Raw genomic sequence first — 55,304 nt, forward strand, 5'->3', positions numbered from 1 at the left:
GCCGGTGGGCGCGGGCCGCGGACGGCGGGCCGGTGGGCGCGGGCCGCGGACGGCGGGCCGGTGGGCGCGGGCCGCGGACGGCGGGCCGGTGGGCGCGGGCCGCGGACGGCGGGCCGGTGGGCGGCAGGCGGCAGGCGCGGCAATGGACGGCGGACCGGGGGCGGTGGGCCGGTGGGCGGGGGGTTCCCGTCCGCGGTGTCACCGGGACGGCGGCGGCCTCCAGGCCGGATCCCGCCCGCTCAGACCCACCGCCCGCTCCAGCAGCGGGGCATCGTCCGGTACGGGCACGACGGCCGCGAAGGCGCCCCCGCCACGGCCCCCGTCCCGCACGGCCTCCAGCAGGAACACGTACGAGGCGCGCAGCGCAGCCGGGTCGGGTGCGTACTCCTGGCCGGTCGCCCGGGCCAGGTCCCATCCGTGCACCACCAGTTCGTTTCGGACATCTTGCGCTCGATGTACCCGGAGAGGCTCGTACACGGCTTTTGCGGGCAGGCGAAGGCTGACAACAGCCACGCACCGCCTCCGAGCCCGGCTCCGGCCGAACCCAGACCAGGCGGTGTTCTGTTCAAGGAGGTTTCACCATGCTGATCACCGTCACACGCACCGGCGGATTTGCGGGCGGGGAGCAGACTGCTTCCCTCGAAACGGAGTGCCGCAGCGACAGGCTCGAGCTGGAGCGGCTGGCTGAGCGCGCGCTCAGCGGTGAGGCCCCTGCGGGGCAGGACCCCGTTCCGGACGGCTTCAGCTACGTCGTCCGCGTCGACAGCAAGCTGGTGGAGTTACAGGATCCGTTCCTCACCGAGGACCAGCGGCAGCTGATCGACACTGTTCTGGCCGCTGCAGCCTGACCGGCCGATGGCGACCGGGACCGGTACGGCGCTGGTCCCGGTCGTCCACCCAGCAGCCTTGATCCTCGACTCGAACCGACAACTGTCTCTCTGAGCCGTGGAAAGGAGAGCAGAGAGCGGGGCCAGTCGCCCTCTCGTCCGCCTACGCAGGAGGGCGCCGTGCACCGGGATCGGTGATGCGCCGTCCTGCGCGACCTCGGCGCTGAATCCGCTCGCCTGCCGACCGCGCCAAAGTCCCACCCTTCGGCCTCGATGCCATCGTCTCCGCAGCTCATCGGGTAGTACCGGTGGTCTCCTCTAGTCCTGCCAGTGCTCGCGTCCGAGGTGGATCAGGCGGAGCTGGTTGCGGGCTGTCGCGAGGACGGGGGACCAGTCCTCGCCGCGCAGGGAGGCGGTGAGGCATGCGGAGGCCGTCATGAACATGTGGTCGACCAGGAGCCGGGACAGCATCGTCACGTCGGCGGTCCCCCAGCCTGCGCTGTGCGGGTCGGCCACGAGGACGGCGCCGATCTCGGCTGCGAAGGCGTCGAGCTGTCCGGCGATGGCCTCGCGCACCGCCGCGACTCCGCCGTGCCGCTCCCGGACGAGGAAGCGGACGTGCGCCGGACGGCTGCGGACGAGTTCGGCGACGACCTGCACCACGCAGTCGGAGCGCTGCCCGGCGTCACCGGCCGAGGCGAGGATGCCCCGTACGGTTGCGTGCAGGCTGGCCAGGGCCTCCTCGACGAGTACGGTCCCCAGCTCGTCCATGCTGCGGAAGTGCCGGTAGAAGGCGGTGGGGGTGACCCCGGCGTGCCTGGCGACCTCTCTGAGACCGAGGGTCCCGAGGCTCCGCTCCTCCAACTGGCCCAGGGCCGCGTCGAGGAGCGCGCGTCGGGTACGGAGGCGTTGTGCCTCGCGGACACCGGTGTTCGGACTCATGAAGGGCAGTCAACCGCGTCACAGTCAACGGCCGCCAGCATGAGACGAATTGGACCGGGTAGTCGGTGAACAACTGTTACCTGAAAGTGAGAGGAACTCCCGTGCTCTTCCTCGTAGGTGCACTGCTCGTCCTGGGCGTCGTCCTCGGCGCCGTGGCCCACGTGCCGGTGCCGGTCAGCGTGGCCGCCGGCCTCGCGATCGCGCTCTGGCTCGCCCTCTTCGCCGCACGCGAGCGCCTGTCGGGCCACCGTGCCGGGCGCCCCGACCATCGCCAGGGGGGTCTGTGATGAACCCGCGTACTGACGTCAAGGTCCAGGCCGATGTCCGTCCTCGCACCCGTGGCCGCTACCGTGACGCTGACATGATGGCCGTCACCGCGTTCGTTCTCGGCCTGGTCGGGCTCCTGGTGATGAACCTGGTGCTCGGCCCGATCGCCGTCGTCCTCGGCTCCCTCGCCCTGTGGCGGCAGACCGCCAGGCCAGGCCGCGCCCGCCTGGGTATCACCCTGGGCATTGCCGACCTCGTGGTCCTCGCCTCTCTCGTCACCGCCGACCACACGTGGTCGTGGAGCCTGGCCTGAGCCCTGGTCCCGGCGGCCATACTCGTCACCTCACCCGTGCTGTTGACAGCCGGAGCACCGGTCCGCCGCCGGTACCTCCGCTGCATCCACCGGGATGAGGCCCCAGCGATCCTGGACAAGGAGCACGGTCGAATCAGCGTCCACTGGTTCGTGGTCACCAGCCCTCTTCTCACGTCGCTCTGCCGGCCCGCAGAGGCACTCGCCCGACTCATCTCGCATCGAGGTGGAACGGCAAGCTCAGGGCACGGTGAAGAGGACCTTGTCGTCGTCTGATGAGGGGTCCGCCCGCTGGAGCCTGGCCCTGACGCTCGCTCCGAGCAGGAGGCTCTGGCCGTTGGTCGAGGCGACCTTGGCCAGCACTGCGGGGTCGGCCAGGTACACCTTGCCCTTGAGGGGATCATCCCGCTCCGCGTCGGTGTCGATGACCGCAGCGTCGAACACCTCGCCCACGCGGTGCATCAGGACTGCGGCCTCGGCCAGATCCACGGTCTGCCGGTCCGCGGCACCCCCCTTCCCCCGTGCCATGTCGCACGGCAGGCAGTGCAGGGCGTCGAGCACCCACTTCGGCGGAGGTTTGTCCGCGCACGCTGCCACGCACAGCTCACCGGTGTACCGGTCGACCAGGCGGCGCAGCGGAGCCGTGCAGTGGGCGTACGGGGCCGCGATCGCCGCGTGCATCGTGTACTCGGGCGTCTGGTGGTCGCGGAAGATCGTGTATTCCGCCTTGAGCATCGTGGTGGTGGCCTCGGTGAGGAAGGCCATGTGCTTCTGCTTCTTCGGATCGAGCTTGCGGACCAGCGCGGCGTACGAGACACCGGGGTCCCAGACGATGTCCAGGAGCTTTGCGATCTCGTGCAGGCGCCTGACCACGTGCTGGTCGGCCTGCTCCTTCTGGGTCCGCAGGATCCCCGTACCGCTGTCGATCATGATCTGGGACGCGGCCATTCCGGTCATGAGGGAGATCTGCTCGTTCCAGCCCTCCACCGGCAGCGTCGCCACGTAACTCAGCCGGAACGATCCGTCTTCGAAGGTGACCTCCTGATCCGGCAGGTTCACCGAGATGCCCCCGCGCGTGATCTCGACGGTCTCCCGCAGCTTGCCGATCTCGCGCAGCAATGCGACGGACTCCTCGGCCGTGCCGTCCTCGATGGCCTGCTGGACGCCGTGATAGCTGAGTTTTGCCCGGCTGCGGACCATGGCCCGGCTCACGGACGATTCGGTCACGTTGCCCTCGGCGTCGAGGTCGTGCTGCCACAGGAGAGCCGGGCGGTCCTTGTCCGGCAGCAGGCTGGCCGCATCCTCGGAGAGCACGGGCGGGTGCAGGGGCACCTTGAGGTCGGGGAAGTAGAGGGTCTCGATCCGGTCATGCGCCTCGGCGTCCACGGGGCTGCCGGGCCTGACGAACGCGGCCACGTCGGCGATGGCGTAGTACACGCGGAAGCCGCCGCCGGGCCGCCGCTCCAGGTGCATGGCCTGGTCGAGGTCCTTGGAGGTCGGCGGGTCGATCGTGAAGAACGGCAGGTGGGTGGCGTCCTTGTGGTGCAGTTGCGGTTGGGCCGCTGCCTTGTCGGCCGCTTTGAGTACGCGCTTGGGGAAGGCCACAGGGATCTTCAGCTCCGCACGGAGCTCCACCAGCGCGGAGCGCAGGGTGTCCAGGGCCTCGTCAGACATGTGCATCGGGCGGCGTCGCATGCCCCGAGCGTAGGGCGACGGTCACGGACCGGCGCGGCGAGCGGGTCCGGATGGCGGAGCGGCCCGCACGGACGGGGGGTGGCGGTGGGCGCGCGGGAAGGGGGCATCGCCCAGGTTCTGTCCGGCTGATCCTTACGGAAGCACGGCACGCCCGGACGGCGGAGCACACGTGCTCCCCCGCACGCCCGGGGCGCGGGCCGGGGCGGGCGGTCCTGCGCTCACGGGGCGCCGGCGCGGCCACGGGTGCCGCCGCCGTCGCCGCGGCCGTCGCACTCGCCATATGGCTCCCCGGACACCGCGACAACGGCAACGGTGACGGCGGGCGCGGGACGGCCTCCCCCGGAGCCTCCCCCGCACCGTCCTCGCCCGCGCAGCCGGGCCGGCCCGGCGGGGGCGCTGCCGGCCGCGTGGACCGGCACATGGACGGGTGTCGGCCCCGGAACACCGGAAGCGGACGGCGTGACCCGGGCGCGGACGGGCGAGTTCTCCGTCACCGTCACGCTGAACGGTGGAGCGGTGGGCGAACTCGTGGGCCGGCAGGTCAGCGACCTCAAGGAGACCTCCACCGGACGGAACCTGGGATGCACCGAAGCCCTGCGGCTCCAGCAGATCCGCGGGAACGGCGCGGTGTTCGAAGCTGTGACCAGCCATCCCACCGACCGTACCGCGGTCTTCGAGTGCCCCCGGGGCAACCTGTACATCCTGACCATGACGGACCCGGACCGCCTCACACTCGAATCGGAGGGCGCACAGTCGGCAGGAGCCCCCGCCACACTGAACCGCCACCCGTAGCCGCACACCACCCGCCCCCGGGGCCGGGGCCGGGCCGGGGGCGGGGGCGGGGGCGGGGCGCACAGCAGAAGGGGGACTTCCACATCAGCGCGACGAAGTTCCGGCCGCGCAGGGCTCCTTCGTCGAGCCGCCCCCGTTCAGCTGCTCGGCACCTGGACCGGCCTGGCCAGCACCTGGTCCAGGACCTCGGTGAGGAACCGTGCCGGATCCGTCGCCGGCTCCGTGGCGCGCATCGCGACGATCCCGTCCGGACGTACGAGCAGCGCCCCTTCGTCGGAAAGCCACGGGACCGCGACGTGATGCGCGGGAAGTCGGACGTCCGCCGCGGCGGTGAGCCAGCGGTCTCCGGTGACGCCCGCCAGCAGGGTCCACCGGGACGCCACCAGGTCGAGCGTGGAAACCCCGTCGATCCATGCGTGGGGCACCCGTGAACCCGGCGACCCGTCCAGCACCAGGTCCACCGTGGAGGGGAGTTCAGGCTCCGGATCGACAACGGCGGCCGAGTCGTACCTCTGCCCGAGGTGCACGACCGGCGCCGCCCACACCCCCGCCGCCGCCCTGGCGGCGTCGGCCTCGGGTCCGCGTCCCCAGTGCAGTTCCGGGTCGGCGAGCCTGCGCATCGCCTGGTCCAGCGTCGCCGCGGCGACCGGTTCGCGTTCGTGCGCGTAGGTGTCGAGCAACCCGGCGCCGGCCTCGCCGTGGTGGACGGCGGCCAGCTTCCACGCCAGGTTGTGCGCATCGGCGATCCCGGTGTTGAGGCCGAACGCGCCCAGGGGCGACACGGTGTGTGCGGCGTCGCCCACGAGGAACACGCGGCCGACGGCGAAGCTTTCGGCCGCTGCGCTCCGGGGCCGCCACGAGAGCACGCTGCGTACCTCGACGTCGAGGCCGGGATCGCCGACCGCCAGCCGGACGAGCGCGGCGCAGCGCTCGTGCGTGAAGTCCTCGGGGCGTTCGCCGCCGTCGACGTCGCAGGGGACGTGGAAGACCCAGCTCGTCTCGCCGTCCACGGTGGCGAGCAGGCCGGGCGCCTCCGGAGTGGTGATCGTGCAGGTGGCGAAGGCCATTCCCCGCAGGTGCGGCCGGAGGTCGGCGCGGAACAGGATGTTGATCATCGACTTGCCCAGGTCGCCCGGCCCGGAGGTGCCCACGCCGAGCACGGTCCGCACGGTGCTGTGCGTGCCGTCGGCGGCGACCACGTGTGCGCACCGCAGCGAGTAGCGGCCGTCGGGTCCCTCCAGTTCGACGTCGACCCCCTCGGCGTCCTGCGCGATGCCGATCAGGCGGGTCGACCACCGCAGGTCCGCTCCGCGGCGTGCCAGGTCTGCCGCTACGACGGCGTCGAGCCGGTCCTGGGCGCAGACGCCGCGCAGTCTGAACGGCGTCACGTCCAGTTCGCCGGCGGACGGGGCCGGCATGGGCACGGTCACGACGTCGCCCGCGCCCATCTCGACCACGGTCCGCGCCACCGCCTTGCCCGCGGCGCCCCGGAGGTCGACCGCGGCGGCGTCGACGGCGGCGTCGAGGCCGAGTTCGCGCAGGACCTCGACGCTGCGCGGTCCGATGCCGGTGGCACGCGGGTGCGCCGACGGTCCGGACCGGCGTTCTACGAGCACCGCGGGTACGCCGTGGTGGGCGAGCAGCGCCGCGGTGAGCAGGCCGACGCTGCCGCCTCCGACCACGAGCACCGGGACTTCTGGATACATCGTCTCCGTCATGGATACACCGTAGCCAGAAGGTAGGATGCAGGTCAACGAGGAAAGGAACCTCCCCATGACCGAACCCGTCCCCTCGTCGGTGTGGACCCGGCCGCGCCCCGAGCCGCGTCGACGCGCGCCTGGGGTGGGCCAGTACGTGGCCGCCGCGCTGGCCGTCGCGGACGCGGAGGGATTGGCGGCGGTCTCGATGCGGCGGGTCGCGGGGGATCTCGGATCCGGTACCGCCTCGCTCTACCGCTACATCACCAACCGCGACGAGCTGGTGGACCTGATGGTCGACGCGGCCCAGGGCGAGGATCCGCCGCCCGAGTCCACCGAGGACTGGCGTGCCGATCTGGGGGCGGTCGCGCACGCGTTGCGTGCGACGCTCCTGCGGCATCCTTGGCTGGCGGGTGAACTGGCGGGGAGGCCCGCGCTCGGCCCCAACTCGTTGCGGCGGTCCGAGTCCGCGCTGCGCGCCGCCGTCGCGCTCACGCCCGACATCACCCTGGCCTCGCAGGCGCTCGGCGCCGTGCACGCGTACGTGCTGGGTTCGGTCGCCGCCCAGCAAGCCCTTCGACGCGCGGAGCAGCGCACGGGGCTCAGCGAGGAGGAGTGGCAGCGCAGCGTCGGCCCCTACATCAGCGAGGTCCTCGCGGCGGGCGAACACCCGATGCTCGCCCGCCGCGTCCTCGAAGCCGAGGAACCCGACCCCGACGTCGAGTTCGCGTTCGGCCTGGACTGCGTGCTCGACGGGCTCGCGGCCCGGCTGGGTGGCTGAGCGGTCCGTACGCGGAGCGGTTAACGGTCCTGCGGGTGGAGGAAGAGGCGTACGCGGCCCTCGGCCGGGACTCCGGCCGGATCGACGGCGCGGGTCAGATCGGGTGGGGCCGGGTCGGGTCGGGTCGGCAAGGCCATGGTCGTCGAGCACAGGACGGTGTTGCGGGCGTCGGCCGGTGGGCAGACAGCGGGCGGGGCCGCGGGGAAGGAAGGGATCTCCCCTGCCCCGGCATCGCGTCGCGGCTCCGGCCAGGTCATCGGGGGCCGTGGCGGAGTCCCTCGGCCAGGCTCCCGGCGCCGTCGGCGATCGCTTCGGTGCAGCCGCGTGAGACCGGTGTACGACCGGTGCGTCCACCGCCGCCGAACGGCCGCTCAGGGCAGGGCTGCCCGGCCCTCCCCACCGGTCGGCACTGCTCCGATCGGGTGGAGTACGGGTGAATATCCGGCGCGCCGCAGGTGCCTCCGCATCCGAAGAAACGATCAGGCCTTGGTACGACGGGCGCGTTCCCACGCGACCAAAAGGTGCTCGCCCGTGCCTCCCACCACCCGCAATGCCCCAGAGCCAGGAACGCCCCAGCGGCCGAACCCCCGCCGTCGGCGCGGCCTGGCGGCGCTGCTCACCGGCATCCTGCTGGCCGCCGCCCTGCCCCTGGCCGCCGGGGCCCCGCAAGCCTGGGCCGCCGTCGGCATCGACGAATACCCCGTACCCACCCCCAGCACCCCGGTCGGCATCACCACCGGCCCGGACGGGGCCATGTGGTTCACCGAGGCGGTCGGCAACAAGATCGGCCGGATGAGCCCGACGGGCACCCTCATCGCCGAGTACCCCCTGCCCGGCGAGTTCAGCACCCCGCACGACATCACCACCGGCCCGGACGGGAACGTCTGGTTCACCATGCAGCACTTCGACTCCCGGGTCGGGAAGGTCGACACGAACGGCACGGTCACCGAGTACCCCTCCCCGACCAGTTCGTCGAACCCACCGGCATCACCGCGGGCCCGGACGGGGCCATGTGGTTCACCGAGCAGAACGCCCACCGGATCGCCCGCATCACCACCACCGGCGCCCTCACCGAATACCCGCTGCCCGCCGGCTCCGGCCAGCCGTCCTACATCACCACCGGGCCGGACGGGAACCTGTGGTTCACCGAGATCGGCGACAACCTCATCGGCCGCATGACCCCGTCCGGCGTCGTCACCGAGTTCCCGGTACCCGGCGGCGGCGGCCCGACCGACATCACCACCGGCCCTGACGGGAACCTCTGGTTCACCGTGTTCGGCGGCAACCGGATCGGCCGGATCACCCCGTCCGGCGTGATCACCCAGTACGACGTACCGGAGAACGGCCTCGCGCCCCAGCCCCAGGACATCGTCGCCGGACCGGACGACAGCCTGTGGTTCACCGAACGCAACAGCGGGCAGATCGGGCGGATCAGCACGTCCGGCGTCATCGCCATGAACCCCCTGCCCTCCTCGGAGCGCGGCCCCTGGGGCATCACCAAGGGCCCGGACGACGACATCTGGTTCGCCGAGACCTCCAGCTTCATCGGGCACCTCCACCTGACCGACGCCGACTTGGCCGTCGCGAAGTCCGACACGGGCTCCGACCCCGTCGTGGAGGGCCAGAACGTGACGTACACGCTCACCGCGACGAACAACGGCTCGCAGACGGCCGAGGGGGTCGTCCTCCAGGACACCCTCCCGGCCGGACTGCAGTTCGTCTCGGCGTCCCCCGGGTGCACCGCGTCCGGCACCACCCCGGACGTCGTCCCTGTGGCATCGGCGCCCTCACCGCCGGAGCGAGCGCCGCGCGGACCATCACCGCGACGGCCACGACCGAGGACATCGCCGTCGACACGGCGGGGGTGGCCGGCGCGGTCTCCGACCCGGCCCCGGCCAACGACATCGCGACGGAGACCACCACCGTCGACGCGGTCACCTGCTTCGGCGAACAGCCCACCATCACCGGCACCCCCGGCAACGACCAGATCAACGGCACGCCCGCACGCGATGTCATCCTCGCCCGCGGTGGCGACGACACCATCAACGGCCTCGCGGGCGACGACCTCGTGTGCGGCGGCCCCGGCGACGACTTCCTGTTCGGCGACGTCGGCAACGACAACCTCGACGGCGGCCCGGGCACGAACAGCAACAACGGCGGGCCCGGCACCGACGTCTGCGCCAACCCCGGAACGGGCCCCGGCTGCCCCTGACCCGATCCCGACGGGGTGCTCCCGAGACCGCGACCGGGACCCGGCCCCGGACCGGGAGCACCCCGCGCCTCCCGACCTCAGCCGTCGAGCAGTCCGCCACGCGGCGCGGGCGAGCCGGAGCCGGCAAGCCCCGCCGGCCCGGCAAGGAGCGCCGGATTCGGCGGGTCTGGCCGAGTGCGGCGCTCAGTGAGGTGCGTGAGCGGCGCCAGGTCGTCCGGATCGGCGGACGGCATCACTGCCCGGACGATCCGAGGGTCTGATCGGCCGTCTCGAAGCGGTGTTCCGTCGGCTTCAACTCTTCGTAGAGGTGGCCGAAGTACTCCGTTTCCGCCGTTCCTCTGAGTACCGCCAGGAGGAAGGCGAGGCACCCCATGGCGTGATGCTCCCACAGGGGGCCGCGCCCCTCGTTGTAGAGCACGGTCCACTCGTCGGGATGCTGTCCGGGCCGCACCAGCCAGTACAGGAACGCGCCCGTGCCCTCCTCGAACGCCCACGGCACGACCCTCGCCCCCGCCTCCAGCAGTCCGGCAGGCTTCGCCTCGAACTCCCACAGGCCGGCCAGGATCTCGTCCCGTTCCGCCGTCTGCGCGTGCAGGTCGCAGTCGTCGTAAGCGGAGTCGGGAACGAGCAGCCAGATCGTCTCGTCGAAGAGGCCGTCGCCGTACGTCTCGACGAGCTGCTTGTAGTCGGCAGGCAGAGCCGCACCCAGGGCACGCTCGGCCTGCGCCCAGTCCACCGCGGGCGGCGGATCGGCGGGCGGCGGGCAGAGGCGGACGAGGGCATCGAGGGCGATCATGGAACGGACGCTACGGGAACGGCAGCCGGTGCCCGTGGGCGGGTCGACAGGCCAGGCGAAGATCGGCAGCGGAACCGGCCCCGGACCTGCGTCTGTCGGAGGGTCGATGAGCACGCACTCGGCCGGTGGAGCCCACTACGGTGCACAGCGAGAGGGGAGATCCGCAGCGCCGCGGACGCCGTGCGCGGGGCGGGACTTTCGCGATCAAGCCGATCACGGCGGTGACGAAGTCCGCGATCGGTGCGCCGACGTCACCGACGAAGTCGGCCGCCTTCAGGGCATCCTCGGCGAGCGAGGAGACCGGCCCTCCGCCAGCCTCGCGTGGGGGCGGACGGGCGCATCCCGGCCGCACCCTTCGGAGTAGCGAACCGTACGCCCCCGCTGCCCGTTCAGCCGGAATCTGCGAGTGATCACGGGAATCCCACCCCTCAGGGGGCCGGGGTGATGCCGATTCGGCGTCGCCTGCGGATCTTGTCCGGCGCATCGAGCGAACCGCACTGGCTCAAGGTTGCGACTTGGGCGAGGTGCGCACTCGCTCGGGATGGGACGCCGGCGCCGAGGTGAGTACCGATCGCGGACTGGTTGTTGTTTCCCCTTGCGCGGAGGATTCCTTCTGCGTACGGATCCGTCGCCGCCATGGATTCGTTTCCTCGGATGGGTGGACGAACGACCTGGTCGCTGCGGTGGGAGTCGCGAATCCATGGCACCAGGGCGGCAGTCTGCGGGAGCTGCACGACCTCTTTCCGTTCATGAGCTGGAGCGAGCTGGCGCAAGCGTTCGAGGATGGTGACCCTGCTCCCGCGAAGTGGAGCGAGCTCCTTTCCAGCGAGTGGCACCTGCCTGATCGACCACTCGTTCAGGCGGCTCACGAGCACCCTGGCCTGCGGAGGTTCTGGCCCGACATGAGCCACAGGAGTCTGATGCTGTGCCGGACGCCATTCGACTTGGAATCGGGCCTTGTGAAGATCCGGCCCCTGGAGGAAGGGCGCTGTCGAGTGACCATGACTCCGGATGGGTTCTGGCATGAGGTGCCGTCGCCGAGTGTGGCACTTGAGGTCGCCGCTGCCTGTTTCGATTCTCCTCCGGCTGCGTAGCCACCCGGCCCGCAGACAGGCGATGCCGCAGTCTGCGCGCCGGCCGGCTGACGCGCGCACCATCGGGCCCGCACCCGGCCCCGGCGGCCCGGCTGGTTCGCGTCCGCCGGCCGCGGCCGCTGTCCGGGTCGGGCAAGTGGGCATGGGGAGCGTGGGCATCCATGCCAACGTCCTGGCCTCGCTACACCGCTGCGACGGCGGGCCCCTGCGCGGCCCTGGCGTGCTGCATGGCCGTCAGCCTGCGGACGAAGAGCACCGCGAGGACTGCCGCGGCAACGTCGAGGACGTCACCGAGCAGCATCGTCGTGGCCGCGTCACGCATGGCGCCGGGGCTCTGGGCACGGCCGTAGGACATGCCCCCGTACCACCCCAGGAGCCGGGACAGGACGAAGGCGCCCCACCAGAGGTTGACCAGGGTCAACGGGAACCGGCGGTAGCCTCCGTCAGCTCCGGAGGGGGTGCTCGACCCCCAGGTCGTGACAGCGATCCGGTACGGCAGCCAGAGGTTGGCGAGCGGTACGAACCAGGCGCCGATCGCCCAGCCGCGCGCGAGCTTGTCCGCGCCGGGGGCGAAGACTTCGGCGATCGTGCGCACCCGGTGGAACCAGATGATGAAGACGATGCCCGTCACGATCAGGGCGTTGCCCTGGATCGTGCCGACCAGGCCGGTCAGCCTCTCGCCGCGGGCCAGATCCGCGTCGCTCACCTCCGCGGGATCCGCGAGGAGTCTTTCCATGAGCGAGCGGGTGTTCCAGTCGGCGTAGACGGCGTAGACGGCGATTCCGACGACCAGCGCGAACAGCGCGGTCAGCGCGATGGCCAGGCCGACGGGCACGCGCAGCCGTACGCCCTTCACACCGGGGGCGGCATACGGGGACGGGACCGGGACTGGTGCCGGCGGACCGACCGGAGCTGCGGACATGCTGAGGAACCCCCCACGGGTACGGAACACGAAAAGGCGCACCGGACAGGGCGGGCCAAGCAGAATCTACGTCAGCTGGTCCGTCCGCGTCACGCTCGTTCCCCCAGGTCAGGGCGAACGGCAACGCCGGCGGCCTGCACCGACCGTGCAGCGGCCGCCGCCCGACGCGCGCTCCCGACTCCAAGGGGGGCCGACGGCGACGCGGGACTCCCGGGACACGGTCCGGGTCCTCAAGCCGGAACCGGCGTGTGCCGTCTGCGGTGTCGGCCACGGCAAGGGATGCGGCTGGCGCCTCCGTGGATACGACGATCTTGCCATGGGCCGGCAGCCCGGCAAGGGCAGCGGCCCGGTCGGACTCCGGACTCGCCGTCGTACCGCCGGTCGGCTCCGGGAAGTCGGGCTGCCGACGCGCCAGTTGGCGGCCGCCGCCCGGACCGCCCGGACCGCCCGGGCGATCCGCCCCACCTCCGCCAGGAACCCCCCGCCAGGAACCCGCCAGGCGTCCTGCTGCGGATACAGCCCCTGCCGGGAGAACAGGCCGGCGCCGCATCCGGCGTCATCAAGGCCGCCATCGCCATCGCAGCCCTCGTCTGACGGACACCCGGGACGCGTGGCCACCTCCCGTCCCATGAAGGGTCGGGGCCGCGCCGTGGCCGGGCAGCGCACGCACAGCACGCACGTGGCCTGCCAGGCCGACGGCCGACTGCGTCGACCACCGCCACGTCGTCGAGACTTCGACACCGATCGCCAGGACCGGAAGCGGGGCTTCCTCCGCAACGGCTCCGCCCGGGAGGGCGGCAACGCCGGCGGCGCCTCCTGTCTTGCCTGCCATTTGCTTGCGGCTCCGCAAGGGTGCACACTTGCGCGAATTCCGATCGGGCGCAGCGTCGCACCCTCATGACGAACGTGCCCGGAACCGACGCCCGGGTCATCAGAAAGCCACACGGGAGCACGTGTTGAGTACACCAGGTACCGCCCGTCAGCAGCATCTTCGAAGCCTCAGCGACGGGGAACTCTGTGCCCTGCTGCGTGGGCACACCTCGGAGTCCGACGCGGCGGTCAGCGACGTGATGGATGAGGTGTTCGCCCGTCACCATCCCTCGGTGCTCGCCTACGCCCGCACGTGCTGCCGAGACCTGTCCACCGCCCAGGACCTCGCCGCCGAGGCCTTCGCCCGTACCTACCGCGCCATCGCCTGGGGTGCCGGACCCGAATACGCCTGGCGGCCGTACCTGCTGACCTGCGTGCGCCGTCTGGCGGCAACATGGGCGCGGGATGCCGCCCGTACGCGGCTGTCCGACGATTTCGAGGAATGGGCCGCCCAGCTCTCGGACGGCCAGGACACCGAGGACGCCGTCTTCTCGGCGGAAGAGGGGTCGCTGGTCCTGCACGCCTACCGGTCGCTGCCGGAGCGCTGGCAGGCCGTGCTGTGGCACTCCGTCGTCGAACACGAGCCGGCGGCCGAGACCGCAGCACGCCTCGGGATATCGGCGGGAGGCATCGGCTCACTGGTCGCGCGTGCACGGGAAGGCTTGCGGGAGGCGTACTTGCGCGCTCACCTGGACCAGACCGCGAGCGACGAGTGCAAGCACTACGGTGGGCAGATCGCCACCAGGCTGCGCCGACCGGGCAAGCGCCTCACCCGGGACCTGGGCCGCCACCTTCAGGGGTGCGACGACTGTGCACGCGCCGAGCGCGACCTGCGCGATGTCAACGGCCGTCTGGGCGTGCTGCTGCTGGGTGGAATCCTGCTGTGGAACCCCGCCTCCTTCCTGTCGGCCCTGGGTGGGGGCGGCACGCAGCTCGCCTCGGCCACACTGAACGGGACGCAGTTCGCCGGAGCCAAGGTCGGCCCCGTGAAATGGGCCGCTGCGGCAGCCGTGGCGGGAACGGCGGCCACCGTGGTCGTCCTGCTGCCGGCCGACTCCGAGAGCGACAGGTCCGGGCAGGCCGCAGCTCCCGCCAGAACGTCCGCCGCCCTGGCCGGACCTCTCCCGGAAACCGCACCGATCGTGGCCATCGGTCCGGCGGCCTTCGCCACTGCCCCCACCACACCGCTCCCTTCCGCCTCCGCCTCCGCCTCCGCGTCCGCGTCCGCCTCGGCCTCCGCCGTGCCGCCTTCCGCGTCGCCCTCGACGGATCGCACGGGCGCCGCCCTGGTCAACGTGGCCTCGGGGCTGTGCGTCGGCTTGGGCGGCGACGGTTCCGCCGGCCCGTTGCAGCTCGAGAAGTGCACCGGGAAGGCCAACCAGGCATGGCAGCAGCTGCCTGCCCATCAGAACACGTACCAACTCCGCAACGCGGACACCGGCACCTGCCTCGACGGAACCACCGGCGGCGGGAATCTCGTCGCGGTCACCCTTCGACCCTGCCGGACCGGCGCGGACCGCGCGACGCAACTCTGGCGGTTCGAGCCGGACGCACGGCGCGGCGCGTTCCGCGTCTGGTTCGTGCCGAAGGTTCCGAACACCGACTACTCCGACCATCTGCTGGGCCCGCGGAACTGGCCGAAGGCCGACCCGCCGCGTCCGGGATCGGAGTTGGTGCACCTGCCCAACTACTACAACTCGGTCAACCTGCTCTTCGCCCTGAGGTGAGCCGGCCGCCTCCTCCTGTCAGCGCTGCCGTCACCCTCGTGTCGGCGCCCCGGCGGACCGGGGGGCGGCTCGCCCGAAGCGGCGGCCGTCTCCCGGACCCCGGTCGTGGAGCCGGGTGGGGCGCCGGCACCCGGAGGTGGCTGGCACATCGGCCGAACTCCTTCGGTGAGCAGGCCGGTGCGCAGGGCCCGTAGGCGGTCTCCGCCAACGGTGAGGGCGTTCCAGGCGGAGTGTGACAGCTGGTAGGGCGCCACTGAGGATCACCACTGACCTGCGGCCAGCCCGGTGACACTCGCATCGCGTTCTGCCAGGCGGGCGCAAGCTACTCGTGTCCGACAGACGACACTGGACCCATGAGCGAGCACCGCTTCACCCGCGACGACACCAGCGCCAGCATCGCCCCGGCCGCTGTCCGCCCACCCCACTACCGGCACAAACTCCGGTACGAAAAGCCGGCGGTGGCGGCCCGGACCAGTCCCGAGGGGCACACCCTGCGCGCTCTGTCCGACCTCACGGTGGTGACCTGTGCCTGCGGCCTCACCACCCCGGCGCTCCCGAACGACGACGCGCGACTCGCCTACGAGGCGCACCGCAACGAGATCCGTGACGAGATGGCCTGAGCACCGGCTCTGCAGCCGATCGCGTGGCGGACCGGCCGGCTCCGATCCGACCGCGCGATGCGACGGCCGACACCAGTGCCGTCCACGACCCCAAGGGCGGTCGACCACTGACAGTGGACTCCAGGGGAAGGCGACTGCGCAAACACGGGAGCGGCTGTGCCCCAGGTTGACCCGCCGGGCGGCGTGGCTCGCCCCTGCCCGGCAGGTCGCTGCCCATCATCGAGGGCACCGTCATCCGCCTGGTGTGGAGCACCCGTTGTTCCTGTTCGACCGCCCCTGCCGCACCCAGAGCGTCGTCATAGGACGCGGCACGACCGGTGGCCGGCGCAGCGTCCCCGGTCCCCGCAACCCCGGTAGGAGCAGTCAGCACGACGACTCCCCCAGGAACGACAACCGGAAGACGCAACCCCGCCACACCACAGGGCCACACACGCCACTCCACCCTTATGATCAACGGAACCCCACCGCCAGACAGCACAGCACCAGCCACCGGGCCCGGCGCCACACCACCCGCCAGGCCCGGCAGAGCCCCCGGAGACCACCGGCACAGCACGGCACGGCACGGCACGGCACGACCTGCCGACCCCGGCCCCGCCCCGCACGGCACCACTGGCACCACCCCTGGCACGACCCGGCACAACCCGCCCCGCTCGCCTCGCACGGCACGGCACGGCACCTACCGGAACACCAGAGAGGAACCCACGTGGAAACTGCACGAACCGCAACCCTGGTCGCCGCGACCATCACCGCCGGACTCATCAGCGGCCTCTTCTACGCCTTCACCGTCGCCGTGATGCCCGGCCTCGCCCGCAGCACCGACAGAACCACCGTCGAGACCATGCAGAACATCAACAAGGCCATCCTCAACGGGTGGTTCATACTCGCCTACCTCGGCGCACCCCTCCTGATCACGGCCACCCTGATCCTGCACGCCACCGACCCTGACACCCGGGACACCATCCCCCCGCTCGCCGCCGCGCTCGTCACCTGCCTCGCCGCCATGATCATCACCGCGCGCATCAACATCCCGCTCAACAACGCCCTCGAACAGGCCGGACCCCCCGAACACCACACCGACCCCGCCATCCACACCACCCGCACCGCCTACGAAACCCCCTGGAACAAGGCGAACACCTGGCGCACCATCCTCACCACCCTCACCCTCGCCTTCCTCGCCTACGCCCTCGCCCTCCACTGACCCCCACCACACACGAACACCAGCAGCCTCTCCGGCCGGGTCCACCGTTTGACGATGTGCGGCACGGAGAACCGGAGCAGGCCAGGTTTGCAGCGGGATCTCCACCATCGCCTCGTGCTCCTCGTCCGACTCGAACCAGCGGACGGCGGCGGGGAGGTTCCGCCGGGAGTCGCGGGAGGCCCGGGCTCCGGTCCGCCCGGCGGGCACGTCGAAGCGGGCCGTGTCGTCGAGGTGCAGTCCCTCCACCGGACCCGCAGTTCCGGGTCCTCCATCCGCGGTGAACGGCCTTCCCGGCGGGGGAACAAGCAGCTGGAACGGACTACGAACCCCATCCGGTCGGATCAGCCTGAAGCACCGGGAATCTGCCTGGCCTCGGCCCACAGGCGCTCGAACTCCTCCGCGGACATCCCGGCTTGCCCGCGGCTGGTCCTGCCAGTCGTCGAGGACAGCCTCGGCCGGAGGGACAGGGGCGTCCCACGCGCCTTGTCCCCCATGCGATCCACCCGGGTGAACCGGCCAGGCCCTGCATCACTGCGCAGCAGGCCCGCCCGGCTCACCCGAGCGCGACGTGATCGTCGGATCAGATGACGCCCTGCGCCAGCATCGCGTCCGCGACGCGCTCGAAGCCGGCGATGTTCGCGCCGGTGACGTAGTCGCCCGGGGCGCCGTAACGCTCCGCGGTCTCGTGAGCGACGGCGTGGATCGAGCGCATGATGGCGGCGAGTTCGTCCTCCACCCGCTGTGCGCTCCAGGCCACCCGTCCGGCGTTCTGGCTCATCTCGAGGGCGCTGACCGCGACCCCTCCCGCGTTGGCGGCCTTGCCGGGCCCGAACGCGACCCCGGCCTCCTGCAGGATCCGTACGGCCTCGGGGGTGGTCGGCATGTTGGCACCCTCGGAGACCGCCTTGACCCCGCCCGCGACGAGCGTACGGGCGTCCTGCGCGTCCAGTTCGTTCTGCGTCGCGGAAGGGAAGGCGACGTCCGCCGGCACCTCCCAGACCCGCCCGCCCGGCACGAACCGCGCCGAGGATCCGCGCCGCGCCGCGTAGTCGCTCACGCGCCCGCGCTCGACCTCCTTGACCTGCTTGAGCAGTGCGAGATCGATGCCCTTGTCGTCGACCACGTAGCCGCGGGAGTCCGAGCAGGTCAGCGGGTTCGCGCCGAGCTGCTGGAGCTTCTCGATCGTGTACAGCGCGACGTTGCCGGAGCCGGAGACGACCGCTGTCAGTCCGTCCAGCGACTCGCCCCGGACCTTCAGCATCTCGGCGGCGAACAGCACGCTGCCGTAGCCGGTCGCCTGCGGGCGGATCGCGGAGCCGCCCCAGCCCTGCCCCTTGCCGGTCAGGACGCCGGCCTCCCAGCGGTTGGTGATGCGCCGGTACTGGCCGAAGAGGTAGCCGATCTCGCGGCCGCCGACCCCGATGTCCCCGGCGGGCACGTCGGTGTGCTCCCCGATGTGCCGGTGCAGTTCGGTCATGAAGGACTGGCAGAACCGCATGACCTCCGCGTCCGACCGGCCGTGCGGGTCGAAGTCGCTGCCGCCCTTGCCGCCGCCGATCCCGAGGCCGGTCAGGGCGTTCTTGAAGATCTGCTCGAAGCCGAGGAACTTCACCACACCGATGTCCACCGACGGGTGGAAGCGCAAGCCCCCCTTGTACGGGCCGAGCGCACTGTTGAACTCGACGCGGTAGCCGCGGTTGACGTGGACGCGGCCCCGGTCGTCCTGCCACGGGACACGGAAGACGATCTGCCGCTCGGGCTCGGTGAGCCGCTCCACCAGGGCCATGGCCGGGTCGGCGTACTCGGGCCGGGCGGTGAAGACGGGGGCCAGGGTCTCGAGGACCTCCCGTACCGCCTGGTGGAACTCGGGCTGTGCGGGATTGCGGCGCTCGATATCGGCCCGCAGTGCTTCCAGCCTGTCCTTCGAGTCCTTCACGTGTGTCCCTCCAGGGAGTGCGCGGTGCGCAGACGACGGCAGGTCCATGGTGTCCGCGCGTCCGCGAATACCGGTTGATTTCGGGTGCGGCGCGCTCCGAACATTTGCTTTCGGAAAAGTTTTTCCGGAGCGTGCCCCTCTTGCGGAGGCTACCGCGCACGGTGCTGCTCTGGGGAAGGCTTCTGCCCTGCGGACAAAAACGCCTGCGCCGTCGGGCCACGGCCGACGGTCAGACTGCGGTTGCGGAGCCGCTCCCGAGTCGTCGGGCGAATGCCCGGGCGGCGATCAAGTCGCCCTCGTCGGGACGCTGTTTGTTGATGCCCCCGATCAGCCGGAACGGCATCCACGTGTCGAGCGCGCGGCAGGTGAAGGTGTCCGCCACTTCGAAGCCCCTGACTTCGAGCAGACGCACCAGCGGACGGGTGAACGGAGCGAACGCCAGCTCCGGCAGGCCGCTCGTGGCGAAGACGAAAGCGCGCCCCGCCAGGGCCGGCTTCGACGGTGGCACGGCCCGGACGAACCCGAGCAGGTCCTGGTGCATCCGCTGCGAGAAGACACCGGAGCCGAAGCCCACGAGGTCGTAGCCCGGCAGGTCCGAAACCTCGACTTCATCCGGCGCGACCACCCGGGCATCGAGCACGTCGGCCATGGCTTCCGCCACGCGACGGGTGTTGCCGTGGGATACCGACGTGCATACGAGCAGAGTCTTCATCAGCCTTCCCTTCATCTGTCGTCTCGCAGCGGGGACCGAACACACGCGCCGGATGTGACAATGCCGTCGCGCGTGGCGGTCAGGTGAACTTGAAGGTCCGGTCGGCTCACCGCGCGTCCGCCGTTCCAGGCCGGCCCGCCCCCGGCCGACCGCTGTGGATCGCCGGTCGTCAGAGAGGTGTCGGCCGCTCGGCTCCGCCCTCGGCCGGGCTGCCGGCCGTGGTGGCGTACGGCGGTGTACGACGGCGAACGGCCTGTGCACGTTCCTCGCCCGATGCGCCACGGGGCCGCCGCGTCGAGACGCCCCGACTGTGCAAGATATCCCATATCTGACGTTTCGTGGGGCAGGCTGGTTCCCGCCAGGAGCATCAGCACGCGGTCGGCCCCGGCCGGCCTTCGACAGGCAGGAGCAGAGCCATGGCGGAGAGCCCCGAGGTGTCCGACAGCCCCACGCAGCCACCCCCGCGCGACTGCGTCAACGAGCCGATCGCCGGGATCATGGCCGAGTTCGTCGGCGAGCGGATGGGGGACCGCGTCGCCCAGGGGCAGGATCCCCTCCTGCGCCCGGTCTTCGTCAAGTTCCACGGAGCGGCTCGCGGCCTGCTGACGGTCGCCCCGGATCTGCCGCCCGAGTTCCGCATCGGTTTCCTCCGGGCCGCGGCGGAACAGGGCGGCCTGACCGCCTGGGTGCGCATCTCCAGCGACACCCAGCCGGAGCGGCCGGATCTGCGCAGGACCGTCGGGTGGGGCATCAAGCTGTTCGGCGTGCCGGGGCCGAAGCTGCTTGCGGACGACACCCGGGCCGACACACAGGATCTCGTACTCCAGAACCACGACGTCTTCTTCGTCGACACCGCCCGGGACATGTGCGAGTTCCAGCTGGACCAGGCGGCGTACCAGCAGCAACACCCCCTCACCCGGCAGATCCTGGCGGACATGCGCAAGCCCGTCGAGAGCACGCTCACGTCGACGTACTGGGGCGTGCTGCCGTACTCCTTCGGGCCGGACCGGCACGTGAAGTACAAGCTCGTCCCGGCCGGCTGCGCGGACGGGGACCCCCTGGCGTCGCCGCCGGACGAGGACCCCTCCTTCCTGCGCGGGGACCTGCGCCACCGCCTGGCCGCCGGCCCGGCCGTCTTCGACCTGCTGCTCCAGTTCCGAACCGACCCGGACCGCATGCCGCTGGACCGGGCCACCGTGCGCTGGGAGGAGGGCGAAAGCGCGCCCGTGAAGGTGGCGCGACTGACTCTGCATCAGCAGGACACCACCGCACGGGGGCAGGAGCAGTACGGGGACAACCTCGCCTTCAACCCCTGGCACAGCCTGTCCGAGCACCAGCCCGTCGGCAGCATGGCCGAGGCCCGCGAGGCCGTCTACCACGCGTCGGCGGCCCGGCGCCGCGACGCCAACGGCATTCCGGCGGCGGAGCCCGGACCCGCGCGGCCGGCGGCCGCCGAACCGCACGGACGCGACACCCGGATCGTACGGGCCGCCGTTCACCCGGCGATCGGAGTGGCCCGCGTCGGCGACAGCGCGGAGGAGTTCTTCCTCGCCCCGGAGCTCGACGGGGCTCCCCCACCGGCCACCGGTACGTACAAGGACGCGACGGGCGCGCTCAAGCGGCAGGCCGTCCGGTTCCGGGTGTACGGCTACAACGCCGCCGGTGAGGCGGTGGCCGAGCTGACGGCGGACAACGCCGACCTGCGGTGGACCGTGGAGGTGGCCAACAAGAAGGCCGCCTGGTACCAGTTCCAGCTGGCCCTGGACATCCCCGAGGCGGAACAGGCACCCGCGACCACGCTGCGCAACGTCAGCACGGTGCCCGCAGGCGGACGCGACCGGCTGGCCATCACCCCCGGGCCCCGCTCGATCCGGGGCCGCGAACGCGCGGGGAAGCCCGAGTACGCGTTCGACTCGGGTACGTTCCTGGGGCATCCCGTCTACCTGGGCGAGCTGCGCACCGATGGCGCCGGCCGCCTGCTCTTCCTCGGCGGGCGCGGGGTGTCCGCCTCGTACCCCGCCGCCCAGGCGACACACTTCGCCAACAACGACGGCTGGCACGACGACACCTGCGACGGCCCGGTCACCGCGCAGGTCCGTATCGACGGCAGGAGCGTCCCGGTCGATCCGGCCTGGGTCGTGGTCGCTCCCCCGAATTTCGCACCGGAGCTGAAGTCCGTGCGCACGATGTACGACCTGATGCGCGACACCTTCGTGGCCGCGGGCATGCTGGCGCCTCCGGCGCGGGTCTCGTTCACCCACGACGTGCTGCCGGTGCTGCGCCGGCTGTGCGATCTGCAGTGGGTCAACCGTGGCATCGCGGCCCTGTTCGGTCATGGTGGGCGCGAGCACTTCCTGGCGCCCGAGCGGCTGGCGGAGCTGGCCGGCCACGGCACCCGGCGCGACGAACTGCGCCGGCAGATCTGGGCGATGATGCGCGATCCCGACCGCGACGGGCTCTCCCCCGTGCCCTGGCCGCCGATCTACGGCGACTCGATGAGCGTGCGGCCGGTCTCCGCGCGGCAGCACCTGGCGCTCTCCCCGTTGCAGTACGACATGCTGGCCCGCTGGGCCGCCGGGGACTTCGACGCCGACTACGATCCGCAGGCCACGGCGCCCACGGGGCTCGACGGCCTGCCGCTCGCGCAGCGCCCGGCGGCCCTCGACCGGGCCGCCCTGTCGTACTGCCTGGCCGACGCCTTCCACCCCGGTTGTGAGCTCACCTGGCCGATGCGTCACGCCACCTTGTACTCCGCGCCCTTCCGCGTACGCCACCGCGACCCCGCCCGGCCCGAACCCGGTTACGGCACCACGCTCACCCCGCAGACGGCGCTCGCCGTCGACGGTCCGGTGTACGGCCAGGAGCCGGGCGGTCTGACCCGCTGGATGGCCGTGCCCTGGCAGACCGACACCGCCCGCTGCCGCTCCGGGTACTACCTGGGCTTCGGGCCGCGGTACGACCCGTACCTGCCCACCTTCTGGCCGGCGCGGGTGCCCAACCACGTGTTGACGGAGGAGAACTACCGGACCGCCGTCGACCCCGCCGCCGACCCCGAGGACCGTCGCAGCGCCTTCGAGGACAGGGCGGTGTGGGACAGATGGCTGCCCTCCGACCGCATCGCCCAGATGAACGCCATGGTCAAGGACTTCGGCAAGCTCGGCATCGTCGCACGGCGGGAGGGCCCTGCCGCCGATACCAGTCACGGCTCCGGCACCGACAGCGGCTCCGGCACCGTCACCGTCGCCGGTGACGTGGTGAGTCTCCCCGCGACCATGCTGGTGGAGTCCGAGGTGAGCTTCCATCCCGAACAGGCTCCGCCCCCGCTGCGGAACCTGGTGTGTCTGCACGTGCCCGAGGCCGCCGATCCCGCGGTGCGGGAGGAGGCGGTGGCCGCCGCCATCGCCGCGGCAGGCCGGCCCGACGAGGAGGTAATGGCGGGGTACTTCGAGAAGGTCGCCCGCTTCCCGGAGACGCCGTGACCGCTCGGACCGGCCCGGTTCCCCTCGCCGGGCGTTTCGAGGCCGTCGTGGCCGGCGGCGGCCCGGCCGGGGCCGTCGCCGCCCTGGTCCTGGCCCAGGCCGGCCGACGCGTCCTGCTGGTGGACGGGGGGCCGCCGGGCGCGCCCTCCGCCGCCTTCACGGTCGGGGAGACCCTGCCGCCCGCGGCCCGGCCGCTGCTCGACGATCTGGGGCTCTGGGCCGCCTTCACCGCCGACGCGCACCTGAGCTGCCCGGGCACCTACGCGTCCTGGGGATCGGCGCAGTTGCACGGCCACAGCCACCTGCTCGACCCGCACGGCCACGGCTGGCACCTCGACCGCGACCGGTTCGACGCCTTCCTGCGCGAGGCCGCGGTGGCCGCGGGCGCGCTGATCCGGCGGGCCGTCGTGATCGGCCACCGCAGCACGGCCGGGGAGCAGCACCTGCTGGTGCGGGAGCGGGGCGGCGCCGTACGGGAGCTGTGCTCGGGCTGGGTCGTGGACGCGACGGGCCGCCGCTCCCTCATCGGCCGCCGCCTGGCCCGGCGCCGCCGGCAGGACCGGCTCGTGGCCGCGTACTCGCTGCTCGGCGCACGCGGGGCGGGCGGTCACGCCGGGGACCTGGAGTTGCGTACGCTCGTCGAGGCGGTGCCCGACGGCTGGTGGTACACCGCCAGGGTCCCCGCCGGGCGGGTGGTCGCCCATCTCACGGACGCCGACCTCGCCGCTGCCCGGCTGCGCACGGCGGACGGATTCCGGTACGCGGCGGCGCGTACCCGCCACGTACGGGAGCGCCTGAGCGGCTACGACCCGGCCGACTCCCCCGCGCCGTGCTGGACGGCCGCCCACGGACTGCGGCTGTCCCCGCCGGCCGGCCCCGGATGGGTCGCCGCCGGGGACGCCGCGATCGCCTTCGACCCCCTGTCCTCCCAGGGCATCCTCACGGCCCTGCACACCGGGGCCCACGCCGGCCGGGCCGTCGACCGGTGTCTGGCGGGCGACACGGGCGCCCTCGCGTCGTACGCCTCGTTCCTGGACGGCGTCGCGGATGCCTACCACCACCATCACGCCCGGACCTACGCCGAGGAGCGGCGGTGGCCGGAGCACCCGTTCTGGCGCCGCCGGAACGGGTGGCCGCACTGACCCGGCGCTGCCGCCTGTTCCGGTGGCAGGCCGTCCGTCCGCAGGCGGCGTGAGCGGCTCGACCCCTCGGCCCGGGCCGGGGTTCCGGCCCACGTCACCGCGCTCTTCCCGTTCCCCGAAGTGGCAAGAGCGGGCGTCGCCCCACACGGCCACAACCGCCTACGGCCGCTCGAAGAGCTGCAACACCCCGCCGAACGAGAAGCACAGTGCGCCCGTCAGCGTCGCCCAGTTGGCGATGTCGACGTTGAGCAGGCTTCCGGTGGCGGGGCGGGTGAAGGCCGCCAGCGCCGAGACCATGAAGAGGATCGAACCGAACTGGTTCACCGCCACGACCCACCACCCGAGACTGCGGGAGCGGACACACGGCCAGTGCCGATGGCAGATCTCGGCGAACGCGAGATGCCCCGAGACGAGGAACAGCACGCACCCGATCACGTCAGGAGTCCAGATCAGCCGGTTGACCTCCCGGACGGTGAGGCCTTCCAGGAAGGAGTCCAGCAGATTCACACCGAACACGAGCGTCCCGGTGAACAGGACGAACGTGCTCAGCCAGTCCAGCCGCATCGGCTCGTACCCCCACCACCGCCAGCCGGCCGTGACCAGGAAACCGCCCCCCTCGGCGTGCCGGGGCGCGTTCAGCACCTGCAGAACCGATACATAGCCCCCGGTGCTGAAGAACAGACCCCCGACGAGGTACACCCACGCGCTGACGAGCGGATCACCCGAACCGAACTGCGAGACCGCGGCGCCGACGGCGAACAGCGCCCCTCCGACGACGAACGCACCGGAGGCGACGACGTTGAGCATGCGCAGACGGCGCAATGCCCCGGGATCGGCGGTCGAGACCCGGCCGGCCGTGTCCCCCGGGCCCCGGACCGACAGCGTGCCGCGCTTGCGCGCCAGCCGCGAGTCCCAGACCACGGTCTCCCCCTCGGGACGCCGCCAGGTACGCCGGGTGATGAACGGTCCTGCGCCTTCGACGCTCTCCAGAGGCTGTCCCACGAGCCGAGACTAGTGCCGAGGGCGACACCCGAACGTCAGCGAAACGGACCCGCCGCCCACGAACCGCCGGGGCGGGAGGGAGCCGCGTTGCCGTGACCCGGGTGGTGGAATCCCGGGTGCCGGTTGTGTGGTGAGCACGCACAGTGGGTGCTCAGGGCGATGCGACCGCCCGGAACGGAAGTGCGGCGCATGGCCTCGGGCACAGCTGTGCACCTCGTACGAGTCGGACTCGGGCGGATGGACGGCGGTCCCGTACGTCGTGCCGTGGAGCGCCCCGGCGCCGACGCGTGAGGATGCCCGCCATGACCCAGCCCGCCCAGTCCGACCAGTCCGACCAGTCCCCCGGGTCGAGCCCGGCCGACCACGTCATCGTCCTCTTCGGCGCCACGGGGGACCTGGCCCGGCGCAAACTGCTGCCGGGCCTGTTCCATCTCGCCATGGCGGGGCTGATGCCGCGGCGCTACCGCATCGTCGGCTCGGCCCCGGGGTCCGAGGCCCTGAGCGACCAGGATTTCCGCGCCCACGCACGGCAGGCCGTGGAGGAGTTCGGACGCTCGCGCCCCGAGGGTCCCGTATGGCAGGAGTTCGAGTCCGCCCTGTCCTTCGGCTCGGCCGACCCGGAGGCCCCGGAGCCGCTGGTGGAGGCGGTACGCACGGCCGAGCAGGCCGTCGGCGGCACTCCGCGACGGCTCTTCCATCTCGCCGTCCCGCCCGTGGCGTTCACCTCGATGGTCGAACTCCTCGGCGCCACGGGCCTCGCCCAGGACGCCCGTGTCATCGTCGAGAAGCCCTTCGGGACCGACCTCGCGTCCGCGCGCGCACTCAACGCGACCATCCATTCCGTGTTCGACGAGTCCCGCGTGTTCCGCATCGACCACTTCCTCGGCAAGGAGGCGGTGGACAACATCCTCGCCCTCCGGTTCGCCAACGGCCTCTTCGAACCCCTCTGGAACCGCGAGCACATCGGCCATGTGCAGATCGACGTGCCCGAGAAGATCGACATCCAGGGCCGGGCGCACTTCTTCGAGGGCACCGGAACCTTCCGCGACATGATCGTCACTCATCTCTTCCAGCTGCTCGGGTTCGTCGCCATGGAACCGCCGGTCGTCCTCGACGCGCAGTCGCTCCGGGACGAGCAGGTCAAGGTCTTCCGCAGCATGCGGCCGCTGGATCCCGCGCACGTCGTCCGCGGACAGTACACGGGCTACCGCGCAGAGCCCGGGGTCGATCCGGCCTCGGACACCGAGACCTTCGCCGCCCTGCGCGTCGAGATCGACAACTGGCGCTGGGCCGGTGTCCCGTTCATCCTGCGCTCGGGCAAGGCGCTGGCCGAGGGCCGGCACGTCGTCACGCTGGGACTGCGCGAGCCCGTCCTCGGCATGTTCCCCCTGAACGCGCGTGCGGCCGTCGACGGCCGGGGCAACGAACTCGTCATCGACTTCGCCGATCCCGGCTCCATCACCGCCCGATTCCTCGTCAAGGAACCCGGCCCCTCGATGCGGTTGGCGGAGGCCGGCATGGTCTTCGGCTACCGGAGCTCCTTCACCGCCGACAACTCCCTGGAGGGTTACGAGCACCTCCTCCTGGAGGCCATGCTCGGCGACCAGTCCTTCTTCACCCGGTCCGACGGCATCGAACGCCTGTGGGAGATCTCGGCCCCGCTGCTGGACGCTCCCCGGCCCGTGGAGCCGTACGCCCCCGGAACCTGGGGGCCCGACAGCATCGACGCGCTCGTCGCCCCGCACCGCTGGCACCTGCCCGACCGGCGAGAGTGATGTGAGACGGATGGACCGGTGTGCCGCCCCCGGTCTCTCCGGCAACGCCTGTCCGTATGCGAAGCCTCTGTTGGGAAGAATGCACCGGCCAGGTGTACGGGGCGAGTCCGGAACGAGGTGATCGCCGATGCGCGGGGTGCCGGGCGCGGGAACGGTACTGGGGACGCCGCCGGACCTGGCTGCCGAGCCGTTGATCGAGTCGGTGACGCGCATCGCGACCACCGTGCTGCGGCCCGATGCGGAGCCCACCGCCGTCGAAGGCGTCTCCCGCGCCCGGTTGGACCCTGGATGACCGGCCGGGGCCTCGCGGACACGGTGATCACCGGGCCGTCACCGCCGATGACCAGGCCCTGTTCGTGCGCGCCGGCTGCACGCCCGAGCCGGGCACGGGCCTCGGCATGGACGCGGTCGAGCCGCCGCCGCTGTGGGCGATGGGCGCGACGCACACGACGGCCGTCGAGCTGCGGGATGTCGTCGTGCCGGCGGACGACGTGATCTCCGTCGAGCCCCGGCCGGACTGGATCCGGGCCTGCGATCTGGAGAACGCGAACGCCAACCCGGCCGTCTTCGGGAGGCCCGGTTCCATCTGGTCCAGGCACAGACCCAGCAGCTACGGGAAGCCACCGCGGAGGTGACGCTCCGAGGAATCTGAGGACCGGTCAGCCGATCCACATCCGCTGGCGGGCACGGGGTGGGTCGCAGCGGCCCGAGTCGACGGCTTGCCGGTAGCCGCGGTCGACGGCGCATGGGGTCAGAGGGGCTGGAGCCGCCTGTGCAGGAGGCAGAATTCGTTGCCCTCCGGGTCGGCGAGGACGTGCCAGTTCTCGGTGCCGGTCTGGCCGACGTCGGCGGGCCTGGCGCCGAGGGCGAGGAGCCGCTCCAGCTCGGCGTCCTGATCGCGGTCGGTGGGGTTGACGTCGATGTGCAGTCGGAGCTTCCCGGTCCGCGGGGTACTGCTTGGGCTGAGGACGAGGGTGGGCTGCGGGCCGCCGAAGCCGGCGTCGGGCGGCCCGATCTCGATGCTTCCGTCGTCCTCCCGGCCGAGTTCGACGTAGCCGAGGACCTCGCTCCAGAAGGCGGCGAGTCGGGCGGGGTCTGCGGCGTCGATGACCAGCTCACTGATGCGGCATGCCATGCCCGTCAGTCTACGGAGAGAACCCGGGCGTCCGGCGTCGGCCGCGCGCGCTTGGCTGCCTGGGGCTTCGGGCGGGTTCCGGCATCGGCATCCTCGCCCCGCAGCGAGAACATGACGGCGCGGGGCGAGGATCAGGACCGGCTGCTACCGGGAGGCCGGGGCCACGGGGTGGAAGTTGACGCGCTCGCGGACCACGGGGAAACCGGCCTTGGCGAAGTTCGCGGCCATGGGGAAGTTGCCCCGGTCCGTGGCTCCGGTGACGGCCTCGGCGCCGTGCTCCACCAGGAAGTGGGTGCACTCCGCGAGGAGGTCGTAGGCGTAGCCGCGGCCGCGGTGTTCCGGAAGGACGCCGATGAAGCCGATGGTCGGTCCGGAGGGGTTGTGCGCAGGGATGTGGATGCCTGCCAGGTCGCCCTCAGGTGTACGGGCGGTCTGCCACCACTCCCGCGGGGACGGGCACCAGTGGAAGAAGTCGAGCTCCTCCTGGGCGGCCTGGTCGAGGCCGCCTTCCGCTATGGCCTTCAGCGCGTGGGCGTCGAGGGTGGCCGAGTGGATGCGGCGCAGTGCGTCGAAGAAGACCGCGTCGTTGGGTTCGGCGCCGAAGGCGAGGCGGCCGGGCCGTTCGGGGAGCCCGCGCTCCGGAGTCCAGCGGTAGAGGAAGCGTTCCACCAGGAGCTCGTAGCCGGCCGCCCGGGCGGCGGCGAACCGCGTCTCGGTGGCGGCGGCCAGGTCGGGGTGGTCCCGCCAGTCGCCGGGGAGGTTGATCTCGAGCTCGACCTGCCAGGGGGCGGAGCGCAGGAGTTCGGCTCCCGCCTCCACCTCGCCCTTGGCGACGTCGAACCAGTTGACGTTGACGGGTTCCTTGTCATCGGTGCCGCCCCACCAGGCGCCACGGGCGACGACCGTGCCGTCGCGCAGGGCCACCCGCTTCCACTCGGGGCGGTGCGTGGTGCGCTCGTGGGCGGCACGGGCGTTCAGCGGATCGGGGTGTGCGTCGAACAGGTGGGCGTCGCTCTCGTCGAGCGCGCGGATGACCAGATCGGTCATGGATTCCTCCGGGATGTGTACTGCGTGGGGCGCTCCCGGTCTCGGATCAGACGAACCACACCGGGGTAACGGGGAGGGAGCGCTGGATGGTTGTGATCTGCACGGCACTCGCCTCCTTCCGTTCGGGTCGCGCGACGTGGTCCGAGCCCGGACGATACTCGATCTTCAACAGGTCCGTCCACGCAATTGCGGAGCCCTTCGGGAAGGCGCACGACGAGCTGCAACGGGGCGTCGAGTCCCTCGTGTCCGCTCTCGACCCGGCGGTGTTCACCGAGGAGGAATCCCGAGGGAGCCTTGCCATGGCAGAGTTCGGACAGGGGATGTGGTGAACGGTCCCGTAGACGACCTGAGGAGGGGCGCGTTGGCCGCTGTGGTGCTCGTTCACGGGCTGTATCACCGTCCTGAGCACTTTGCCGGGGTGGCGGAGCGTTTGCGGGCTTCAGGAGCGGAGGTTGCCGTTCCCGAGCTGCACCGGGGTTCGTTGTCCGCCGACACCGCCGCGGTCCAGGCTGCCGTGGACGCGCTGCCGGAGCCTGCGGTCGTGCTCGGCCACTCCTACGGCGGTTCGGTGATCACCGGGGTGCGCGGGGCGGGACACCTGGTGTACCTGGCGGCCTTCGTGCCGGACACCGGTGAGAGCGCCGCCGGTCTGGGTGGGGCGTCCGCGCAGCTCCAGGAGGCGATCCGCCCTGAGCCCGACGGCTCGACCAGCCTGCGTCCCGACCTGGCCGCCGCCACCCTCTACGGCGACTGTCCCGAACCTCTCGCCGCCAGGGCGGTCGGCCTGTTGCGGGCCCAAGCCCCCGGCTGCGGGCGCGGGGTTCCGCAGCGCCACAGCTGGAAGGACACCCCCTCCACGTACGTGGTCTGCGCGCAGGACCGGGCCGTCGACCCGGTCCTGCAACGGAGGATGGCTTCGCGCTGCACCGGCGTGCGCGAGTGGCGGACCGGCCACTCCCCGTTCGCAGGACGGCCCCGACTCGTCGTCGAACTCCTGCAGGAACTGCTCGCGTCCACTCTCCGGCGCGATGCGCGCGTGTGAGACCACGGGTGCCGGTGTCGGCGTCCGCAGGGCGACGTACGCAGGCACGTGCGGTCGCTTCCGGAATCCCATGGCGCGTGCGGTTCTGACCTGCGACTATCTGCGGATGCCTATCCTTGCCGACGATCTCGGCCACCTTTCCTACACCGTCACCGGCGAAGGTTCGCCCGTGGTGCTCGTGCACGCCGGAGTCGCCGACCACACCATGTGGGACGCCGTCGTGCCCGCCCTCGCGGAGCGGAATACCGTCATCCGGTACGACCTGCGGGGCTTCGGCGAGTCCGCGCCCCCGACCGGGCCGTTCAGTGAGACCGATGACCTGTGCCGGCTCCTGGACCACCTCGGTCTCGAAAGCGTCCGGCTCATCGGCGCGTCCTGGGGCGGGCGGGTGGCCGTGAACTTCGCTCTCACCCACCCGGGCCGGGTCCGGTCGCTGACGCTGCTCGCCCCGCCGTGGCCCGGCTACGGCTGGTCGGCGGACATGGTGGCCTACGACGAGGCCGAGACGGCGGCCCTGGAGGCGGGTGACCTGGACGCCGCGGTCCGCGTGAACCTGGACATGTGGCTGCGCGGGCCCGGCCGCGGGTGGGAGGACGTCGCTCCGGGGCTGACCGAACGGCTCCGTACCCCGATGCGGACGTCGCTGGTGAACCAGGACGCGGTCGGGGAACACTCCCTGGGTGGCGCGGCGGGCGACCTCGCGACGATCGCCGTTCCCACCCTGGTCGGGATCGGCCTGCTCGACGTCGCCGACTTCCAGGACATCGCACGCCGGTACGCCGCCGAGATACCCGGCGCCGCCCTGGTCGAGTTCCCGACCGCGGCCCACCTGATCGCACTCGACGCGCCCACCGAACTCGTCACGGCGCTCCGGCCGTTCCTCACCCGCTGACGCGGAGACGCTGACCGGCCGAAACCCAAGTGCCCCCGCACCCCGGGACGGTGGAGGATCTGTCCATGGACAACAAGGTCATGGCACGGCTCGCCGAGGCGGTGTCGTCAGGTGTTCCGGTCCGCGTCCACCGGTCGGCGATCCGGGGCGCGGACCGGCTCGACGGTTTCGTCGTCGGTACGAGCGCGGCGTGGACGCTGATCGCCCTGTGCAGTGACGTCCAGCTCGACGGCTGGGCGGCGGTGCGTACCGCGGACGTCACCAAGGTCGGGTGGCGGGGCGGTACGGACTGCCTGACCGTCCGGGCGCTGCGGCGGCGCGGGCGCTGGCCGGCCCGGGCGCCCGAGCCGGGGCTCGTCCTGGACGGGCTGGCGGACCTGGCCGAAGGCGCCTCCCGGGCCTTCGGATTGGTGTCCCTGCACGTCGAGCGGGACGCGCCGGATGCCTGCTGGATCGGCGAGGTGGCCGCTGTACGGCCGAAGTCGCTGCGGCTGCGGGAGGTCGACACCGAGGCGCGGTGGCGCCCGGAGCTGTCGAAGTTCCGGTTCGAGGACGTCACCCGGGTGGGCTTCGGCGGGCGCTACGAGCGGACGCTGCTGGAGTTCGCCGGGCCGCAGCGCTGACCGTGTGCTCCCTCAGGCACCCTCAGGCTCCGCCGACCGGGGGTGCGGGTGCGGTGATCCGGCGGACGGACTCCACCACCGCCGCGCGGTGCTCGGCGAGCCGCTCGGCGGCCCAGCCGGTGCCCGCCGCGCCCGCCGCCGGGCCGCCCACCGCGCCGAACCAGGCCTGCGACACGCCCATGACCAGTGTCAGCACATCCGTCGCGGGCACTGCGGGGTCGATCCGGCCCGCTTCCTGGGCCCGCCGAACCGCCGCGATCTTGCCGTCGTAGGACGCGGACTCCTCGTCCGAGGACCCCGGGCGCTCCAGTTGCTTCCACAGGACGAGGCGCATCAGCGCCGGCCGCTCGACGAGGTGGTCGAAGACCGCCCCCGCGTAGCCGGGCAGGTCGTCGACGTCGAACGGGACGGACTCCGATCCCGTAGCGAGGGCCCGCTGGAGCACGGCGTCGAAGAGCTGCTCCTTGTTGCCGTAGTAGACGTAGATGAGCCGCTTGTTCGCCTGCGCCGCCTCGGCGATGCGGTCGACGCGCGCACCCGCGATGCCGTACGTCGCGAACTCGGTGAAGGCCGCGTCGAGCAGGCGCGCCTTCGTCGCGTGGGAATCCCGTGCCATGGACCGCAGCCTAGCAAGTAACTATCCGGTTATTGACAAACGTGGCCGACGCGTCGCAGACTCGAACTATCCAGTTAGTTACTTTCCTGTGAGGAGCACATCATGGAGATCCGCGCACTGGGCGGCCAGGGACTGAAGGTCGGCGCCGAGGGCCTCGGCCTGATGGGGATGAGCGCCCACTACGGCGCCACCGACGAGACCGAGTCGCTCGCCACCATCGACCGCGCCCTGGAGCTGGGCGTCACCCTCCTCGACACCGCCGAGGGCTACGGCCCCTTCCGCAACGAGCAGCTCCTCGGCAAGGCCCTGGCCGGCCGCCGCGAGGCGGCCGTCGTCGCCACCAAGACCGGGGTCGAGTTCACCGACGAAGGCGCCTTCGTCGGACACAACGCGACCCCCGAGTACATCCGCCGCTCGGCCGACCGCTCCCTGCGCCACCTGGGCACCGACCACATCGACCTCTACTACCTGCACCGCGTCGACCCGAACGTGCCGATCGAGGAGAGCGTCGGCGCCCTGGCCGAGCTGGTCGAGGCCGGCAAGGTCCGCCACATCGGACTGTGCGAGGTCTCCCCCGCCACGATCGCCCGCGCCCACGCCGTGCACCCGCTGGCCGCCGTACAGACCGAGTACAGCCTCTTCGAGCGCGGCATCGAACACGACGGCGTGCTCGACACCCTCCGCGAACTCGGCATCGGGCTCGTCGCGTACTCCCCGCTCGGACGCGGATTCCTCTCCGGTGCCCTCACCAGCCCGGACGACTTCGCCGCCGACGACTTCCGCCGCACCGACCCCCGGTTCCAGGGCGAGAACTTCCACCGCAACCTCGCCGTCGTGGACCAGGTGCGCAGGCTCGCCGCCGAGAAGGGCGTCACCCCCTCGCAGCTCGCCCTGGCCTGGACCCTCCACCAGGGCGCCGTCCCCATCCCGGGCACCAAGCGCCGCAGCTACCTGGAGGAGAACATCGCCGCCACCGCCGTGACGATCACCCCCGCGGAACTGGCGGCCATCGACGCCGTGGCGCCGCACGGCGTGGCTTCCGGCGACCGCTACGCACCCGAGCTGATGGCCTCCCTGAACGGCTGATCTTGTTGGGGTGCGGAAACCGGGCCGGGGGCGGCACCTCCGGGAAACGGACGGGGAAAGCGATGGCGGGGGCGGCCGGGGCGGCGGACGGGACGTCCCCGAGGTCGACGCCGCGCTGCGGAACAACCACCGGCTGGACTACGGGACCTCGTGCCTGCTGCAGCTGCGGGACCCCACGGCCGCCGCCCTGGGGCGCGGATACCACCCGAGCCACCACCGGGCGCGCGCTCCTGTCGGGTGACCCGGACCTCGTGGCGGCCGCCCTCGTCGACCGGCGCGGCGAGCACCGGGCGACCACGCGCGCCTTCGCCTGGTGTCCGCCGCCCACCCGGAGGCCACGGACCCCAAGGATCCCCCGGATGCCACGGCCGCCACGGACGCCGCGGACGGCCCGGGCGGGTTCACAGCATGACGTGCTTGACCTGGGTGTAGTCCAGGAGGCCCGCCATCGAGAGGTCACTGCCGTAGCCCGAGTGCTTGACCCCGCCGTGGGGCATCTCGGAGACGGTGGTGCCGTGCGTGTTCACCCAGACGATGCCGGTGTGCAGGGCCCGGGTCGCGCGCATGGCCCGGTCGTGGTCCGTCGTCCACACGCTGGCGGCGAGGCCGTGGCGGACGCCGTTGGCCAGGTACAGGGCCTCCGCCTCGTCCGCGAAGGACTGCACGGTCACGACGGGGCCGAAAACCTCCTCCTGCACGATCTCGTCGTCCTGGCGCACGCCCGCGATGACGGTGGGTTCGTGGAAGAAGCCGGGCCGTGGGAGGCGGGCCCCGCCGGCGACGATCTCGGCGCGGCGCGGGAGCCGGTCGAGCAGGGACCGTACCGACGTCAGCTGGGCCGCGTTGTTCAGCGGGCCGAAGTCGGCGTCCGGCTCGTCCGGGGCGCCCGTACGCAGGGCGGCCGCCCCGGCCGCGAAGGCCACGAGGAACGCGTCGTGCACCCGGTGGTGGACCAGCAGCCGGGTGGGCGCGGTGCAGTCCTGGCCCGCGTTGTAGTAGGCGACCGCGGCGAGGGCGGCGGCGGTCGCCTCGACGTCCACGTCGTCGTGGACGAGCACCGGTGCGTTGCCGCCGAGCTCCAGGTGGACCCGTTTGAGGTCGGCGGCCGCGGCAGCGGCGATCTGCCGGCCGGCGCGCACGCTGCCGGTGACCGCGATGAGGGCGACATCGGGGTGGGCGGTGAGCGCGCGGCCGGTGTCGCGGTCGCCGCAGACCACGTTGAGCACGCCCGGCGGCAGGTGCCCGGCCGCGACGCGGGCCAGCAGCGCCGACGACGAGGGGGTGGTGTCGGCGGGCTTGAGCACGGTCGTGTTGCCCGCGGCGACGGCCGGGGCGATCTTCCACACCGCCATCATCAGCGGGTAGTTCCACGGGGTGATCTGGGCGCAGACCCCGACCGGTTCGCGCCGCAACACGGAGGTACGGCCTTCGGTGTACTCGGCGGCCGCGAGGCCCGGCAGGTTGCGCGCGGCTCCGGCGAAGAAGCGCAGGGTGTCGGCGATCGCGGGCAGTTCCTCGGTCCTGAACTGCCGGGGCGGCTTGCCGGTGTCGCCGGTCTCGGCGGCCACGAAGGCCTCCGCGTGCTCCTCGATGGCGTCGGCGATACCGAGCAGGGCGCGCTGGCGTACCGCCGGTGTCGTCGTGGACCAGTGCGCGTAGGCGGCTGCGGCTGCCGCGCAGGCGGCGTCAGTGTCGGCCCTGCCGGAGCGCGGGGCGTGGCCGTGCACCCGGCCGGTGGCGGGGTCGACCAGCTCCATCGTCTCGCCGGAGGCGGCGGGCCGGTCCACGCCCGCCACATGGTTGAGCACGGGGTCAGCCACGGCGCAGCGCCTCCCTGGCGGCGTCGCGTCCGGTGCGTACGGCGCCCTCCATGTAGCCGGCCACCCACTGGTCGGATCCGCAGACGTAGAAGGGTGGTTCGTGGGTGCCGTGGCGGGGTCCGACGGCCATGACGTCGCCGGGGGTCCACTGGGTGACGTACCCCTGGGTCCACGGGTCGGTGCCCCACATCCGGACGTAGGTGGCGAGCGGCCGGTACGCCTCGTCGCCGTAGAGGCGGGCGATGTCGGCGAGGAGTTCCCGGGTGCGCAGCGGGGCGGGTGTGCCGAGCAGGACGCCGAGCCTCTCGGGTGGTACGAGGGCGGAGAGGATGCCGTCGCTCTGCGGCCAGGTGCTGCCGAGGACCCCTTCGCATTCGGAGAGGCCGCTCTGGCCGAGTGCGCGCCAGAACGGCCGGTCGTACGCGGCGACGAACTTCGCGGCGAGGGCCTGGCGTTGGTGATGCAGGGAGGCGAGTCGCTCATCGCGGACGCCGGTGACGGCGACCTGGCGGAGCGGGCCGACGGGCAGGGCGCTGACGACGGCGCCGGCGGTGAGGGTCTCGCCGCCGGCCAGCCGTACGGAGCAGGGGCCGGCCGGACGGACCGTGACGGCCTCGACGGGCGCGCCGGTGCGGATGCATCCGCCGAGGGCTGCGGCCATGCGCAGGGCCACCGTGGCGGAGCCCTCGGCGACCCGCAGGCCCTCCCATGCCTCGTAGTCGTAGGCGTCGGGGCCGGGGACTGCGGCGTGTTTGCGCAGGGCGGCGAGCAGGGACGTACGCTCGTACGAGCCGTCGGCGAGGGCGAGTTGGCCGATCTCCCAGAGGCGGACGACGGCCGGTGTCGCTCCCTGGGCGCGCAGCCAGTCGCCGACGGAGGACCGGTCGAGGGCCGTCGCGTCGGGGTGGGACCAGGGGTCGGCCGGGTCCACGGTCCGGGCGAGGGCGCAGAAGGCGGCGGTGACCCTCTGGTGGCAGGCGTCGTCGCCGGGGCCGAACCAGTGGGGCGGTTCGCCGGCGGAGACCCCTTCGGGCGTGGCACGGGTGAGGGCGCCGGGCTCGGCGACATAGCTGGGGACCAGGGTGAGGCCGAGTTCCTCGGCCAGGGCCAGGTAGGCGGTGTGGGCGCGGCCGACGACCTCTCCGCCGAGCTGGACCAGCCGGCCGTCGGGGAGTTCGGTCTGTTCGACGCGTCCGCCGACCCGGTCCCGGGCCTCGACGACGAGGACGTCGGCTCCGCCGGCGGCGAGGTCGCGCGCTGCGGCGAGGCCGGCCAGGCCGGCGCCGAGCACGATGACGTCGTGGTTCATGAGGGTGTCCTTCGGTCGGGCGGAGTCGGGGCGGAACCGGGGCGGCTTCGGCTTCGGCTTCAGTCCAGGACGAGGCAGTGTTCGGGCTTCCAGCCGATCTCGACGCGCTCGCCGCCGCTCCAGCGGTCCTCCCTGCGGGAGCGGACGGTGTTCTGCTCCAGTACGGACACCGTGACGCCGGGGGCCAGTTCGATCAGGTACGTGGTGGTCGGGCCGCAGTAGACGGTCTCGCGGACGACCCCGGTGGCGCGGGCCATGCCGGGCTCCAGGTCGGACAGCCAGATCTTCTCGGGGCGGATCGACAGGTTGACCCTGCTGCCTTCGGGGACGGACGTCCGCTGTCCGACGGGCAGTTCGGGGCCGTCGTCGAGGACGACCCGGCCGGAGCGGTAGGTGCCGGGGACGAGGTTGGAGGTGCCCATGAAGGCGGCGGTGAAGCTGCTGATGGGGCGCTCGTACACGTCCTCGGGCGTTCCGCACTGCTCGACGCGGCCCTCGTTCATGACGGCGAGGCGGTCCGACATGGTCAGGGCCTCGTCCTGGTCGTGGGTGACGAAGACGAAGGTGATGCCGACCTCGCGCTGGATCTGCTTGAGCTCGACCTGCATGTGACGGCGCAGTTTGAGGTCGAGGGCGGCCAGCGGCTCGTCGAGGAGGAGGACCTGGGGCCGGTTGACGAGGGCGCGGGCGAGGGCGACGCGTTGTTTCTGACCGCCGGAGAGGGTGGCCGGCTTGCGGTTCGCCAGGTGGCCGAGCTGGACGAGGTCGAGCATGCCGGAGACCCGTTCGCGGATCTCGGCGCGGCCGATGCCCTTGCGCTTGAGGCCGAAGGCCACGTTGTCGGCGAGCGAGAGGTGGTCGAAGAGGGCGTAGCTCTGGAAGACGGTGTTGACGTTGCGCTTGTCGGGCGGCAGGCCGGTGACGTCCTGGCCGTCGAGGAGGACGCTGCCCGTGGTGGGGTCGGAGAAGCCTCCGATCATCCGCAGGAGGCTGGTCTTGCCGCAGCCGGAGGGCCCGAGGAGGGAGAAGAACTCGCCCGGGGCGATGTCGAGTTCGACGTCGCGCACGGCGTAGGTGCCGCCCGCGGCGGGGTACTGCTTGCTGACACGGTCGAGCCGGACGGCGGGGGTCGGGTGGACGGGCGTCGGAGTCATGGGGGTCCGGGTCTTGGCGGCCGGGGTCGTGGGGGTCGGGTGCTCGGGTGTCGCGGGCATGGGTGTCACTTCCCGGAGAGCAGGTCGAGGCCGCCTCTGCGCCCGAACAGGCGCGGGATGGCCAGTGCGAGGACGATGAGGCCGATGGAGCCGGCCAGCATCAGGGTGCCGACGGCGTTGATGGTGGGCTGTACGCCGAACCTGATCGCCGAGTAGATGCGCACCGACAGGGGCTGCGGGTCGACGCCGGTGGTGAAGTAGGCGAGGACGAAGTCGTCGAAGACGAGGGCGAAGATCAGCACCGCGGACGCGAGGATGCTGGGCAGCAGCGCGGGCAGGGTCACCAGGCGCAGTGCCTGCCCGCGGGTGGCCCCGAGGTCCATGGCCGCCTCCTCGACCTCCGGGTTGAGGGCGGCGATGCGGGAGCGGAGGATGACCGTCACGTAGGAGATGGAGAAGGTGATCTCGGCGAGCATCACGGTGGTGGTGGAGAGGGTGATGCCGAGGCCCTTGAAGAGGAGCATCGCCGCGACGCCGGTGACGATCTCCGGGGTGATCAGCGGGACGAGCATGATCAGGCCGGCGAAGGAGCCGAGGCGGCTGCGGCTGCGTACGAGGCCCAGGGCCAGGGCCACCCCGAGGACGAGCGAGCCGGCCATGGCGACCAGGGACACCCGCAGGCTCATGCCGAGCGAGTCGAGGAGTGCCTCGTCGTGGAGGAGGGCTGTGTACCAGCGGAGGCTGACGCCGTCGAGGACGGTGAGGGATTTCTGGGAGTTGAAGGAGAACAGGACGACGACGCCGACGGGGAGGTAGAGGAGCGCGAAGAAGAGGGCGGTGACGGCGATGGCGAAGCGGGGGCGGCGCTCGGCTCCGCGCCGGCGGCGCTGCGGGGTGCGCGGACCCTGCCGGGCGCGCCCGTTGTCCTCCCGCCCGCGCGGGGCCTGCTGCGTGCTCGGGGCCTGCTGCGTACTCGGATGCGGCTGCGTGCTCATCGGGCGGCCTCCGCCTCGTCCTTGCGGGTGCGTCGCAGGTAGCCGAGCATCCCGAGGAACAGGACCGCCATCAGCAGCATGGTGAGGGCCGAGCCGAGGGGCCAGTTCTGGCCTTGGAAGAACTTGTCCTGGATCAGGTTGCCGATCATGATCTGGTCGGGGCCTCCCATGAGCTGGGCGCTGACGAAGTCGCCCATGGCGGGCAGGAAGACGAGGACGCAGCCGGCGGCCGCTCCCTGCCGGGTGGCGGGGACGGTGACGAAGACGAAGGTCCGCAGGGGGCCGCCGTAGAGGTCGCGGCCGGCCTCGATGAGCGAGGTGTCCATGCGTTCCATCGCCGCGTACAGCGGGATGATCATGAAGACGACGAAGCCGTAGACGAGTCCGGCGATCACTCCCACTCCGGTCTGGAGGATCTTGGTGCCGTCGTCGGCGAGACCGATCGCGCGCAGGGCCTTCAGCAGCGGTCCGTCGTCGGAGAGGACGACGGACCAGCCGTACATCCGGACCAGGTAGTTGGCGAAGAACGGGACGACGATCGCGGCGATCAGCAGGTTCTTGAACCGGCCGCCGCACAGGGCGATGGCGTAGGCGACCGGGTAGGCCACGGCGAGGCAGACGAGGCAGGTGATCAGCGCGTAGCCGAGGGAGCGCAGCAGGACGGTGCGGTAGGCGGGGTCGGCCAGTGCGGTGAGGTTGGTGAAGTCGAGTCCGAAGCGCGGGTTGCCGAGGGGGTCGGTGGTGCCGAGCGCCAGGGTGGCCACGAGGAGGAGGGAGGCGACGAGGAACCCGGTCATCCAGAGGGTGCCGGGGAGCAGGAGCCAGGTCCACAGGCGCGGCTGCCGCCTCCGGGCGCGGGTGCCCGTTGCGGCTTCGGGCCGTGTCCGGTCTTGGGGCGGCCTTTTCGGCTCGGCCGGGTCCTGGGACGGCCGGACCGCGGTTCCGGTGCGGTTGCTGCGTGTCGCCATGTCAGCCGGCCTTCACGTCGGTCCACGCGGCGTCGCGGGCCCGTTCGGTCCCCGCGTCGCCGTTGCGGAAGAAGAGGTCGGCCGCCAGGTCGTCGGCGGTCACCAGGCACTGGGGGAAGGGCTCGACGAGCGCGGCGTAGGTGTCCTCGGTGCCGCGGACCGGCATCGGGTAGCCGATGTACTCGATGTTCTTCTTCACGTTCTCGGGGCGGAGCATGTAGTCGATGAAGAGCATCGCGGTGCCGGGGTGCTGTGCGTTGGCGGGTATGGCGTAGCAGTCGGAGTTGACGGGGGCGCCCTCGCGGGCGACCTCGAAGCCGAAGACGGCCGGGTCCTCGGCCTGCGCGAGCATGGCGGCCATGTCGCCGCTCCACGCCTGGGTCATGTCGGCGTTGCCGTTGAGGAGGTTGTTGTAGCTGTCACTGGAGAAGCCGCGCAGGCGGGGGCGGAGCGAGCGCAGGGTGTCGGTGACGCGGGCGAGGTCACCGTGGTCGCCGGTGGTGAGGTCGAGGCCGAGTTTGAGCGCGCCCAGGCCGAGCACCTCGTCGCGGTCGTCGAGGACGAAGACCTTGCCCCTGGCCTGGTCGTTCCACAGGTCGTCCCAGGAGCCGGTCAGGTCGCCGAGCCGGTCCCGGCGCCAGCCGATGCCCGTCTTGTACATGGTGAACGGGACGGTGTGCGCGGAGCGGGGGTCGTACCAGGGGTCGGCGAAGTAGCCGTAGCTGCCGAACACGGCCTCGGCGCCCCGCAGCCGGGAGTGGTCGATCCTACGGAGCCGGCCGCCGGCGGCGAGGCGCTCGGCCCATTTCGCGGTGGGGAAGATGATGTCGTAGCGGTTGCCGGCGTTGAGTTTGGCGGCCATGCCCTCCATGGAGTCGTAGTTCGACTGGACGACCTTGACGCCGTACTCCTTCTGGAAGCCTTCGAAGACGGTGGGGTCGACGAAGTCCGCCCAGTTGAAGTAGACGAGGTCGCCGTCGACCTTGACGTCGATGGGTGCTTCCGCGGCCGCCTTGCCGGCCGGGTCGTCCGCGGTGGCGAAGCCGCAGCCGGAGGCGGTGAGGGCGAGGGCGGCGGCGGTGCCGGCGCGGAGGAACGAGCGTCTGGTCGGGGGGAGTGCCTCGGGGGACATGGGGTCCTCTCCGTAGGGGCCGCAGGGGGACGGCGGGAACGAACGGTAGGTGGGGGCTCGGTCGTACGGCGGGCGCGGCGCGGGGGCGCTGCGCTGCAGCGGTGCGGTCGTGCGTTGCGTTGCCGTGGTGCGGTCGTGCGTTGCGTTGCCGTGGTGCGTTGCGTTGCGGTCGTGCGGTGGTCGGCGGGGGCGGGCCTCAGCCGTCGGCGGTGTCGAGGTCGGCCCGGACGCGGCCGGCGAACCAGCCGACCGCCGACTCGCGGCGGGAGAGCGGTCCGGGCTCGAAGCCGGGGGTGGAGAGTCCCTTCTGCACGCGGGCGACCAGCTCGGCGTCCTCGTCGTTGGTGATCCAGCCGATGTGGATGTTCAGGCGCCGGGCGAGGCGGGTGCGCAGGCCGGTGCCGCGGCGGGTGTAGAACGCGCCGGGTACGGCCACGCGGTCCACCGCCGTGGGGATCGCGGTCCAGGCCAGTACGTGGTCGGGGTAGAAGTCGATGAGGGTGTTCGGGTAGATGACCGCGTACCGCCAGATCCGGCGGTCGGCCTCGCGGAGGCCCGGCATCGGTGCGGCGATGCGCTGGTAGAGGCGCTCGGCCCAGTTCGAAGAGGGTTTGTCGCGCAGCGGCGAGGCGAAGAGCGCGTAGGACTCCTCGATCTCGCAGGTGTAGCCCTGGTAGTCGAGCAGCCGCATCAGGCCGGGGTGGGCGACCGGGACGTGGTAGCCCTCCAGGTAGTTGTCGACCGCCACCTTCCAGTTGGCCTGCTGCACCTCGGCGGCGGCCAGGTCGTGGATACGGGCGCGGCCGATGGGTACCAGGTCGGCTCCGGCGTAGTGGCCGACCGCCTCCGCGAGGCCGGCGCAGCTCTCGGCCAGCGGTACGGCGTCGGGGTCGAGGTTGACGAAGACGAAGCCGAGGAAGGACTCGACGCGGGCCGGGAAGAGGCCGAGGTTCGGCTTGTCGAGACAGGGGATCTGGCGGGCCTCCGGGGCGCCGACCAGGCTCCCGTCGAGGCGGTACGTCCAGCCGTGGTACGGGCAGCGGATCGCCTTGCCGTCCGGTTCGGGGGTGGTGACCAGGCGGGTTCCGCGGTGGCGGCAGACGTTGAGGTGGGCGGCGAGGCCGCCGTCCTCGGTGCGGACCACCAGGACCTCGCGGTCGGCGACCGTGGCGGCGAGCCGCGCTCCCGGGTTCGGCAGGTCGGACTCGTGGCAGACGAGCTGCCACGACCGGCCGAAGACGTGCCGGGACTCCGCGGCGGCGGTCTCGGGGTCGGTGTAGTAGCGGGCCGGGAGGGCCGGCCCAGGGGCGGCGGCCTCACGGGCGGGGGGCTCGGAAGCGATGGCTTCGGGACCGAGGGCCTCAGGGGCGAGGGTCCCGGGGGCGGCGGCGTGGCCCGGGGGCCCGGTCCGGTCGGATCGGACGGTCCGGTCGGTGCGGTCGGATCGGACGGTGGCGTCGGATCGGACGGTGCGGCCTGTCGGTGTTCCGGGAGCTCTTGAGTGCATCGGTGACTCCTCCGTGCCGGCGTGCGGCGATCGGTGTCGGCGTTCGATGGCAAGGCAGGACAAGCGAAGGCAAGGCAGGACGAGGCAAGGCGATCCAGCGGCGGACAGGCGGTCGGGGCGGGGAAGCCGGAACCAGGCTGACCGATTGGACAGCCAGATTGCTGGCTCATTTCCATCGGGTCAAGACTTGTTCACTGACCGATCGGTCAGCTAGCGTAATTCTTGCCTGACCGATCGGTCAGCAAACGTGCTTTCCTGTCGCCGCATCGGCCCTGCTCCGCATACACCCTGTTCACCGGGGCGGACGCAGCCGTGCGGCCCGCCCGGCCCGCCCGGGCCCGCACCCCCGATCCCCTCCGGTCCCCCGCCCACGGCTCCCGCCGGGCGCCGGACCGGCGGCGGCATCCCACCTCCCGGAGGCACGCATGAGCGGTCGTCGGCGTCTGGACTGGCTCGGGCTCACCCCCGAACCGGAGCGAGAACTCCCCACGGCGGTCGCCGCCCTGCGCGCCTCGTCGCACGGTGCGGCCGCCGGGCCACCACCGCACGACCTGGCGGCCACGGAGCGGCGCCGCGTGGAGCGCCTGATCCTGCGCGGCAGCTGGCACAGCTGGCTCCGCTACCTCGCCGAGGTCACCGACCTGGTGACCGCGGTGGCCGCCGGGTCCCGGACGGGCGACCCCGCCGCGGCCCTGCTCGCCGGCGAGGTCGTGCTCGACCACCACCGCATGCTCATCGGCCTCCCGGGACCGGGATACGGCCGCACCGCCCAGGACCGCACCGCGCTGGAGCGCGCCGTACGGACCCTGCGCACCCACACCACGACAGGAGCCGGCCGATGACCACGATCCGCCTCCCGACGGCGCAGCCGCCGGGCACCGTCCTCGGAGCGGCGCCGCAGGCCGCGGAGAGCGCCGACGCCTACCGCGCCACCGGCGGCTACGGCGGAGCCACGGGCCCGGAGGAACTGCTCGCCCACCTCTCCGCCTCCGGGCTGCGGGGTCGCGGCGGGGCGGGATTCCCGGCCGCCGTCAAACTGCGCTCCGTACGGGGCCGCGGCGGCTCCCCCGTCGTCGTGGCCAACGGCGAGGAAGGAGAACCGGGCTCGGCCAAGGACCGCTGGCTGCTGCGGGCCCGGCCGCACCTGGTCCTCGACGGCCTCGCCCGCGCCGCCGCGGTCACCGGCGCCGTACGCGGCTTCGTGTACCTCTCCGACCCGGCGGCGGGCGAGAGCGTGCGCCGGGCCCTCGCCGAACACCCGCCGCCGCTGCCCGTCGAGGTCGTCGAGACCGGCCACACCTACGTCGCCGGTGAGGAGACGGCGGTGGTCCGCCGGATCGACGGCGGCCCGGCGCTGCCCACCGCCAAGCCGCCCCGCCCTTTCGAGCGGGGGGTGGGCGGTGCCCCGACCCTGGTGTCCAACGTCGAGACGCTCGCCCGGATCGCCCTCACCGCCACCCGGCCCGGCCTGCGCCGCACCATCGCCCGCAGCACCCTGGTGACCCTGTCCGGCGGCCCGGCCGCACCGGTGCTCACCGAGATCCCCTACGGAATCCCGCTGCGCACGCTGGCCGCGCGGTACGGGACCCCGGACGCGGCCGGAGCCCTGATGGGCGGGCTGTTCGGCGGACTCGTCGACGCCCGCGCCCTGGACCTCCCCCTCGAACCCGGCGCGCTCACCGCCGCCGGCACCGCCCTGGGGTGCGGAGCCATCCGCTTCCTCGCCCCCGGCGGTTGCCCCGTGACCACCGCCGCCGACGCGGCCGCCCACCTCGCGGCCGAGAGCGCATGGCAGTGCGGGGTCTGCGTGTCCGGCACCGCTGCCGTCGGCAAGGCCCTGTACGGCCTCGCCGCCGGGACGGCCGACCCGGACACCGAGGACAGCCTGCTCCGCTGGTCGCAGGGCCTGACCGGGCGCGGCGCCTGCGGACTCCTCGACGCCGCGGCGGGGATCGCGGGCAGCCTGCTCCGCTCCTTCCCCGGGCTCGTCCGCTCCCATCTCGCCGCGCCGTGCCCGGTGTGCGCGGACGCGGCGCCCGAGGACGGCCGCCGCCGTCTCACCGTGGCCGTGCCGGGGGTCGCCTCCCCGTTCACCGCCGCCCCCGACACCCCTGTGCCCGCGCTGAAAGGAACGCCGTGAAACTCCTGCTGGACTCCACTCGCTGCCAGGGCTACGGACTGTGCCAGGAACCCGCACCCGACCTGGTCGAACTCGACGAATGGGGCTACGCGAACGTCATCGCCGTCCTCGTCCCGGCCGGCACCGAGGACGCCGCCCGCGCCTGCGTCGAAAGCTGCCCCAACTCCGCCCTCCGCGTGGAGGGCTGACATGGGACGCGACCTGACCGCCCTCTTCGACCCCCGCTCGGTCGCCGTCGTCGGCGCCAGCGACGACCCCGCGAAGTACGGCCACGCGGTGGCCGCCCAGGCCCTGCGCGCCCCCGGCCGGCGGCCCGTGCACCTGGTCAACCGGCGCGGCGGCACCGTACTCGGCCGCACCGCGGCCACCTCCCTGACCGCCGTCGGCGAACCCGTCGACCTGGTGGTGATCTCCGTACCCGGCGCCGGCTTCGAGGCCGCCGTCGACGAGGCCCTGGTCTGCGGGGCGAAGGCGATCGTCGCCATCACCGCGGGCTTCGCCGAGGCCGGCCCCGCGGGCCTGGCCCGGCAGCGGTCGGTCGCCGCCCGGGTACGGGCCGCCGGCGCCGTCCTCGTCGGCCCCAACTGCCTGGGCATCGCCGACAACACCACCGAGCTGTACCTCGCCTCGGACCGCTTCGCCCCCGGCCGTGTCGCCCTGCTCAGCCAGAGCGGCAACCTCGCCCTCGAACTCCAGCTCCGCGGTGAGCCGCACGGGCTGGGCTTCTCCCGCTTCGTCTCCCTCGGCAACCAGGCCGACGTCACCCTCGTCGACCTCGTCGAGGACTGCGCCCGCCACGAGGCCACCTCGGCGATCGCCGTGTACGCCGAGGACTTCGGCGACGGCCGGGCCTTCGCGGCGGCCGCCGCCGCGGCGGGCAAGCCGGTGGTGCTGCTCACGGCCGGCCGGGGCACCGCCTCCGCACGCAGCGCCCGGTCGCACACCGGGGCCCTCACCACCTCGGCCGACGTGGTGGCCGCCGCCTGCCGCGACGCGGGGGTCGAACTCGTCCGCACGCCGAGGGAGATGACCGTCGTCCTGGCCGGACTTGCCGCCCTGGGCGCGGGGCCGCGTACGAGGGGCCGGCGTACCGCGGTCTTCACCGACGGCGGCGGCCACGGCGCGGTCGCCTCCGACGCGGCCGAGGAAGCCGGGCTCGACGTACCGGAGCTCGGCGGGCCCACGCAGGACAGGCTGCGGACCGTGCTGTGGGAGCAGTCCTCGGTCGGCAACCCCGTCGACCTGGCGGGGATGGGTGAACAGCGGCCCCTCTCCTACGCGGACACGGTCGGTGCGCTGCTCGCCGCCGACGAGGTGGACGCCGTCCTGATGACTGGGTACTTCGGCGGTTACGCCGCCGCCGAGGGAGGTCTGGGCGGCGGCCCGGCAGGTGGCTCCGGACTGGCGGAGGGTGAGGCCCGGGCCGCCAAGGAGATCGTCGCGCACCTCGCCTCCGCGCCGAAGCCGCTGGTCGTGCAGTCGATGTACCCGCAGTCGCCGAGCTGCCGGGTGCTGGCCGAGGCCGGGGTGCCGGTGTTCGCCGCCACCGAGGACGCGGCCCGCGCACTGGCGGCGATGACCGGACGCCGGGCGGCGGACGCGGACCGCCCCGGTGTGCCCCCGCTGCCGCCCGCCGCCGCACCGCCGGCGGACCTGGGCTACCACGGGGTCCGGGCGCTACTCGACGCCGCCGGCGTGCCGTTCCCGGCGGCGCGCGAGATCGCGGACGAGGCCGGACTGCTGGCCGCAGCCGCGGAGTTCGACGGCCCGTACGTACTCAAGGCCCTGCACGTCCTGCACAAGTCCGACGCCGGAGGTGTGGCGCTGCGGCTGGCCGACCGGGACGCGCTCCTCGCCGCGTACCGGGAGATGCACGTCCGGCTCGGCGCGCCCGCCTACTCGGTCGAGGCGATGGCCGACCTCACGGACGGCATCGAGCTGATCGTGGGCGTGAACCAGGATCCGCGGTTCGGGCCGATCGCCCTGGTCGGGCTCGGCGGCGTCCTCACCGAGGCGCTGCGCGACGTGGCCTTCGCGCTCGCGCCCGTACCGGCATGGCGGGCCGAGGCCCTGCTGCGCGGTCTGCGCAGTGCGGCGCTGCTGGACGGCGTACGCGGCTGGCCGGCCGTCGACGTGGCCGCGGCGGCGGCCGTCATCGAGCGCATCACCACCGTCGCCGCGGCGCACCCGGAGATCGCCGAGCTGGAGGTCAACCCCCTGCTGGTGCGCCCGGACGGCGCCCTCGCCCTGGACGCGCGGGCCGTCCTGCGCTGACCGCTCCACCCCCACCCCCCTGTGCTCTGGAGGACTGACGACCCATGGACTTCCGCTACACACCCGGGCAGGCCGACCTCAAGGCGCGCGCCGCCGCCTACGCACGGCTCCTGATGACCTACGAGGACCGGTCCGAGGAGTCCGGCGGCCCGCTGCCCGCCGACACGGTCCGCGAGCTGACCCGCGCCGCCGTCGACGCCGGCGTCTACGCGATCAACATGCCCGCCGAATGGGGCGGCGCCGGGCTGTCCCTGCTGGACCAGGTGATCGTCGAGGAGGAGTTCGGCAAGGTCACCAACTGTCTGTGGGACATCCCCTGGCGGCCCGCGAACGTCCTCGCCCACGGGACCGAGGCGCAGCGGGAGAAGTACCTGCTGCCGGTGATCCGGGGCGAGCGGTTCGACGCGTTCGCGGTGACCGAGCCCGGTGCGGGCTCCGACCCCGGCTCGGGTACGAGTACCGCGACCCGTACCGACGGCGGCTGGCTGCTGACCGGTGAGAAGTGGTTCGTGACCTGCGGGGACATCGCGGACTTCCTGCTGGTGCAGGCCGACGCCGGGCCCGAGCGGGCGGCGACTCTGTTCTTCGTGGACAAGCAGGCGCCCGGGGTCGAGATGACCCGGGTCCCCCGCTTCATGCACTCCGCGGTGAACGGGCATCCCGAGTTCACCTTCACCGAGGTGTTCGTCCCGGACGAGGACGTGCTGGGCGGTGTCGGCAACGGCTACGAGCTGACGAAGGAGTGGTTCACCGACGAGCGGCTGATGATCGCCGCCCGGACCGTCGGCGCCGCCGAGCGGGCCCTGGAACTCGCCCGGGACTGGGCGGTGGAGCGCCGCCAGTTCGGCTCCCCCATCGCCGATTTCCAGCTGATCCAGGGGATGCTCGCCGACTGCGCCGTCGACATCGCCGTCAACCGTGCCTACACCCACCAGGTCGCCTGGGAGGCCGACCGGCCGGAGACCGACCGCAAGACCCTGCACGCGAAGGCCTCGACGGCGAAGCTCGCGGCGAGCGAGGCGGCCGGGCGGGTCGTCGACCGGTGTGTGCAGATCTTCGGCGGGCGCGGCTACGACCGTACCTACCCCGTCGAGCGCATGTACCGCGAACTGCGCGTGGACCGGATCTGGGAGGGCACCTCCGAGATCCAGCGCCTGATCATCGCCAACGAACTGATCAAGCGCGGCACCCGGGCCCTCGCCCTTCCCACCTCCTGACGACCGCTCCCCCACCACGACCCAGAGGACAGACAGACATGGACTTCCGCCTCACCGCCCGTCAGGAAGAGCTCCGGAGCACGGCGCGCGCGCTCACCGACTTCATCACCAAGTACGAGCTCGACTGCGAGGAGAACAACGGGCTGCCCCCGCAGGCCCACACCGAGATCCGCGACGCCGTCCTCGACAGCGGGCTGCAGGCCGTCAACATGCCCGAGGAGTGGGGCGGCGCCGGTCTCACCATCCTGGAGCAGGTCACCGTCCAGGCGGAGCTCGGCCGGCTCACCGGGGCCCTGTGGGACATGGTGTGGCGTCCGGCCAACGCCCTGTCCCACTGCACGCCCGAGCAGCGCGAGCGCTACCTCGTGCCGGTGATCCGGGGGCAGCGCCGGGACTGCTACGCGGTGACCGAGCCCGAGGCCGGCTCCGACCCGCAGAGCCTGCGGACCACGGCGACGCGGACCGCCGAAGGCTGGGTGCTGAACGGCGAGAAGTGGTTCGTGACCGTCGGCGACCACGCCGACTTCATGATCGTCCTGGCTGCGGCCGGGGAGGAGCGCGCACCGACGCTCTTCCTCGTCGACAAGGACACGACGGGCATCGAGATGACCCGGGTGCCGCGCTGGATGCACACCTTCGTCTACGAGCACCCCGAGTTCACCTTCACCGAGGTGTTCGTCCCCGACGACGCGGTGCTCGGCGAGGTGGGCCAGGGATACGACATCACGCGCTCGTGGTTCACCGAGGAGCGGCTGATGATCGCCGCCCGGACGATCGGGGCGGCGGAGCGCGCCCTGGAACTCGCCCGGGACTGGGCGGTCGAGCGCCGCCAGTTCGGCTCCCCCATCGCCGACTTCCAGCTGATCCAGGGAATGCTCGCCGACAGCGCCGTCGACATCGCCGTCAACCGCGCCTACACGCACCAGGTCGCCTGGGAGGTCGCCGAGGGCGTCCTCGACCGCAAGACGCTGCACGCGAAGGCGGCCATCGCCAAGCTGGCGGCGAGCGAGGCATCGGGCCGCGTCGTCGACCGGTGCCTGCAGATCTTCGGCGGGCGCGGCTACGACCGCTCGTACCCGGTCGAGCGGCTCTACCGCGAGCTGCGCGTCGACCGGATCTGGGAGGGCACCTCCGAGATCCAGCGCCTGATCATCGCGGGCGAACTGGTCAAGCGCGGTACGGGGGTTCTGCGGATGCCGTCCGCACAGTGACGGGCGGGGCGTGACGGGCCGGTGGTCCGGGTCGCCCCGCCCCGCCCCGTGCACAGCAGGAGCAGCAGGAGCAGAGGCATCAGAGGAGGGAGGACCGATCGATGACCGATGTCGAACGGGTCGGGATCGTGGGCTGCGGCCTGATGGGTTCCGGTATCGCCGAGGTCTGCGCCCGGGCCGGACGGGAGGTCGTCGTGGTGGAGACGACCCGTACGGCGGCGGCCGCCGGCCGGGAACGGATCACCCGTTCCCTGGAACGCGCCGCGGCGTCCGGGAAGCTGACGGCGGCCGAACGGGACGCCGCCGTCGGCCGGATCGCGGTGACCACCGACGTGGCGCGGCTGGCGGACCGGGACCTCGTCGTCGAGGCGGTGGCGGAGGACGAGCGGGCGAAGCTGGAGGTCTTCGCCCTGCTCGACCGGGTGGTGGAGCGCCGGGACGCGGTCCTCGCGACGAACACCTCCTCCATCCCCGTCATCAGGCTGGCCGCGTCCGTCTCGCGGCCGGAGCAGGTCGTCGGCCTGCACTTCTTCAACCCGGTACCGGTACTCGCGCTGGTCGAGCTGGTGCCGTCCCTGCTCACCGGCGACGAGACCGTCCGGCGGGCGCACGCGTTCGCCTCCGAGGTGCTGGGCAAGGAGGTCGTCCGGGCCCGGGACCGGGCGGGATTCGTCGTGAACGCGCTCCTCGTGCCGTACCTGCTGGCCGCCGTGCGCATGGCCGAACACGGCGCCGCGTCGGCCGAGGACATCGACCGGGGCATGACCCTGGGCTGCGCGCACCCGCTGGGACCGCTCGCCCTGGCCGATCTGATCGGCCTGGACACGGTGCAGGCCATCGCGCGCTCGATGTACGCGGAGTACCGGGAGCCGCTGTACGCCCCGCCGCCGCTGCTGGCCCGGATGGTCGACGCGGGCCGGCTGGGCCGCAAGACGGGCAGGGGCTTCCACACCTACGGCGACCGCGGGGGCGGCGCGATGCGCGAGGATGGTGGTGTGGTGGCCACGGCAACCGGGCCCACCCGCCCGGTCCACGGGCGCCGACACGGGGAGCAGCCAACGTGACCAAGGCCGAGCGCGCACTCGAGACGCGTGAGCGAATCCTCACGGCCGCGTGCGAAGTCATCGCCGACATCGGCTTCGAGAACGTCAGCATGCGCAAGGTGGCCGAGCACGCCGGTGTGTCGAAGGCCCTGCTGCACTACCACTTCGACACGCGGGAGAAGCTCTTCGACGAGGCGATGACGCATTCCTTCGCCCAGACCGGTACGGACACCGAGGGCGTCCCCGACTCGGTGCCCTCCGCGGTCGTCCTGGCCCGCATCCTGCGGAGCATGCTGCCGACCGACGCGGAGCTGCGCCAGGACTGGAAGCTCTGGCAGGAGTTGTGGGTGCGGGCCCAGCGCGACACGGCGGCCCGGCACTTGGCCGTCGACCTGTACGACCAGCTCCACGCGTGGGTCGGCGGGGCCGTGGAACGGGGCATCCGCTCGGGGGAGTTCGCCGACTGCGACGTCGCCGCGCTCGGGACCCTGGTGCTGGCCCTGTGCGACGGCCTGGGCATCCGGCTGATGCTCGACGATCCCCGGGTGGACCTCGCGGCGGCCCGGTCGACGATCTGGCGGGCCATCGCCCCCACGCTGGGCATCGCCCCGGAGTTCCCGGACGTGTGACCGGGCCGGGCGGTCCGGGCCGGGCGGTCCGGGTCAGCCCGGGCCGTGCACGGTCTGGACCTGGCCGGTCCCGTCGACGGTGAGGGCGACGCGCTCCGTCCTGTTCCCCAGGGCCAGCACGATCCACACGACGCCCCACAGCAGGCAGGTGAAGACGGTCAGGATCGCGTGCAGGAGGTGGTTGACGTTCCCGCCGCGCACCAGCACCGCCTGGGTCGGGGAGCGCGATTCGACGCGCCATCCGAGGGCGACGTACTGGTTCACCGTCCAGTCGAGGACCGCGGTGCGCCGCGCGTCGTCGAGGGGCTCGCCCGGGGGCGCGTAGAACAGTTCCGGGGGCGGATCCGGAGGCGGCCCCCAGCCCTTCGGTTCGTCGGACTTGGCCATATGTCGTGCCTCCCCACGCTTCGGGGCCGCCGGAGGGCGGCACCAGGAGCGGGACGGTTTCGGTACGGTCCCGCATATCCCCAGAGTGCGCCGGACGCGCGCGGGCGGCATTCCGAGCCCGCCGGACCAGGCCGTTCATCGGATGTACGTTCGAGTCCAGGCCTGGCCTTCCCGGCATTGTCAGTGGCACGCCCTACAGTCGGAGCATTCCCATTCAAGGGTTGAGGCGGGCTGCCTCGCTGCACGATCCCGCCCCACCGGACCCCCTCGGGGGACAGCGACCGGTGGGGTGGCGCGCGGCCCTGCCGGGGCCTCGCGGGCGACCTGCCCGGGGTTCTCAGTCCCAGAACTCGCCGTCGTGCGGCAGGGCGGCGAAGTGCTCCGGGTCGTGGGAGAGGAAGACCCGGATGCCGGATCGGGACAGGGCGCGCAGGCGCCCGTAGGTCAGCATCTTCTCCTCGGTGTTCCAGTCGCTGAGCATGGGCACGTTGTGCTCCAGCCCCTGCTGGAGGTGCGCCGCGTCGCCCATGAGCGCGATCCGCCCGTGGTGGTCGAGGTCGAGGATGAGTCCCTGGTGGCCCGGGGTGTGGCCGGCCGTGCGCACGAGGGTGAGCGTGCCGTCCCGGAACAGGTCGGTGTCACCGCTCAGTTCGAGGAAGTCGTAGTTCCGGCCGCCCGCGTAGTCCTCGAAGGCGTAGCCCCGGGCCGTCCAGCGGTCCGGCCACCAGGCGTGGCGCAGTTCGTCGTGCTGGGCCACGTGCACGGCGTGCGGGAAGTAGGTCATCCCTCCGGCGTGGTCGAGGTGCAGGTGGGAATAGAGGACGTACCTGACGTCGGCGAGCCGGTAGCCGAGGCGCTCCAGCTGGGCGTCGACGGCGTGTTCCCGGGTGAACCCCTCGGCGCCGTACGCCGCCCGCAGGCCCGGACCCCAGTGGGCCTCGGCCGCCTCCGGGTCCGCGACGCGGTGGTTGACGCCCGTGTCGAAGAGGATCGGTCCGTGGGTGGCGTGCTCGATGACGGCGACCGTCGAGGGCACGGTGACCGTGCCGCTCGCCCTGTACAGCAGGTCGCTCTTCGGCAGGGTGAAGGGTCCCGCGTCCAGTGTGGTCACGCGCAGTCTCGGGGTCACCACGGGGACCTCCCTCCCCACGTGCCGGCGGGCCGATTCTCCTGTCCAGGCTAGCTCCGGTGCGGCGGGACCACGCGTCGGAGGGCCTCCGCGAGGTCGGGCGGCGAGTCCACACAGACGTACACGGTCGCCGCCTCCACCGGCCCGGCCGGGCCCAGGTCGAGGCGTACGGGCGGGTCGAGGTGCACGGCCACGTTCAGTGCGCTCTCCACCGAACAGGCCACCGCGCCCGGTTCGCCGGGCACGGGCCTCGGGCCGCGGCCGGGAACGGTGCGTACCACCGGGGAGGTGGAGCGGACCGCCGAGCGCGGCAGGCTCACGTCGCCGAGGAAGCCGGTCCGCAGGACCACCCGCTCCTCGTCCACCTCGTGCGGGTGCCGGACCAGCGCCGCCACCAGGCCCAGCCCGCCCAGCACCAGCAGGAGCTCCAGTGCCGCGTGCACCGGCCGGACCACGGGCGGCAGCATCGAGGAGAGCAGGAAGGCCACCACGATCTCCGTCGCCGTCAGGACCAGCACCACCTGCCGCGTCCCTGCCGAGTGCCGCGGCCCCGGTGCCGGCGGGCGCCGCAGCACCACCGCCGTCAGCGACCGGGCCCATATCCGTACGATCCCGGCCCGGGTCGGCCGTGGTGTCACGGCCCCCGTCGTCGGTCCCGTCACCGTCATGGCCGCCCCCTGTCCGTCGTCGCCCGTTTCTTGCCCTCCTTCAGGCTCGCGCGCGTCCCGCGGGACGGACAGTGACGAATGTCAGGGGTGTGCCGGGGAGATGCCAGAGGTGCGCGGACGGTACCGCCCGCGGGTCCCGCGAGGCTGGGGAATCGGTGAATCGGGGGCGGTGCCCGGCGCCGGTCGGCAGGATGGGGCCATGGACCGTGGGGACATGAGGCCGCGCGGGTCGCGGCCGGTGGTGGTGCGGGTGCCGGTGGAACCGGTGGAAGCCGCAGTCGAAGCCGACGCGCTCGACGCCGTGGCGCGGGCGGGCGATGTGGTGGTGCGCGGCCCGCTGTTCGGGGTGGCTGCGCAGTCCGCCGGGGACGGGCCGCGGTGGCGGGTGGTGCTCGAAGTGACGGCTGGCTGCCCGCAGCAGGCGCGCGACGGGCTGAACTCGCGGCTGTGGTTCCACGCGAAGGACGAGGCGCAGGACCGGGCGGAGCGGCGCGAGCTGCTGGCGGCGGTCGCCCGGCTGGAGAGCGAGCGGGTCGACGAGCTCGTCGTGTCCGGGACCCGGTACCGGGTGGTGCGCGCCGAGGAGTACGCGGCCTCGGGCCCCGGCGGTATGGAGGCGCCCCGCCCGACGGATCCGGAGCCCCTCGTCCGCGACTGGGACCGGGCCGTCCGGGAGCCCGAGATCGATGACGGTCTGGTCGTGGATCCGGATGCGCCGGTCACCCCGACCCAGGCGTTCGAGCAGCTGGCGCTGCGCGGCCTGTGCTACACGGGCGAGCGCTTCCCCGAGGAGGTGCGCGCCGACTCGCGGCGGGCCCTGGACACCCACCCGGACGTGCTGCTGATGCCACCGACCTTCAGCGTCGTGGAGCGGACCACGGACGGCTGGCGGCCGGTCAGCGGCCCGCACGCGACCCCGCACGCCGCCCGCAAGTCGCTGGACTTCGCGCTGACGTGGATGTGGCCGCGGATGCGCGGTCACATCCCCCACGACGCCGACCCGCGTACGGACGCCCGTACGTGGACGGCCGCGGGCGGCGGGGAGTCCGCGGAGCTGCGGGCCGCGAAGCTGGCGGCGTACGCCGGGGCCGCCGACACGCTCCGGGCCGGACGTGTCGACCGGCTGGAGTTCCAGGGCGCCGTGTACCAGATCGTCCGTACCCGCCGCCTGCTGCGCTGGGGGCCCGACGGGCCGGAGGGGCCGCGGCCGTCCGACGTCAACAGCCAGGAGCCCGCGCGGATCCACCTCTCGCTCGACGAGGACGGCCGCGTCCTGCCCGACGACTGACCCGCGGCACGCGTCCGCCCTGCCCGCAGAAGTCGGCGGCCGCCGGGCGTTTCGACGTGCGCCACCGGACCTCATGGGGAACGGTGGACCCGCCCCGCTGTGCGACCCGCTGATGCCCCGAGGGAGACACCCATGAACTGGACGCTCGAAGTCGTCCCCGTCCCTGTCACCGACATGGATCGCGCGAAGAGTTTCTACGCCGACCAGGTCGGCTTCGGTGTCGACCTCGACGACGAGGTCTCCCCGGGGGTGCGCATCATCCAGCTGACCCCGCCCGGTTCCCGGTGCTCCATCGCCATGCTCCAGGGGATGCCCGGGGCGCCCGGCGGACAGACCATGGCGCCCGGCACCCTGCACGGTCTTCAGCTGTGCGTCACGGACATCGAGGCGGCCCGCGAGGAGCTGGTGGCCCGGGGCGTGGACGTCTCGCCCGTCCGGAACCTCGGCGCATCGGGCTGGGAGGAGGGCAAGGGCGGCGTCTGGAACTCCTTCATGACCTTCGACGACCCCGACGGGAACAGCTGGGTGGTCCAGGAGGCCCCCTCGGAGCTGTCCGAGCGCTGAGCGGGCCGAGCGCTGAGCGGGCCGGCGCCTGCTTCGCCGCGACGGCGGGCAGATGTACCAAGCCCGCCCCCTGCGGGGAGGAATCCCGGCGCGTCCAGCCCGGCCGCTCGCACACCGGGCCAGTACATTCCCGATTTCAGCCGGTCCGTTCTATTTCGGGGATGTGCCTTGCGTCGTATCGCTGTCGCTCTGACCCTGCTGACCGCCCTCTCCTGCGGTTCCTTCGCGGGTTCCCAGGCCGTCTCGGCCGCGAGTGCGTCGGCAGGCGGTGGCGGCGGCCGGGGCACCAACATCCTGGTCGTGGGCATCGACAGCCGCGCCGGGCTCTCCGCGGCCGAGAAGCGGCGCCTGCACGTGGGCGGCAAGGGGTGCAACTGCACCGACGTGATGATGCTCGTCCACCTGTCCCGGAACCGGCGGCGCGCGAGCATCGTCTCCATCCCGCGCGACTCCTACGTCGAATACGCGGGCACCACCGCCACCGCCCCGGCCCGTAGCGGCAAGATCAACGGTGCGTTCGCGCTCGGCGGCGGCCCGCTCACCGTGGCCACCGTCGAGAAGGCGACCGGGCTGCACATCGACCACTACCTGCAGACCGATTTCAGGGGCTTCGAGCAGACGGTGAACAACCT

General features: G+C 72.5%; 51 protein-coding genes and 3 pseudogenes (1 of these 54 running past the window's edge). 32 read left to right on the forward strand and 22 right to left on the reverse strand.

Annotated elements, in window-relative coordinates:
* Positions 1-198 precede the first annotated feature (198 nt).
* Positions 199-441 (reverse strand): annotated as a pseudogene (locus ACZ4YL_RS32420) (DinB family protein); the annotation flags it as partial.
* Between the two features lie 140 nt (positions 442-581).
* On the opposite strand from ACZ4YL_RS32420, the gene ACZ4YL_RS32425 reads away from it, so the two are divergent.
* Positions 582-848 (forward strand): protealysin inhibitor emfourin, encoded by a 267-nt coding sequence (locus ACZ4YL_RS32425; protein WP_468121375.1) that lies wholly within the window; start codon positions 582-584, stop codon positions 846-848.
* Between the two features lie 297 nt (positions 849-1,145).
* Here the strand turns inward: ACZ4YL_RS32425 and ACZ4YL_RS32430 are convergent, their stop codons facing one another.
* Positions 1,146-1,769, reverse strand: coding sequence for a TetR family transcriptional regulator (locus ACZ4YL_RS32430; RefSeq protein ID WP_468121376.1), 624 nt, complete (start codon positions 1,767-1,769; stop codon positions 1,146-1,148).
* A 101-nt stretch (positions 1,770-1,870) separates the two neighbouring features.
* Here ACZ4YL_RS32430 and ACZ4YL_RS32435 point away from each other — a divergent pair, with 101 nt between their 5' ends.
* Positions 1,871-2,056, forward strand: coding sequence for a hypothetical protein (locus ACZ4YL_RS32435; RefSeq protein WP_362407276.1), 186 nt, complete (start codon positions 1,871-1,873; stop codon positions 2,054-2,056).
* Positions 2,056-2,349: a DUF4190 domain-containing protein gene (locus ACZ4YL_RS32440; RefSeq protein WP_468121377.1), complete on the forward strand. Its 294-nt coding sequence runs from the start codon at positions 2,056-2,058 to the stop codon at positions 2,347-2,349. Before ACZ4YL_RS32435 ends, ACZ4YL_RS32440 begins: the two co-directional genes overlap by 1 nt.
* 237 nt (positions 2,350-2,586) lie before the next feature.
* On the opposite strand, the gene ACZ4YL_RS32445 is transcribed toward ACZ4YL_RS32440, so the two are convergent.
* Positions 2,587-4,041 carry a ribonuclease catalytic domain-containing protein gene (locus ACZ4YL_RS32445; RefSeq protein WP_468121378.1) on the reverse strand — a complete coding sequence of 485 codons (1,455 nt, stop codon included), beginning with the start codon at positions 4,039-4,041 and terminating at the stop codon, positions 2,587-2,589.
* A gap of 459 nt (positions 4,042-4,500) precedes the next feature.
* Between ACZ4YL_RS32445 and ACZ4YL_RS32450 the strand changes: the two genes are divergently transcribed.
* Positions 4,501-4,833 carry a hypothetical protein gene (locus ACZ4YL_RS32450; RefSeq protein ID WP_468121379.1) on the forward strand — a complete coding sequence of 111 codons (333 nt, stop codon included), beginning with the start codon at positions 4,501-4,503 and terminating at the stop codon, positions 4,831-4,833.
* Positions 4,834-4,970: 137 nt separating this feature from the next.
* Here the strand turns inward: ACZ4YL_RS32450 and ACZ4YL_RS32455 are convergent, their stop codons facing one another.
* Entirely contained in the window at positions 4,971-6,551 is a 1,581-nt protein-coding gene (locus ACZ4YL_RS32455; protein WP_468121380.1) for an FAD-dependent monooxygenase, read from the reverse strand.
* A gap of 55 nt (positions 6,552-6,606) precedes the next feature.
* Here ACZ4YL_RS32455 and ACZ4YL_RS32460 point away from each other — a divergent pair, with 55 nt between their 5' ends.
* From ACZ4YL_RS32460 to ACZ4YL_RS32475, 4 genes and pseudogenes are all read left to right on the forward strand, one after another.
* Complete coding sequence (locus tag ACZ4YL_RS32460; RefSeq protein ID WP_468121381.1) at positions 6,607-7,311, forward strand: TetR/AcrR family transcriptional regulator C-terminal domain-containing protein; 705 nt, start codon at positions 6,607-6,609, stop codon at positions 7,309-7,311.
* 135 nt (positions 7,312-7,446) lie between these two features.
* Positions 7,447-8,280: pseudogene (locus tag ACZ4YL_RS32465) on the forward strand (Vgb family protein); the annotation flags it as partial.
* 41 nt (positions 8,281-8,321) lie between these two features.
* Positions 8,322-9,029: pseudogene (locus ACZ4YL_RS32470) on the forward strand (virginiamycin B lyase family protein); the annotation flags it as partial.
* Positions 9,030-9,046: 17 nt separating this feature from the next.
* Positions 9,047-9,523: a calcium-binding protein gene (locus tag ACZ4YL_RS32475; protein WP_468121382.1), complete on the forward strand. Its 477-nt coding sequence runs from the start codon at positions 9,047-9,049 to the stop codon at positions 9,521-9,523.
* A gap of 232 nt (positions 9,524-9,755) precedes the next feature.
* Here ACZ4YL_RS32475 and ACZ4YL_RS32480 read toward each other — a convergent pair whose 3' ends face one another.
* Entirely contained in the window at positions 9,756-10,319 is a 564-nt protein-coding gene (locus ACZ4YL_RS32480) for an SMI1/KNR4 family protein (RefSeq protein WP_468121383.1), read from the reverse strand.
* Positions 10,320-11,068: 749 nt separating this feature from the next.
* Between ACZ4YL_RS32480 and ACZ4YL_RS32485 the strand changes: the two genes are divergently transcribed.
* The gene (locus tag ACZ4YL_RS32485) at positions 11,069-11,413 is read left to right on the forward strand and encodes a DUF6193 family natural product biosynthesis protein (protein ID WP_468121483.1); all 345 of its coding nucleotides are present in this window, start codon (positions 11,069-11,071) and stop codon (positions 11,411-11,413) included.
* A 181-nt stretch (positions 11,414-11,594) separates the two neighbouring features.
* On the opposite strand, the gene ACZ4YL_RS32490 is transcribed toward ACZ4YL_RS32485, so the two are convergent.
* Positions 11,595-12,335: a DUF4328 domain-containing protein gene (locus tag ACZ4YL_RS32490; RefSeq protein WP_468121384.1), complete on the reverse strand. Its 741-nt coding sequence runs from the start codon at positions 12,333-12,335 to the stop codon at positions 11,595-11,597.
* A 956-nt stretch (positions 12,336-13,291) separates the two neighbouring features.
* On the opposite strand from ACZ4YL_RS32490, the gene ACZ4YL_RS32495 reads away from it, so the two are divergent.
* The 3 genes from ACZ4YL_RS32495 to ACZ4YL_RS32505 all read left to right on the forward strand — a co-directional run bounded on the left by ACZ4YL_RS32495 (position 13,292) and on the right by ACZ4YL_RS32505 (position 16,750).
* Entirely contained in the window at positions 13,292-14,932 is a 1,641-nt protein-coding gene (locus ACZ4YL_RS32495) for a sigma-70 family RNA polymerase sigma factor (protein WP_468121385.1), read from the forward strand.
* Positions 14,933-15,285: 353 nt separating this feature from the next.
* The gene (locus tag ACZ4YL_RS32500) at positions 15,286-15,552 is read left to right on the forward strand and encodes a hypothetical protein (protein ID WP_351157085.1); all 267 of its coding nucleotides are present in this window, start codon (positions 15,286-15,288) and stop codon (positions 15,550-15,552) included.
* 703 nt (positions 15,553-16,255) lie between these two features.
* Entirely contained in the window at positions 16,256-16,750 is a 495-nt protein-coding gene (locus tag ACZ4YL_RS32505) for an anthrone oxygenase family protein (RefSeq protein ID WP_468121386.1), read from the forward strand.
* A 580-nt stretch (positions 16,751-17,330) separates the two neighbouring features.
* Here the strand turns inward: ACZ4YL_RS32505 and gdhA are convergent.
* Both gdhA and ACZ4YL_RS32515 read right to left on the reverse strand, forming a co-directional pair.
* The gene (gene gdhA / locus ACZ4YL_RS32510) at positions 17,331-18,686 is read right to left on the reverse strand and encodes an NADP-specific glutamate dehydrogenase (protein WP_468121387.1); all 1,356 of its coding nucleotides are present in this window, start codon (positions 18,684-18,686) and stop codon (positions 17,331-17,333) included.
* A gap of 229 nt (positions 18,687-18,915) precedes the next feature.
* Positions 18,916-19,398 (reverse strand): flavodoxin family protein, encoded by a 483-nt coding sequence (locus ACZ4YL_RS32515; protein ID WP_468121388.1) that lies wholly within the window; start codon positions 19,396-19,398, stop codon positions 18,916-18,918.
* Between the two features lie 416 nt (positions 19,399-19,814).
* Between ACZ4YL_RS32515 and ACZ4YL_RS32520 the strand changes: the two genes are divergently transcribed.
* Positions 19,815-22,877, forward strand: coding sequence for a LodA/GoxA family CTQ-dependent oxidase (locus ACZ4YL_RS32520; RefSeq protein ID WP_468121389.1), 3,063 nt, complete (start codon positions 19,815-19,817; stop codon positions 22,875-22,877).
* Complete coding sequence (locus tag ACZ4YL_RS32525) at positions 22,874-24,019, forward strand: FAD-dependent monooxygenase (RefSeq protein WP_468121390.1); 1,146 nt, start codon at positions 22,874-22,876, stop codon at positions 24,017-24,019. Before ACZ4YL_RS32520 ends, ACZ4YL_RS32525 begins: the two co-directional genes overlap by 4 nt.
* Positions 24,020-24,178: 159 nt before the next feature.
* Here the strand turns inward: ACZ4YL_RS32525 and ACZ4YL_RS32530 are convergent, their stop codons facing one another.
* Positions 24,179-25,021: a hypothetical protein gene (locus tag ACZ4YL_RS32530; protein WP_468121391.1), complete on the reverse strand. Its 843-nt coding sequence runs from the start codon at positions 25,019-25,021 to the stop codon at positions 24,179-24,181.
* Positions 25,022-25,323: 302 nt separating this feature from the next.
* On the opposite strand from ACZ4YL_RS32530, the gene zwf reads away from it, so the two are divergent.
* The 3 genes from zwf to ACZ4YL_RS32545 all read left to right on the forward strand — a co-directional run bounded on the left by zwf (position 25,324) and on the right by ACZ4YL_RS32545 (position 27,431).
* A complete protein-coding gene (zwf, locus tag ACZ4YL_RS32535; protein ID WP_468121392.1) occupies positions 25,324-26,796 on the forward strand; it encodes a glucose-6-phosphate dehydrogenase in 1,473 nt (490 codons plus the stop codon).
* 127 nt (positions 26,797-26,923) lie between these two features.
* On the forward strand, positions 26,924-27,088 hold the full coding sequence (locus ACZ4YL_RS32540) for a hypothetical protein (protein WP_468121393.1): 165 nt from the start codon (positions 26,924-26,926) through the stop codon (positions 27,086-27,088).
* Between the two features lie 64 nt (positions 27,089-27,152).
* Positions 27,153-27,431 (forward strand): hypothetical protein, encoded by a 279-nt coding sequence (locus ACZ4YL_RS32545; protein WP_468121394.1) that lies wholly within the window; start codon positions 27,153-27,155, stop codon positions 27,429-27,431.
* 116 nt (positions 27,432-27,547) lie between these two features.
* On the opposite strand, the gene ACZ4YL_RS32550 is transcribed toward ACZ4YL_RS32545, so the two are convergent.
* Together ACZ4YL_RS32550 and ACZ4YL_RS32555 are read right to left on the reverse strand one after the other, a co-directional pair.
* Positions 27,548-27,931 (reverse strand): VOC family protein, encoded by a 384-nt coding sequence (locus ACZ4YL_RS32550; RefSeq protein ID WP_468121395.1) that lies wholly within the window; start codon positions 27,929-27,931, stop codon positions 27,548-27,550.
* Positions 27,932-28,075: 144 nt separating this feature from the next.
* On the reverse strand, positions 28,076-28,978 hold the full coding sequence (locus ACZ4YL_RS32555) for a GNAT family N-acetyltransferase (RefSeq protein ID WP_468121396.1): 903 nt from the start codon (positions 28,976-28,978) through the stop codon (positions 28,076-28,078).
* 361 nt (positions 28,979-29,339) lie between these two features.
* On the opposite strand from ACZ4YL_RS32555, the gene ACZ4YL_RS32560 reads away from it, so the two are divergent.
* The 3 genes from ACZ4YL_RS32560 (at position 29,340) to ACZ4YL_RS32570 (ending at position 31,535) form a co-directional block, all read left to right on the forward strand.
* Positions 29,340-30,020: an alpha/beta hydrolase gene (locus tag ACZ4YL_RS32560; protein WP_468121397.1), complete on the forward strand. Its 681-nt coding sequence runs from the start codon at positions 29,340-29,342 to the stop codon at positions 30,018-30,020.
* A 106-nt stretch (positions 30,021-30,126) separates the two neighbouring features.
* Positions 30,127-30,912, forward strand: coding sequence for an alpha/beta fold hydrolase (locus ACZ4YL_RS32565; RefSeq protein ID WP_468121398.1), 786 nt, complete (start codon positions 30,127-30,129; stop codon positions 30,910-30,912).
* 65 nt (positions 30,913-30,977) lie between these two features.
* Positions 30,978-31,535: a hypothetical protein gene (locus tag ACZ4YL_RS32570; RefSeq protein WP_468121399.1), complete on the forward strand. Its 558-nt coding sequence runs from the start codon at positions 30,978-30,980 to the stop codon at positions 31,533-31,535.
* A gap of 22 nt (positions 31,536-31,557) precedes the next feature.
* Here the strand turns inward: ACZ4YL_RS32570 and ACZ4YL_RS32575 are convergent, their stop codons facing one another.
* Complete coding sequence (locus ACZ4YL_RS32575) at positions 31,558-32,151, reverse strand: TetR/AcrR family transcriptional regulator (protein ID WP_468121400.1); 594 nt, start codon at positions 32,149-32,151, stop codon at positions 31,558-31,560.
* Between the two features lie 102 nt (positions 32,152-32,253).
* Here ACZ4YL_RS32575 and ACZ4YL_RS32580 point away from each other — a divergent pair, with 102 nt between their 5' ends.
* Positions 32,254-33,237 (forward strand): aldo/keto reductase, encoded by a 984-nt coding sequence (locus tag ACZ4YL_RS32580; protein WP_468121401.1) that lies wholly within the window; start codon positions 32,254-32,256, stop codon positions 33,235-33,237.
* A gap of 401 nt (positions 33,238-33,638) precedes the next feature.
* Here the strand turns inward: ACZ4YL_RS32580 and ACZ4YL_RS32585 are convergent, their stop codons facing one another.
* From ACZ4YL_RS32585 to ACZ4YL_RS32615, 7 genes are all read right to left on the reverse strand, one after another.
* The gene (locus tag ACZ4YL_RS32585; RefSeq protein ID WP_468121402.1) at positions 33,639-35,057 is read right to left on the reverse strand and encodes an aminobutyraldehyde dehydrogenase; all 1,419 of its coding nucleotides are present in this window, start codon (positions 35,055-35,057) and stop codon (positions 33,639-33,641) included.
* A complete protein-coding gene (locus ACZ4YL_RS32590; protein ID WP_468121403.1) occupies positions 35,050-36,366 on the reverse strand; it encodes a flavin monoamine oxidase family protein in 1,317 nt (438 codons plus the stop codon). The genes ACZ4YL_RS32585 and ACZ4YL_RS32590 overlap by 8 nt, the downstream gene beginning before the upstream one ends.
* 59 nt (positions 36,367-36,425) lie before the next feature.
* A complete protein-coding gene (locus ACZ4YL_RS32595; protein WP_468121484.1) occupies positions 36,426-37,520 on the reverse strand; it encodes an ABC transporter ATP-binding protein in 1,095 nt (364 codons plus the stop codon).
* A gap of 65 nt (positions 37,521-37,585) precedes the next feature.
* Entirely contained in the window at positions 37,586-38,515 is a 930-nt protein-coding gene (locus ACZ4YL_RS32600; RefSeq protein WP_468121404.1) for an ABC transporter permease, read from the reverse strand.
* The gene (locus ACZ4YL_RS32605; RefSeq protein WP_468121405.1) at positions 38,512-39,483 is read right to left on the reverse strand and encodes an ABC transporter permease; all 972 of its coding nucleotides are present in this window, start codon (positions 39,481-39,483) and stop codon (positions 38,512-38,514) included. The genes ACZ4YL_RS32600 and ACZ4YL_RS32605 overlap by 4 nt, the downstream gene beginning before the upstream one ends.
* Before the next feature lies 1 nt (position 39,484).
* Entirely contained in the window at positions 39,485-40,615 is a 1,131-nt protein-coding gene (locus ACZ4YL_RS32610; RefSeq protein WP_468121406.1) for a polyamine ABC transporter substrate-binding protein, read from the reverse strand.
* 196 nt (positions 40,616-40,811) lie between these two features.
* Positions 40,812-42,122, reverse strand: a complete 1,311-nt coding sequence (locus tag ACZ4YL_RS32615; RefSeq protein ID WP_468121407.1) for an aromatic ring-hydroxylating oxygenase subunit alpha — start codon at positions 42,120-42,122, stop codon at positions 40,812-40,814.
* Positions 42,123-42,547: 425 nt separating this feature from the next.
* Here ACZ4YL_RS32615 and ACZ4YL_RS32620 point away from each other — a divergent pair, with 425 nt between their 5' ends.
* The 8 genes from ACZ4YL_RS32620 to ACZ4YL_RS32655 all read left to right on the forward strand — a co-directional run bounded on the left by ACZ4YL_RS32620 (position 42,548) and on the right by ACZ4YL_RS32655 (position 50,636).
* Complete coding sequence (locus tag ACZ4YL_RS32620) at positions 42,548-42,964, forward strand: hypothetical protein (RefSeq protein WP_468121408.1); 417 nt, start codon at positions 42,548-42,550, stop codon at positions 42,962-42,964.
* Positions 42,961-44,262: an NADH-ubiquinone oxidoreductase-F iron-sulfur binding region domain-containing protein gene (locus tag ACZ4YL_RS32625; RefSeq protein WP_468121409.1), complete on the forward strand. Its 1,302-nt coding sequence runs from the start codon at positions 42,961-42,963 to the stop codon at positions 44,260-44,262. The genes ACZ4YL_RS32620 and ACZ4YL_RS32625 overlap by 4 nt, the downstream gene beginning before the upstream one ends.
* Entirely contained in the window at positions 44,259-44,450 is a 192-nt protein-coding gene (locus ACZ4YL_RS32630) for a ferredoxin (RefSeq protein ID WP_301363693.1), read from the forward strand. The genes ACZ4YL_RS32625 and ACZ4YL_RS32630 overlap by 4 nt, the downstream gene beginning before the upstream one ends.
* A 1-nt stretch (position 44,451) precedes the next feature.
* Positions 44,452-46,536, forward strand: a complete 2,085-nt coding sequence (locus ACZ4YL_RS32635; protein ID WP_468121410.1) for an acetate--CoA ligase family protein — start codon at positions 44,452-44,454, stop codon at positions 46,534-46,536.
* Between the two features lie 44 nt (positions 46,537-46,580).
* Positions 46,581-47,753 carry an acyl-CoA dehydrogenase family protein gene (locus ACZ4YL_RS32640; protein WP_468121411.1) on the forward strand — a complete coding sequence of 391 codons (1,173 nt, stop codon included), beginning with the start codon at positions 46,581-46,583 and terminating at the stop codon, positions 47,751-47,753.
* A gap of 38 nt (positions 47,754-47,791) precedes the next feature.
* On the forward strand, positions 47,792-48,964 hold the full coding sequence (locus ACZ4YL_RS32645; protein ID WP_468121412.1) for an acyl-CoA dehydrogenase family protein: 1,173 nt from the start codon (positions 47,792-47,794) through the stop codon (positions 48,962-48,964).
* 101 nt (positions 48,965-49,065) lie between these two features.
* Positions 49,066-50,028, forward strand: coding sequence for a 3-hydroxybutyryl-CoA dehydrogenase (locus tag ACZ4YL_RS32650; protein WP_468121413.1), 963 nt, complete (start codon positions 49,066-49,068; stop codon positions 50,026-50,028).
* Positions 50,025-50,636: a TetR/AcrR family transcriptional regulator gene (locus tag ACZ4YL_RS32655; protein WP_393782571.1), complete on the forward strand. Its 612-nt coding sequence runs from the start codon at positions 50,025-50,027 to the stop codon at positions 50,634-50,636. The genes ACZ4YL_RS32650 and ACZ4YL_RS32655 overlap by 4 nt, the downstream gene beginning before the upstream one ends.
* 33 nt (positions 50,637-50,669) lie before the next feature.
* Here ACZ4YL_RS32655 and ACZ4YL_RS32660 read toward each other — a convergent pair whose 3' ends face one another.
* The 3 genes from ACZ4YL_RS32660 to ACZ4YL_RS32670 form a co-directional block, all read right to left on the reverse strand.
* Positions 50,670-51,023, reverse strand: coding sequence for a hypothetical protein (locus ACZ4YL_RS32660; protein WP_468121414.1), 354 nt, complete (start codon positions 51,021-51,023; stop codon positions 50,670-50,672).
* A 337-nt stretch (positions 51,024-51,360) separates the two neighbouring features.
* A complete protein-coding gene (locus tag ACZ4YL_RS32665) occupies positions 51,361-52,155 on the reverse strand; it encodes an N-acyl homoserine lactonase family protein (RefSeq protein ID WP_468121415.1) in 795 nt (264 codons plus the stop codon).
* Between the two features lie 47 nt (positions 52,156-52,202).
* Positions 52,203-52,820, reverse strand: a complete 618-nt coding sequence (locus ACZ4YL_RS32670; RefSeq protein WP_468121416.1) for a hypothetical protein — start codon at positions 52,818-52,820, stop codon at positions 52,203-52,205.
* Positions 52,821-53,034: 214 nt separating this feature from the next.
* Here ACZ4YL_RS32670 and ACZ4YL_RS32675 point away from each other — a divergent pair, with 214 nt between their 5' ends.
* The 3 genes from ACZ4YL_RS32675 to ACZ4YL_RS32685 all read left to right on the forward strand — a co-directional run.
* Positions 53,035-54,108, forward strand: a complete 1,074-nt coding sequence (locus tag ACZ4YL_RS32675) for a DUF5954 family protein (RefSeq protein ID WP_468121417.1) — start codon at positions 53,035-53,037, stop codon at positions 54,106-54,108.
* A gap of 132 nt (positions 54,109-54,240) precedes the next feature.
* On the forward strand, positions 54,241-54,672 hold the full coding sequence (locus ACZ4YL_RS32680) for a VOC family protein (RefSeq protein WP_468121418.1): 432 nt from the start codon (positions 54,241-54,243) through the stop codon (positions 54,670-54,672).
* A gap of 168 nt (positions 54,673-54,840) precedes the next feature.
* Positions 54,841-55,304: the 5' end (the start) of an LCP family protein gene (locus tag ACZ4YL_RS32685; RefSeq protein ID WP_468121419.1), read on the forward strand. Its footprint extends 907 nt past the window's final position; only the first 464 of its 1,371 coding nucleotides appear in the window; the start codon lies at positions 54,841-54,843; its stop codon lies off the right edge, out of view.

Source organism: Streptomyces sp. NPDC030021 (assembly GCF_055574035.1).

What these genes read in the sequence shown, in the direction of transcription:
- ACZ4YL_RS32425 (WP_468121375.1), top strand. Translation starts at nt 582, where the DNA reads ATGCTGATCACCGTCACACGCACCGGCGGATTTGCGGGCGGGGAGCAG.
- ACZ4YL_RS32430 (WP_468121376.1), bottom strand. Translation starts at nt 1,769, where the DNA reads ATGAGTCCGAACACCGGTGTCCGCGAGGCACAACGCCTCCGTACCCGA.
- ACZ4YL_RS32440 (WP_468121377.1), top strand. Translation starts at nt 2,056, where the DNA reads ATGAACCCGCGTACTGACGTCAAGGTCCAGGCCGATGTCCGTCCTCGC.
- ACZ4YL_RS32445 (WP_468121378.1), bottom strand. Translation starts at nt 4,041, where the DNA reads ATGCGACGCCGCCCGATGCACATGTCTGACGAGGCCCTGGACACCCTG.
- ACZ4YL_RS32455 (WP_468121380.1), bottom strand. Translation starts at nt 6,551, where the DNA reads ATGACGGAGACGATGTATCCAGAAGTCCCGGTGCTCGTGGTCGGAGGC.
- ACZ4YL_RS32460 (WP_468121381.1), top strand. Translation starts at nt 6,607, where the DNA reads ATGACCGAACCCGTCCCCTCGTCGGTGTGGACCCGGCCGCGCCCCGAG.
- ACZ4YL_RS32480 (WP_468121383.1), bottom strand. Translation starts at nt 10,319, where the DNA reads ATGATCGCCCTCGATGCCCTCGTCCGCCTCTGCCCGCCGCCCGCCGAT.
- ACZ4YL_RS32485 (WP_468121483.1), top strand. Translation starts at nt 11,069, where the DNA reads ATGAGCTGGAGCGAGCTGGCGCAAGCGTTCGAGGATGGTGACCCTGCT.
- ACZ4YL_RS32490 (WP_468121384.1), bottom strand. Translation starts at nt 12,335, where the DNA reads ATGTCCGCAGCTCCGGTCGGTCCGCCGGCACCAGTCCCGGTCCCGTCC.
- ACZ4YL_RS32500 (WP_351157085.1), top strand. Translation starts at nt 15,286, where the DNA reads ATGAGCGAGCACCGCTTCACCCGCGACGACACCAGCGCCAGCATCGCC.
- ACZ4YL_RS32515 (WP_468121388.1), bottom strand. Translation starts at nt 19,398, where the DNA reads ATGAAGACTCTGCTCGTATGCACGTCGGTATCCCACGGCAACACCCGT.
- ACZ4YL_RS32520 (WP_468121389.1), top strand. Translation starts at nt 19,815, where the DNA reads ATGGCGGAGAGCCCCGAGGTGTCCGACAGCCCCACGCAGCCACCCCCG.
- zwf (WP_468121392.1), top strand. Translation starts at nt 25,324, where the DNA reads ATGACCCAGCCCGCCCAGTCCGACCAGTCCGACCAGTCCCCCGGGTCG.
- ACZ4YL_RS32540 (WP_468121393.1), top strand. Translation starts at nt 26,924, where the DNA reads ATGCGCGGGGTGCCGGGCGCGGGAACGGTACTGGGGACGCCGCCGGAC.
- ACZ4YL_RS32550 (WP_468121395.1), bottom strand. Translation starts at nt 27,931, where the DNA reads ATGGCATGCCGCATCAGTGAGCTGGTCATCGACGCCGCAGACCCCGCC.
- ACZ4YL_RS32555 (WP_468121396.1), bottom strand. Translation starts at nt 28,978, where the DNA reads ATGACCGATCTGGTCATCCGCGCGCTCGACGAGAGCGACGCCCACCTG.
- ACZ4YL_RS32565 (WP_468121398.1), top strand. Translation starts at nt 30,127, where the DNA reads ATGCCTATCCTTGCCGACGATCTCGGCCACCTTTCCTACACCGTCACC.
- ACZ4YL_RS32570 (WP_468121399.1), top strand. Translation starts at nt 30,978, where the DNA reads ATGGACAACAAGGTCATGGCACGGCTCGCCGAGGCGGTGTCGTCAGGT.
- ACZ4YL_RS32575 (WP_468121400.1), bottom strand. Translation starts at nt 32,151, where the DNA reads ATGGCACGGGATTCCCACGCGACGAAGGCGCGCCTGCTCGACGCGGCC.
- ACZ4YL_RS32580 (WP_468121401.1), top strand. Translation starts at nt 32,254, where the DNA reads ATGGAGATCCGCGCACTGGGCGGCCAGGGACTGAAGGTCGGCGCCGAG.
- ACZ4YL_RS32590 (WP_468121403.1), bottom strand. Translation starts at nt 36,366, where the DNA reads ATGAACCACGACGTCATCGTGCTCGGCGCCGGCCTGGCCGGCCTCGCC.
- ACZ4YL_RS32595 (WP_468121484.1), bottom strand. Translation starts at nt 37,520, where the DNA reads ATGACTCCGACGCCCGTCCACCCGACCCCCGCCGTCCGGCTCGACCGT.
- ACZ4YL_RS32600 (WP_468121404.1), bottom strand. Translation starts at nt 38,515, where the DNA reads ATGAGCACGCAGCCGCATCCGAGTACGCAGCAGGCCCCGAGCACGCAG.
- ACZ4YL_RS32605 (WP_468121405.1), bottom strand. Translation starts at nt 39,483, where the DNA reads ATGGCGACACGCAGCAACCGCACCGGAACCGCGGTCCGGCCGTCCCAG.
- ACZ4YL_RS32610 (WP_468121406.1), bottom strand. Translation starts at nt 40,615, where the DNA reads ATGTCCCCCGAGGCACTCCCCCCGACCAGACGCTCGTTCCTCCGCGCC.
- ACZ4YL_RS32615 (WP_468121407.1), bottom strand. Translation starts at nt 42,122, where the DNA reads ATGCACTCAAGAGCTCCCGGAACACCGACAGGCCGCACCGTCCGATCC.
- ACZ4YL_RS32620 (WP_468121408.1), top strand. Translation starts at nt 42,548, where the DNA reads ATGAGCGGTCGTCGGCGTCTGGACTGGCTCGGGCTCACCCCCGAACCG.
- ACZ4YL_RS32625 (WP_468121409.1), top strand. Translation starts at nt 42,961, where the DNA reads ATGACCACGATCCGCCTCCCGACGGCGCAGCCGCCGGGCACCGTCCTC.
- ACZ4YL_RS32635 (WP_468121410.1), top strand. Translation starts at nt 44,452, where the DNA reads ATGGGACGCGACCTGACCGCCCTCTTCGACCCCCGCTCGGTCGCCGTC.
- ACZ4YL_RS32640 (WP_468121411.1), top strand. Translation starts at nt 46,581, where the DNA reads ATGGACTTCCGCTACACACCCGGGCAGGCCGACCTCAAGGCGCGCGCC.
- ACZ4YL_RS32645 (WP_468121412.1), top strand. Translation starts at nt 47,792, where the DNA reads ATGGACTTCCGCCTCACCGCCCGTCAGGAAGAGCTCCGGAGCACGGCG.
- ACZ4YL_RS32650 (WP_468121413.1), top strand. Translation starts at nt 49,066, where the DNA reads ATGACCGATGTCGAACGGGTCGGGATCGTGGGCTGCGGCCTGATGGGT.
- ACZ4YL_RS32660 (WP_468121414.1), bottom strand. Translation starts at nt 51,023, where the DNA reads ATGGCCAAGTCCGACGAACCGAAGGGCTGGGGGCCGCCTCCGGATCCG.
- ACZ4YL_RS32670 (WP_468121416.1), bottom strand. Translation starts at nt 52,820, where the DNA reads ATGACGGTGACGGGACCGACGACGGGGGCCGTGACACCACGGCCGACC.
- ACZ4YL_RS32675 (WP_468121417.1), top strand. Translation starts at nt 53,035, where the DNA reads ATGAGGCCGCGCGGGTCGCGGCCGGTGGTGGTGCGGGTGCCGGTGGAA.
- ACZ4YL_RS32680 (WP_468121418.1), top strand. Translation starts at nt 54,241, where the DNA reads ATGAACTGGACGCTCGAAGTCGTCCCCGTCCCTGTCACCGACATGGAT.